56 protein-coding genes and 5 pseudogenes (2 of these 61 running past the window's edge) are annotated in these 57,671 nt (G+C 52.8%); 8 read left to right on the forward strand and 53 right to left on the reverse strand.

The window, feature by feature from the left end; genetic code table 11:
* On the reverse strand, positions 1-773 hold the 5' portion of the coding sequence (gene hemA, locus L384_RS03550) for a glutamyl-tRNA reductase (protein WP_003856666.1). It extends 484 nt beyond the left edge of the window; the window shows 773 of its 1,257 coding nt (coding positions 1-773); its start codon is at positions 771-773; its stop codon lies off the left edge, out of view.
* A 201-nt stretch (positions 774-974) separates the two neighbouring features.
* Between hemA and lolB the strand changes: the two genes are divergently transcribed.
* The 4 genes from lolB (at position 975) to dauA (ending at position 5,329) form a co-directional block, all read left to right on the forward strand.
* Positions 975-1,586: a lipoprotein insertase outer membrane protein LolB gene (gene lolB / locus L384_RS03545; protein WP_003856665.1), complete on the forward strand. Its 612-nt coding sequence runs from the start codon at positions 975-977 to the stop codon at positions 1,584-1,586.
* A complete protein-coding gene (gene ispE, locus L384_RS03540; protein WP_003856664.1) occupies positions 1,583-2,452 on the forward strand; it encodes a 4-(cytidine 5'-diphospho)-2-C-methyl-D-erythritol kinase in 870 nt (289 codons plus the stop codon). The genes lolB and ispE overlap by 4 nt, the downstream gene beginning before the upstream one ends.
* Before the next feature lie 125 nt (positions 2,453-2,577).
* Positions 2,578-3,525: a ribose-phosphate diphosphokinase gene (prs, locus tag L384_RS03535; protein ID WP_003856663.1), complete on the forward strand. Its 948-nt coding sequence runs from the start codon at positions 2,578-2,580 to the stop codon at positions 3,523-3,525.
* Between the two features lie 124 nt (positions 3,526-3,649).
* Positions 3,650-5,329: a C4-dicarboxylic acid transporter DauA gene (gene dauA, locus L384_RS03530; protein ID WP_023324820.1), complete on the forward strand. Its 1,680-nt coding sequence runs from the start codon at positions 3,650-3,652 to the stop codon at positions 5,327-5,329.
* Here the strand turns inward: dauA and L384_RS03525 are convergent.
* Together L384_RS03525 and ychH are read right to left on the reverse strand one after the other, a co-directional pair.
* Complete coding sequence (locus L384_RS03525; RefSeq protein ID WP_023324821.1) at positions 5,315-6,373, reverse strand: MerR family transcriptional regulator; 1,059 nt, start codon at positions 6,371-6,373, stop codon at positions 5,315-5,317. The two genes, dauA and L384_RS03525, sit on opposite strands and share 15 nt — an antisense overlap.
* A 119-nt stretch (positions 6,374-6,492) precedes the next feature.
* Positions 6,493-6,768, reverse strand: a complete 276-nt coding sequence (gene ychH, locus L384_RS03520; protein ID WP_003856655.1) for a stress-induced protein YchH — start codon at positions 6,766-6,768, stop codon at positions 6,493-6,495.
* 274 nt (positions 6,769-7,042) lie between these two features.
* Here ychH and pth point away from each other — a divergent pair, with 274 nt between their 5' ends.
* Together pth and ychF are read left to right on the forward strand one after the other, a co-directional pair.
* Positions 7,043-7,627, forward strand: coding sequence for an aminoacyl-tRNA hydrolase (gene pth, locus L384_RS03515; protein ID WP_006810922.1), 585 nt, complete (start codon positions 7,043-7,045; stop codon positions 7,625-7,627).
* A gap of 126 nt (positions 7,628-7,753) precedes the next feature.
* Positions 7,754-8,848: a redox-regulated ATPase YchF gene (gene ychF / locus L384_RS03510; protein ID WP_003856650.1), complete on the forward strand. Its 1,095-nt coding sequence runs from the start codon at positions 7,754-7,756 to the stop codon at positions 8,846-8,848.
* A 55-nt stretch (positions 8,849-8,903) separates the two neighbouring features.
* Here the strand turns inward: ychF and L384_RS22845 are convergent.
* From L384_RS22845 to L384_RS03480, 8 genes and pseudogenes are all read right to left on the reverse strand, one after another.
* A pseudogene (locus L384_RS22845) lies at positions 8,904-9,188 on the reverse strand (YciI family protein); the annotation flags it as partial.
* A 100-nt stretch (positions 9,189-9,288) separates the two neighbouring features.
* On the reverse strand, positions 9,289-9,654 hold the full coding sequence (locus L384_RS03505; protein ID WP_003856647.1) for a hypothetical protein: 366 nt from the start codon (positions 9,652-9,654) through the stop codon (positions 9,289-9,291).
* Positions 9,655-9,670: 16 nt separating this feature from the next.
* Entirely contained in the window at positions 9,671-10,051 is a 381-nt protein-coding gene (locus L384_RS03500) for a hypothetical protein (protein WP_022651375.1), read from the reverse strand.
* Between the two features lie 79 nt (positions 10,052-10,130).
* Complete coding sequence (locus L384_RS0121330) at positions 10,131-10,607, reverse strand: hypothetical protein (protein ID WP_003856645.1); 477 nt, start codon at positions 10,605-10,607, stop codon at positions 10,131-10,133.
* Between the two features lie 26 nt (positions 10,608-10,633).
* Positions 10,634-11,116, reverse strand: coding sequence for a hypothetical protein (locus L384_RS03495; protein ID WP_023314281.1), 483 nt, complete (start codon positions 11,114-11,116; stop codon positions 10,634-10,636).
* Positions 11,113-11,400 (reverse strand): competence protein ComJ, encoded by a 288-nt coding sequence (gene comJ / locus L384_RS03490; RefSeq protein ID WP_023314282.1) that lies wholly within the window; start codon positions 11,398-11,400, stop codon positions 11,113-11,115. Before comJ (L384_RS03490) ends, L384_RS03495 begins: the two co-directional genes overlap by 4 nt.
* A 443-nt stretch (positions 11,401-11,843) precedes the next feature.
* Complete coding sequence (locus L384_RS03485) at positions 11,844-12,050, reverse strand: hypothetical protein (protein ID WP_022648388.1); 207 nt, start codon at positions 12,048-12,050, stop codon at positions 11,844-11,846.
* 5 nt (positions 12,051-12,055) lie between these two features.
* Positions 12,056-13,240 (reverse strand): annotated as a pseudogene (locus L384_RS03480) (RHS repeat domain-containing protein); the annotation flags it as partial.
* On the opposite strand from L384_RS03480, the pseudogene L384_RS0121340 reads away from it, so the two are divergent.
* Positions 13,236-13,633, forward strand: a pseudogene (locus tag L384_RS0121340) (DUF933 domain-containing protein); the annotation flags it as partial. The pseudogenes L384_RS03480 and L384_RS0121340 overlap by 5 nt on opposite strands.
* Before the next feature lie 519 nt (positions 13,634-14,152).
* On the opposite strand, the gene L384_RS03475 reads toward L384_RS0121340, so the two are convergent.
* The 3 genes and pseudogenes from L384_RS03475 to L384_RS22950 all read right to left on the reverse strand — a co-directional run.
* Complete coding sequence (locus L384_RS03475; RefSeq protein WP_023324823.1) at positions 14,153-14,671, reverse strand: hypothetical protein; 519 nt, start codon at positions 14,669-14,671, stop codon at positions 14,153-14,155.
* A gap of 701 nt (positions 14,672-15,372) precedes the next feature.
* Positions 15,373-16,089, reverse strand: a complete 717-nt coding sequence (locus L384_RS03470) for a macro domain-containing protein (RefSeq protein ID WP_255343909.1) — start codon at positions 16,087-16,089, stop codon at positions 15,373-15,375.
* 153 nt (positions 16,090-16,242) lie between these two features.
* Positions 16,243-16,401 (reverse strand): annotated as a pseudogene (locus L384_RS22950) (RHS repeat protein); the annotation flags it as partial.
* Here L384_RS22950 and L384_RS0121350 point away from each other — a divergent pair.
* Positions 16,388-16,795: pseudogene (locus L384_RS0121350) on the forward strand (DUF933 domain-containing protein); the annotation flags it as partial. The pseudogenes L384_RS22950 and L384_RS0121350 sit on opposite strands and share 14 nt — an antisense overlap.
* A 32-nt stretch (positions 16,796-16,827) precedes the next feature.
* Here L384_RS0121350 and comJ (L384_RS03465) read toward each other — a convergent pair.
* From comJ (L384_RS03465) to tssM, 39 genes are all read right to left on the reverse strand, one after another.
* On the reverse strand, positions 16,828-17,310 hold the full coding sequence (gene comJ / locus L384_RS03465; protein WP_023314287.1) for a competence protein ComJ: 483 nt from the start codon (positions 17,308-17,310) through the stop codon (positions 16,828-16,830).
* A 164-nt stretch (positions 17,311-17,474) separates the two neighbouring features.
* Positions 17,475-18,026 carry a hypothetical protein gene (locus L384_RS22375; protein ID WP_023324827.1) on the reverse strand — a complete coding sequence of 184 codons (552 nt, stop codon included), beginning with the start codon at positions 18,024-18,026 and terminating at the stop codon, positions 17,475-17,477.
* 71 nt (positions 18,027-18,097) lie between these two features.
* Positions 18,098-18,574 (reverse strand): hypothetical protein, encoded by a 477-nt coding sequence (locus tag L384_RS03460; RefSeq protein WP_032628402.1) that lies wholly within the window; start codon positions 18,572-18,574, stop codon positions 18,098-18,100.
* A 1-nt stretch (position 18,575) separates the two neighbouring features.
* Positions 18,576-22,943 carry an RHS repeat-associated core domain-containing protein gene (locus tag L384_RS03455; RefSeq protein ID WP_023324828.1) on the reverse strand — a complete coding sequence of 1,456 codons (4,368 nt, stop codon included), beginning with the start codon at positions 22,941-22,943 and terminating at the stop codon, positions 18,576-18,578.
* 3 nt (positions 22,944-22,946) lie between these two features.
* The gene (locus L384_RS03450; RefSeq protein ID WP_023324829.1) at positions 22,947-23,387 is read right to left on the reverse strand and encodes a DcrB-related protein; all 441 of its coding nucleotides are present in this window, start codon (positions 23,385-23,387) and stop codon (positions 22,947-22,949) included.
* Between the two features lie 76 nt (positions 23,388-23,463).
* Positions 23,464-24,540, reverse strand: a complete 1,077-nt coding sequence (locus L384_RS03445) for a hypothetical protein (protein WP_023324830.1) — start codon at positions 24,538-24,540, stop codon at positions 23,464-23,466.
* Positions 24,541-24,543: 3 nt separating this feature from the next.
* On the reverse strand, positions 24,544-25,110 hold the full coding sequence (locus L384_RS03440) for a hypothetical protein (protein ID WP_023324831.1): 567 nt from the start codon (positions 25,108-25,110) through the stop codon (positions 24,544-24,546).
* 63 nt (positions 25,111-25,173) lie between these two features.
* Entirely contained in the window at positions 25,174-25,671 is a 498-nt protein-coding gene (locus L384_RS03435; RefSeq protein ID WP_072204174.1) for a hypothetical protein, read from the reverse strand.
* Positions 25,664-27,586, reverse strand: a complete 1,923-nt coding sequence (locus L384_RS03430; protein WP_023324833.1) for a type VI secretion system Vgr family protein — start codon at positions 27,584-27,586, stop codon at positions 25,664-25,666. The genes L384_RS03435 and L384_RS03430 overlap by 8 nt, the downstream gene beginning before the upstream one ends.
* Before the next feature lie 159 nt (positions 27,587-27,745).
* Entirely contained in the window at positions 27,746-28,816 is a 1,071-nt protein-coding gene (gene tri1 / locus L384_RS03425) for an ADP-ribosylarginine hydrolase Tri1 (protein ID WP_032628297.1), read from the reverse strand.
* A 209-nt stretch (positions 28,817-29,025) separates the two neighbouring features.
* A complete protein-coding gene (locus tag L384_RS22870) occupies positions 29,026-29,109 on the reverse strand; it encodes a hypothetical protein (protein WP_230246519.1) in 84 nt (27 codons plus the stop codon).
* Between the two features lie 482 nt (positions 29,110-29,591).
* Positions 29,592-30,665 carry a hypothetical protein gene (locus L384_RS03420; RefSeq protein ID WP_023314297.1) on the reverse strand — a complete coding sequence of 358 codons (1,074 nt, stop codon included), beginning with the start codon at positions 30,663-30,665 and terminating at the stop codon, positions 29,592-29,594.
* Positions 30,666-30,679: 14 nt separating this feature from the next.
* Positions 30,680-31,126: a hypothetical protein gene (locus L384_RS03415; RefSeq protein WP_023314298.1), complete on the reverse strand. Its 447-nt coding sequence runs from the start codon at positions 31,124-31,126 to the stop codon at positions 30,680-30,682.
* 24 nt (positions 31,127-31,150) lie between these two features.
* Positions 31,151-32,221: a PAAR domain-containing protein gene (locus tag L384_RS03410; protein ID WP_023324835.1), complete on the reverse strand. Its 1,071-nt coding sequence runs from the start codon at positions 32,219-32,221 to the stop codon at positions 31,151-31,153.
* A gap of 21 nt (positions 32,222-32,242) precedes the next feature.
* Positions 32,243-34,201, reverse strand: a complete 1,959-nt coding sequence (locus L384_RS03405) for a type VI secretion system Vgr family protein (RefSeq protein ID WP_023324836.1) — start codon at positions 34,199-34,201, stop codon at positions 32,243-32,245.
* A gap of 83 nt (positions 34,202-34,284) precedes the next feature.
* Positions 34,285-34,701: a hypothetical protein gene (locus L384_RS03400; protein WP_023314301.1), complete on the reverse strand. Its 417-nt coding sequence runs from the start codon at positions 34,699-34,701 to the stop codon at positions 34,285-34,287.
* Positions 34,702-34,753: 52 nt separating this feature from the next.
* Positions 34,754-35,515: an ankyrin repeat domain-containing protein gene (locus tag L384_RS03395; RefSeq protein ID WP_023324838.1), complete on the reverse strand. Its 762-nt coding sequence runs from the start codon at positions 35,513-35,515 to the stop codon at positions 34,754-34,756.
* Positions 35,512-36,978, reverse strand: coding sequence for a Tle-like phospholipase domain-containing protein (locus L384_RS03390; protein WP_003859977.1), 1,467 nt, complete (start codon positions 36,976-36,978; stop codon positions 35,512-35,514). The genes L384_RS03395 and L384_RS03390 overlap by 4 nt, the downstream gene beginning before the upstream one ends.
* 25 nt (positions 36,979-37,003) lie before the next feature.
* Positions 37,004-38,437, reverse strand: a complete 1,434-nt coding sequence (locus L384_RS03385) for a serine/threonine protein kinase (protein ID WP_022651404.1) — start codon at positions 38,435-38,437, stop codon at positions 37,004-37,006.
* A gap of 24 nt (positions 38,438-38,461) precedes the next feature.
* Positions 38,462-41,077, reverse strand: a complete 2,616-nt coding sequence (gene tssH / locus L384_RS03380) for a type VI secretion system ATPase TssH (RefSeq protein WP_023324839.1) — start codon at positions 41,075-41,077, stop codon at positions 38,462-38,464.
* 38 nt (positions 41,078-41,115) lie between these two features.
* Positions 41,116-42,159, reverse strand: coding sequence for a type VI secretion system baseplate subunit TssG (gene tssG / locus L384_RS03375; protein ID WP_023324840.1), 1,044 nt, complete (start codon positions 42,157-42,159; stop codon positions 41,116-41,118).
* A complete protein-coding gene (tssF, locus tag L384_RS03370; protein WP_032628408.1) occupies positions 42,156-44,027 on the reverse strand; it encodes a type VI secretion system baseplate subunit TssF in 1,872 nt (623 codons plus the stop codon). The genes tssG and tssF overlap by 4 nt, the downstream gene beginning before the upstream one ends.
* A 2-nt stretch (positions 44,028-44,029) precedes the next feature.
* Complete coding sequence (tssE, locus tag L384_RS03365; protein ID WP_003859970.1) at positions 44,030-44,593, reverse strand: type VI secretion system baseplate subunit TssE; 564 nt, start codon at positions 44,591-44,593, stop codon at positions 44,030-44,032.
* Positions 44,586-45,398: a type VI secretion system accessory protein TagJ gene (locus tag L384_RS03360; RefSeq protein WP_023324842.1), complete on the reverse strand. Its 813-nt coding sequence runs from the start codon at positions 45,396-45,398 to the stop codon at positions 44,586-44,588. Before L384_RS03360 ends, tssE begins: the two co-directional genes overlap by 8 nt.
* Positions 45,399-45,407: 9 nt before the next feature.
* Complete coding sequence (locus L384_RS03355; RefSeq protein ID WP_023324843.1) at positions 45,408-46,394, reverse strand: hypothetical protein; 987 nt, start codon at positions 46,392-46,394, stop codon at positions 45,408-45,410.
* A 16-nt stretch (positions 46,395-46,410) separates the two neighbouring features.
* A complete protein-coding gene (locus tag L384_RS03350) occupies positions 46,411-47,208 on the reverse strand; it encodes a PP2C family protein-serine/threonine phosphatase (RefSeq protein WP_003859969.1) in 798 nt (265 codons plus the stop codon).
* Positions 47,205-48,980, reverse strand: a complete 1,776-nt coding sequence (gene tagH / locus L384_RS03345) for a type VI secretion system-associated FHA domain protein TagH (RefSeq protein ID WP_023324844.1) — start codon at positions 48,978-48,980, stop codon at positions 47,205-47,207. The genes L384_RS03350 and tagH overlap by 4 nt, the downstream gene beginning before the upstream one ends.
* A 90-nt stretch (positions 48,981-49,070) precedes the next feature.
* Positions 49,071-49,493, reverse strand: coding sequence for a hypothetical protein (locus L384_RS03340; RefSeq protein WP_022651411.1), 423 nt, complete (start codon positions 49,491-49,493; stop codon positions 49,071-49,073).
* Positions 49,494-49,497: 4 nt separating this feature from the next.
* Complete coding sequence (locus L384_RS0121360) at positions 49,498-49,890, reverse strand: hypothetical protein (RefSeq protein ID WP_032628301.1); 393 nt, start codon at positions 49,888-49,890, stop codon at positions 49,498-49,500.
* Positions 49,891-50,907, reverse strand: a complete 1,017-nt coding sequence (locus L384_RS03335; protein WP_022651412.1) for a hypothetical protein — start codon at positions 50,905-50,907, stop codon at positions 49,891-49,893.
* A 599-nt stretch (positions 50,908-51,506) separates the two neighbouring features.
* Positions 51,507-51,989 (reverse strand): Hcp family type VI secretion system effector, encoded by a 483-nt coding sequence (locus tag L384_RS03330; RefSeq protein ID WP_014884229.1) that lies wholly within the window; start codon positions 51,987-51,989, stop codon positions 51,507-51,509.
* Between the two features lie 180 nt (positions 51,990-52,169).
* Positions 52,170-52,619 carry a T6SS amidase immunity protein Tai4 family protein gene (locus L384_RS03325; protein ID WP_023324845.1) on the reverse strand — a complete coding sequence of 150 codons (450 nt, stop codon included), beginning with the start codon at positions 52,617-52,619 and terminating at the stop codon, positions 52,170-52,172.
* Positions 52,604-53,098, reverse strand: a complete 495-nt coding sequence (locus L384_RS03320; RefSeq protein WP_022648411.1) for a T6SS effector amidase Tae4 family protein — start codon at positions 53,096-53,098, stop codon at positions 52,604-52,606. The genes L384_RS03325 and L384_RS03320 overlap by 16 nt, the downstream gene beginning before the upstream one ends.
* A gap of 3 nt (positions 53,099-53,101) precedes the next feature.
* Complete coding sequence (locus L384_RS22175; RefSeq protein ID WP_022651414.1) at positions 53,102-53,527, reverse strand: Rap1a/Tai family immunity protein; 426 nt, start codon at positions 53,525-53,527, stop codon at positions 53,102-53,104.
* 79 nt (positions 53,528-53,606) lie between these two features.
* On the reverse strand, positions 53,607-55,106 hold the full coding sequence (gene tssC / locus L384_RS03310) for a type VI secretion system contractile sheath large subunit (protein WP_006810956.1): 1,500 nt from the start codon (positions 55,104-55,106) through the stop codon (positions 53,607-53,609).
* Between the two features lie 3 nt (positions 55,107-55,109).
* Positions 55,110-55,634 (reverse strand): type VI secretion system contractile sheath small subunit, encoded by a 525-nt coding sequence (gene tssB / locus L384_RS03305; protein WP_022648413.1) that lies wholly within the window; start codon positions 55,632-55,634, stop codon positions 55,110-55,112.
* 75 nt (positions 55,635-55,709) lie between these two features.
* Positions 55,710-56,726, reverse strand: coding sequence for a type VI secretion system protein TssA (tssA, locus tag L384_RS03300; RefSeq protein ID WP_003859964.1), 1,017 nt, complete (start codon positions 56,724-56,726; stop codon positions 55,710-55,712).
* 11 nt (positions 56,727-56,737) lie between these two features.
* Positions 56,738-57,454, reverse strand: a complete 717-nt coding sequence (gene tagF, locus L384_RS03295; protein WP_006810959.1) for a type VI secretion system-associated protein TagF — start codon at positions 57,452-57,454, stop codon at positions 56,738-56,740.
* Positions 57,455-57,470: 16 nt separating this feature from the next.
* A protein-coding gene (gene tssM / locus L384_RS03290; protein WP_023324846.1) for a type VI secretion system membrane subunit TssM crosses the window boundary here: on the reverse strand, positions 57,471-57,671 show its 3' end. It continues 3,420 nt past the right edge of the window; only the last 201 of its 3,621 coding nucleotides appear in the window; the start codon falls outside the window, past its right edge; the stop codon is at positions 57,471-57,473.

The following is a 57,671-nucleotide window of genomic DNA, read 5'->3' on the forward strand; positions in this document are numbered from 1 at the left end:
CCGATAATCGGCAGCGGGCTGGCGGTAGAGCTGATAATAATGTCCGCCTCTTTCAGACGTTCATCGATGTCGCTCAACGCAATCACCTCAGCGCCCACTTCATCTGCCAGCACCTGTGCACGTTCGCGGGTGCGGTTGGCGATGATCATCTTCTTCACCTTGTGTTCGCGAAGATGGCGCGCCACCAGCTCGATGGTTTCGCCCGCCCCCACCAGCAGTACGGTGACGGTCGACAGCGATTCGAAGATTTGACGGGCAAGGGTACAGGCCGCGAAAGCAACCGAAACCGCACTGGCGCCAATGTCGGTTTCGGTTCGCACACGCTTCGCCACGGAGAATGACTTCTGGAACATTCGTTCAAGTTCGCTGGCTTTCAGATGCCCTTTCTGGGAATCCGCGAAGGCTTTTTTCACCTGGCCAAGGATCTGCGGCTCGCCCAGCACCAGCGAATCCAGACCGCTGGCCACGCGCATCAGATGGCTGACCGCATCGTTATCCTGATGCCAGTACAGGCTGTTGCGCAGCTCTTCTTCGTTGAGGTTGTGGTAGTCACATAGCCAGCGGATCAGCGCCTCGTGCAGGTTGTCCTGCTCCTCCACGCTTAAATAGAGCTCGGTACGGTTGCACGTCGACAGCACCACGCCACCCTGCACCATCGGCTGTGCAAGCAGGCTGTCCAGCGCCAGGTCGAGCGTATCCGGCGAAAACGTAACGCGTTCTCGCAGTGAAACCGGGGCCGTTTTGTGGTTGATACCGAGTGCTAATAGGGTCATGTTGAGCGGGAGTAGTACCAGCGTTAATAAGGTTAGCAGGACGCATCATACAGGATGCGCGAGATCAATAAAAGAGACTGCCCCCTTTCGGAGTAATAGCTTACGCCACGCTTTGAGATAATTTGAACGTAGACGGTGGCACCCTTCAACGCTAGCATTAACAGTTATAACTGCAACGTATCTCAAGGATTTGTCATCATTATGACCCGAATGATTCGCCTGCTGCCTCTGGCGGCCCTGGTTCTGACCGCCTGTTCCGTTCATCAGCCGAAAGGCCCGGGCAAAAGCCCTGACTCACCGCAGTGGCGCCAGCACCAGCAGGACGTGCTGAAATTAAGCCAGTATCAGACCCGCGGTGCATTTGCTTATCTCTCTGACGAGCAAAAAGTTTACGCTCGCTTCTTCTGGCAGCAAACGGGTCAGGACAACTATCGCCTGCTGCTGCTGAACCCGCTGGGCAGCACCGAACTGGAGCTGAACGCGAAGCCTGGCGAAGCGCAGATTACCGATAACAAAGGCCAGCACTACACGGCAACCGACGCCGAAGAGATGATTGGCAAGCTGACCGGGATGCCGATTCCGCTCAATAGTCTGCGCCAGTGGATCCTTGGCCTGCCGGGTGACGCAACCGACTACACGCTCGACGATCAATACCGTCTGAGCCAGGTAAATTACACTCAGGGCGGTAAAACCTGGAAAGTGGTGTACAGCGCGTATGACAGCAAGACTCAACCGTCGCTGCCGTCCAATATGGAGCTGACGCAGGGTAGCCAGCGTATCAAGCTGAAAATGGACAACTGGATCGTTAAATGATGACCCACTGGCCCTCTCCCGCAAAACTGAACCTGTTTCTCTACATTACCGGACAGCGCGCTGACGGCTATCACACCCTGCAAACGCTGTTTCAGTTTGTCGATTACGGCGACACGATCTCCATCGAACCGCGTCAGGACGGGCAGATTCACCTGCTGACGCCGGTCGACGGCGTGGCGCATGAGGATAACCTGATCGTGCGAGCTGCTCGCCTTCTGATGAAAACGGCGTCGTCGTCGGGTCGTCTGCCAGCGGGAAGCGGTGCGGATATCCGTATCGACAAACGCCTGCCAATGGGCGGCGGTCTTGGTGGCGGTTCATCGAACGCCGCGACCGTACTGGTGGCGCTTAACCACCTCTGGGACTGCGGTCTGACGACGGACGAACTGGCAGCGTTAGGATTGACGCTGGGCGCCGATGTACCGGTGTTTGTGCGCGGCCACGCGGCGTTCGCTGAAGGTGTCGGTGAAATCCTCACGCCGGTCGATCCGCCGGAAAAATGGTATCTGATCGTTCACCCTGGCGTGAGCATTCCTACCCCGGTCATCTTTAAAGATCCTGACCTGAAAAGAAATACCCCGGTACGGTCAATAAAAACGTTATTAAATTGTGAATTCAGCAACGATTGCGAGGATATCGCAAGAAAACGTTTTCGCGAGGTTGATGCGGTGCTTTCCTGGCTGTTAGAATACGCGCCGTCGCGCCTGACCGGTACAGGGGCCTGTGTCTTTGCTGAATTTGACACCGAAACCGCCGCCCGTCAGGTGCTTGAGCAAGCGCCGGTTTGGCTGCATGGTTTTGTAGCACGCGGGATGAACATCTCCCCCCTACAGCAGGCCATTCTGGCGCAGACTGAGTTTCGGTGACAACGTCACCCTGTTCCAGACGTTGCATCGCGCTCTTTAATACACCGCCTGGATAGCGTTTGCTTAGGCCCCGCAGTTTGCGGCGAACGCTATCCACCACTGGACGCATGCCTGAGGTTCTTCTCGTGCCTGATATGAAGCTTTTTGCTGGTAACGCCACCCCGGAACTAGCACAACGTATTGCCAACCGCCTGTACACTTCCCTCGGCGACGCCGCTGTAGGTCGCTTTAGCGACGGCGAAGTCAGCGTACAAATTAATGAAAATGTACGCGGTGGTGATATTTTCATCATCCAGTCCACCTGTGCTCCAACGAATGACAACCTGATGGAATTGGTTGTTATGGTCGACGCGCTGCGTCGTGCTTCTGCTGGCCGTATCACTGCTGTTATTCCTTACTTTGGCTATGCACGTCAGGACCGTCGCGTCCGTTCCGCGCGTGTGCCAATCACCGCTAAAGTAGTCGCTGACTTCCTGTCCAGCGTCGGCGTTGACCGCGTACTGACGGTTGACCTGCACGCAGAGCAGATCCAGGGCTTCTTCGACGTGCCGGTTGATAACGTATTCGGCAGCCCAATCCTGCTGGAAGACATGCTGCAACTGAATCTGGACAACCCGATTGTGGTTTCTCCGGACATCGGCGGCGTGGTACGTGCGCGTGCTATCGCAAAGCTGCTGAACGATACCGACATGGCGATCATCGACAAACGCCGTCCGCGCGCTAACGTTTCTCAGGTGATGCACATCATCGGTGACGTGGCTGGCCGTGACTGCGTGTTGGTGGACGACATGATCGATACCGGCGGTACACTGTGTAAAGCCGCTGAAGCGCTGAAAGAGCGTGGTGCGAAACGCGTATTCGCTTACGCCACTCACCCGATCTTCTCCGGCAATGCGGTAAACAACCTCCGTAACTCCGTCATTGATGAAGTTGTGGTGTGCGATACCATCCCACTGAGTGACGAGATCAAAGCGCTGCCAAACGTGCGTACGTTGACTCTGTCCGGGATGCTGGCCGAAGCGATTCGTCGTATCAGCAACGAAGAATCCATCTCTGCAATGTTCGAACACTGATCGAACACGGCCAAAAAACCCGCTGCGGCGGGTTTTTTTGTTTATAGTATTTATTTGTATGACTTATGCCTCCTTCACCTGCCATTCATATGACAGATGATGCGCACACGGATGATAGATAATTGTGAAAAAAGTAACCTCCTCACATGTTCTGCCCTTTCGCGCCCTCATCGACGCCTGCTGGAAAGAGAAATACACGTCGTCACGCTTTGTTCGTGACCTGATAGCCGGGATCACCGTCGGGATTATTGCCATCCCGCTGGCGATGGCGCTGGCGATTGGTAGCGGCGTCGCGCCGCAGTACGGGCTGTACACCTCGGCCGTTGCGGGGATTGTGATTGCGCTGACGGGCGGGTCCCGCTTCAGCGTCTCCGGCCCGACGGCCGCCTTTGTGGTGATCCTCTACCCGGTTTCCCAACAGTTTGGTCTGGCAGGCCTGCTGGTTGCCACCCTGATGTCCGGCATCTTTTTAATTCTGTTTGGTCTGGCCCGCTTTGGTCGCCTGATTGAATATATTCCCCTTTCCGTAACGCTGGGGTTCACCTCGGGGATTGGGATCACCATCGGGACCATGCAGATTAAGGATTTCCTCGGTCTGCAAATGCCCCATGTTCCGGAGCACTATTTACAGAAAGTGGGCGCGCTGTTTATGGCGCTGCCGACGGCCAACCTGGGGGATGCAGCCATTGGCATCGTTACCCTCGGCACACTCATCGTCTGGCCTCGCTTAGGTATTCGTCTCCCGGGGCATCTGCCCGCTCTGCTGCTGGGCTGCGCGGTGATGGGCGCCGTCAACCTGCTCGGTGGACAGGTCGCCACCATTGGCTCCCAGTTCCACTATGTTCTGGCGGACGGCTCACAGGGCAGCGGCATTCCGCAGCTGCTGCCGCAGCTGGTTCTGCCGTGGGACATGCCGGACTCCAGCTTCACCCTGAGCTGGGATTCCCTTCGCGCTCTGCTGCCCGCTGCATTCTCCATGGCAATGCTGGGCGCGATTGAATCTCTACTGTGCGCCGTTGTGCTCGACGGCATGACCGGCACTAAGCATAAAGCCAATAGCGAGCTGGTCGGCCAGGGCTTAGGGAACATCGTTGCACCGTTCTTCGGCGGTATTACGGCTACGGCTGCGATTGCCCGTTCCGCCGCGAACGTACGTGCGGGCGCGACATCACCGGTTTCGGCGGTCATTCACTCCCTGCTGGTGATCATGGCGCTGCTGATCCTTGCCCCGCTGCTTTCATGGCTTCCGCTCTCTGCCATGGCTGCGTTGCTGCTGATGGTGGCCTGGAACATGAGTGAGGCGCATAAGGTGGTTAACCTGCTGCGCCGCGCGCCGAAAGACGACATTATCGTGATGCTGATCTGCATGTCGCTGACCGTGCTGTTCGATATGGTTATCGCTATCAGCGTCGGCATAGTGCTGGCCTCGCTGCTGTTTATGCGCCGCATCGCGCAGATGACGCGTCTCTCCCCGGTTAACGTTGAGGTGCCTGACGATGTGCTGGTGCTGCGCGTGATTGGTCCTCTGTTCTTCGCCGCAGCGGAAGGTTTGTTCAGCGATCTGGAATCCCGCATCGCGGGCAAACGGATTGTGGTGCTGAAGTGGGATGCCGTCCCGGTGCTGGATGCCGGCGGTCTGGATGCCTTCCAGCGCTTTGTTGCCCGCCTGCCGGAAGGCTGCGAGCTGCGGATAAGTAACCTCGAATTCCAGCCCCTGCGCACCATGGCGCGCGCAGGCGTGCAGCCGATCCCTGGCCGATTGTCCTTCTACCCTAACCGTGAAGCTGCATTAGCGGATCTGTGAGTCATCTGATGCAGAGACGCGTCTTTGCATCATCACCCCGATCGCCTGCTGGAGCCATTCAAGCACGGCAGGCGTCATCCACGTGCCTTTCATCAGATGCGGCTCCTGCTGCATGGCGAGGCGAAATTTTTGCTGGGTCTGCGGGTTTGTTCCCGCATAGGACTGGAATAAAACCAGCCAGTTTTCTGCCAGCTTTTGCGCATCGTCAGAAGCGGGACTGAGATTATCCCGCTGCGCCTGATGCAGCTTCGCCACCAGCGGCGGCCACTCCATCATCCGGTCAAAGTAGTGCGCCCGGGTAAAGGCCATCTCTTCGGCAGTGAGATATTTCTCCCAGATGCTGAGCTTTGATTCGGCAAACGCCCGCGTGATGTAATCAGTTATCTCCGGCGTAATGCCGGTTTGCTCCTGCATCTGCGGCTCCACGCTGTGCATCTCGTTCAGACGGGTCAAAAATTCCGGTTTGCCTGCGGTATCCTGCTCCAGGCGTTCCATCCACCGTGAAGCCAAATCGGTCGCCCGCGCGTCCGTGACGCTGACGTTCTGTTCCAGCAAGTGTTTAACTTCCGTCACCAGACCCGACCAGATATCCGCCAGCGCCTCTTTCTCTACCGCAAACGGCAGTTGCTGCAACTCTTCTTTGCTAAACCAGCGATCGTACATATTCATTAACTCCAGAGTCTGTAGCCAGGATTCCAGATCCGGCGTCGCATCGTCGGTCAGCCCGGTACGCAATTCCACCAGCCGGTTGCGCAGCGTATGGATGCTACGCAGTTGCTTGTCCAGCAGAGTGATTTGCCCGTCGAGTAATTCGGCTAATGACAGCGAACGCTGTTTCAGAAAATCCCTGATTTCGGCAAGCTCCAGCCCGGCTTTTGCCAGCGTCTGGATCATATGCAGACGCTGCACATCCGCCAGGTTATAAAGCCGGTAGCCTGCCGCGCTTCTGGCAGAAGGTAACAACAGCCCTGTTTGCTCGTAGTGATGCAAAGTCCGCACGGTGATCCCGGCACGTTTCGCCAGTTCACCCACCTGTATCAACATAACGGCTCCTTTTGTTCTGCCAGTGTCGTTACTCTGGAGCCTTACGTTACGTGAGGGTCAATGCGTCATGCAAAAAAAACGACTTCAGATGAAGTCGTTTCGGTGTTCTTTATGGGGCACTAGCTATGCTTGCGCTGGTCGCGGCGACATCGTTTATCGTAATGGCGCACCCACCAGTATTTATCGCAGACTTCCTCATGTCCGCTCACGCGCGCCCCGGCGAGCCACAATACCGCACCTAGGAAGATACTCAGCACCGCGCCATGCGCAAAGTATTGTGGGAGGTCAAGCTGCGGTAATTGGTTTAAGATTGAATAACCGACACCGGCGACCATCACGAACAGTCCCAACCCCATTAGCACGTTACCGAGCATTGAAGCGTTTTTGCGTTTCATATGTCACCTCCGGAACTTTGGGTTGTCAGGGGAAAAGCCCCTTCTCCTTGTGTGTAAAGTATAGACAACGCCTCTTATATGAGTTGCGTGAATGATCACATTTACAGATCACTCCCGGACAAAAATTTACAAATAAGACATTGAACAGCTTGAAATTCTAATTGTTCAAAGAGGAAATTATTCGCATTTCGGTGTACCGCAGGCAGAACTTTGTCAAGCGGCGCGCCAGACAGTAAACTACGCGCCAGATCTGGAACCCATTAGGAAGTAAATTGTGACGATTAAACTGATTGTCGGCCTCGCCAATCCGGGCGCAGAGTATGCCGCTACCCGCCATAACGCCGGTGCCTGGTATGTTGATCTGCTGGCGGAGCGTTTGCGCGCTCCCCTGCGTGAAGAACCCAAGTTTTACGGGTATACCTCACGCATCAATCTTGCGGGTGCTGACGTGCGGTTGCTGGTGCCAACCACCTTTATGAACCTGAGCGGCAAAGCCGTGGCGGCCATGGCAACGTTTTATCGCATCAATCCGGATGAGATCCTGGTGGCCCACGACGAACTGGACCTGCCGCCAGGCGTGGCGAAATTCAAACTGGGCGGCGGTCATGGCGGCCACAATGGTCTGAAAGACATCATCAGCAAACTGGGTAATAACCCTAATTTCCACCGTTTGCGCGTGGGAATCGGCCATCCGGGCGATAAAAACAAAGTTGTTGGTTTCGTACTGGGTAAACCACCGGTTTCTGAGCAGAAGTTGATTGACGAAGCGGTGGACGAAGCGGCCCGCTGCACCGAGATTTGGCTTCAGGATGGCCTGACAAAAGCCACCAATCGACTGCACGCTTTCAAAGCGCAATAATCGGCGCCCTGGGGCTTTTTTACCGCGCGTCGCGCGGGTTACGTGTATAATAGGCGTAGTTATTTACTTTTCTTCAATCGGTTATCGTTAACGGATTGATTATCAAGATATTAAGGTGATTTAGAAATGGGATTCAAATGCGGTATCGTCGGTCTGCCAAACGTGGGCAAATCCACCCTGTTCAACGCGCTCACCAAAGCAGGTATTGAAGCGGCGAACTTCCCGTTCTGTACCATCGAGCCGAACACCGGTGTTGTTCCTATGCCCGATCCGCGTCTGGACCAGCTCGCGGAAATCGTGAAGCCGCAGCGCATTCTGCCAACCACCATGGAGTTCGTGGACATCGCGGGCCTGGTAAAAGGCGCTTCCAAAGGTGAAGGCCTGGGCAACCAGTTCCTGACCAACATCCGTGAAACCGAAGCGATCGGCCACGTTGTGCGCTGCTTCGAGAACGACAACATTATCCACGTTAACAACAAAGTGGATCCGGCTGACGACATCGACGTCATCAACACCGAGCTGGCCCTCTCTGACCTCGACACCTGCGAGCGCGCCATTCACCGCGTGCAGAAGAAAGCCAAAGGCGGCGACAAGGACGCGAAAGCGGAACTGGCTGCGCTGGAAAAATGTCTGCCACAGCTGGAAAATGCCGGCATGCTGCGCGCGCTGAAAAACCTGACTGACGAAGACAAAGCGGCGATCAAATACCTGAGTTTCCTGACCCTGAAGCCAACCATGTACATCGCCAACGTTAACGAAGACGGTTTCGAGAACAACCCGTATCTGGACAAAGTGCGTGAAATTGCCGCGGCTGAAGGTTCTGTAGTGGTTGCGGTTTGCGCTGCCGTTGAATCTGATATTGCAGAGCTGGACGACGCCGACCGTGAAGAGTTCATGGCCGAGCTGGGTCTGGAAGAGCCGGGCCTGAACCGCGTGATCCGCGCGGGCTATGAGCTGCTGAACCTGCAAACCTACTTCACCGCTGGCGTAAAAGAAGTGCGTGCGTGGACGATCCCTGTAGGTGCGACTGCGCCTCAGGCGGCCGGTAAAATCCACACCGACTTCGAGAAAGGCTTTATTCGTGCGCAGACTATCGCGTTTGAAGACTTCATCACTTACAAGGGTGAGCAAGGCGCGAAAGAAGCAGGCAAGATGCGTGCGGAAGGGAAAGATTACATCGTTAAAGATGGCGACGTGATGAACTTCTTGTTTAACGTTTGATTTGAATGAAAAAAATCCACGCTTTGGCGTGGATTTTTTTATTGTGAGGTTGAAACACATTGTCTAAGAGATCAGTTTTCATGCTGGAATCTAAAGGAATGATTTCGGCAGACACAAGCCTAACGCCTGAAAAGAGCCCTCGCGCTAGCGCTCTTTAAGAGATGCAGGACTCTCAGATTTAGCGAGAATGACCCCACCAGTTCTTGGGATCCGTCTTCCGGAAGTCAGAAATATCCCCTCTGAATACCCTTTTTTAGTCACTCAACATGAGAAGGTATCGTTGCGTCAACCTCCTCAAGGGGTTTATATACGTCAATATGACAATGTAAACCGTAGTCATCTTTTTCCTCGTAGCCTTTTTTAAACTGCTTGATATAACTGCTGATACAGTTCCTTTTTTGCCACCGGTTATAGTTATCATTTTTTTGGCGCTTTTGAACTTAATACGCAGGGCCCGATTGAGACAACACGTTACGCTTCATATCCCAGGAATAAAACCAATCATGCCAGCCATTTTTTTTTGCTGGATAGCTACAGACAACGATCACTTCCTTTGACAGGTTGAATGTTAAGTAATAGAAAGTCGCACCTTCAGGAGGGGCAGACCAAAATAGTTTTTCGCCCTGCACATTGAAGATGGTCAAAACGGTTGGTAATGGCTTAGGCTCGCTTAACACAAAGACTAACTGGCGTGTTAAGTCGACCAATGCATAGCTTAAAAATGGCACACTAACAAGTATGTTACTTTCACCACACGCCCATTGAAGCAGGTCTTTTTCTTTAATACAAATGAGATTTTCAATCATTGGTAAACCTCAACGTTTAAAGTTTGATCTGCTTCAAATCACCTTCAAAAAGCCCCACAAGATATACCCGGTATCGGGCTGGCTGCACTTCTTTATACGTTAATATAGCGGAAAACTCTTTTAAACACTTTGAACATGTGTTTTTCGAAACATCTAATTGGCTTTCATCATAGCTATATTTCTTATGTTCACTATCAAGCTTCACACCTCTCATTTTCTTAACCAAAAAGCATTTTACCTCTTCTGTGAGCGTGTCAAACTCATATGAGTTTACGATAGAGTAGACTATTACCCCCTCGCATTCAGGGCATGTTATTTCCTTTCCATACTCTATGAAATCATTGTCAATGCCATCAAGGACTAATAACTTCTTTTTCAGTCGATTAGTAAGTTTCATTATTTAAATTTTAAGTTTATCAATAAAAAAGTAAGGCTATAAGAAATGGAGGATTTTATTAATCATTAACATCATTTAGTCAAACATTCCATTCTATATAAACACCACAATCGAAGCTTTTTTCATTAGACTGTACAACAATGTTTCCCCATTCATGCCTCCATTGAAATCCATATGGGGGATTGTTAATTTTAAGATTAGGCTTTGATGTAATTTCATTCTCAACCCATACTGTCAAACGCTGCTGCTCATCCGATAAATTACTCAGACTAGCCCTTTTATCCCAATCCTCTAACGTTTTATAAAAACTTCCATCCTTACTAGTAAGGAATAATGATGGAGAAAAAGAAAATGCTGAAGGCCTCAGTTCCAAAATGAAAACTTGATCTTTCCATTTAACATTATCGATAGCGAAATAAAAAGGACCTACTGTAGTCAATGGCGAGAAAAACTTGTAAAATGCGGAATTTTTAAAAGTATCAACATCTTTTAATTCGATGGGGTAGTTGTTAATTTCTACAAATCCAGTATGAACATCAAGTTTCATTTCTAACATATCTAAACCACCTTTTTTGGAAGTGACTACTTTATATTCCAAACTATATATACCCCATGATTAAATGACTTTGTCTCATATGAGACTGAAACCCGCCCCCACTCAAAGTTCCACCTAATGATGTCTGTTTCCGTGGTATCAGGCGTGTCCAGGTTCAGTGATTCTTTCAGCCAATCAGACAGGCTTTTCACTGATTCATTTAGCATGTGAACATTAGTTCGTGCATTCCAATCATTTAATGATTTATAGTATTGACTATTTTTATCAACAAGATGAAGCATAAAATGAAAACCATAGCACACCGGGCGTATAGTAACTTGAAATTCTTTATCGAAAAACATTACTGAGTCAACAAGGTAGTGATTCGACATATTTTTATTTACAGCTTTGCGTTTTACTAATTCGTGGTATAAATCACACTTACAAAAGCCTTCTTCAGTATCTATTTTTAAAGGAAGACCATCAAGGTTTAGCTCACCGGTAATCGGGTTGAATTTAAATTCAATCATGCGACCTGAAGCTTATTTTTATTTGTAATAAAAAATGGCACTACAATGCAGCGTTGAGCAGTTTCATCTAATATAAAAGAATTATCTATTTTGATATTGACGTTGGCTCCAAATGCGTCCTCTGGTAATGGGTCGAATATAACATAATCTTTGTGAAGAACAGCACCTTGAGAAACATTGCCTTTTCCCCAGTAATTCAGCTTTTCGTCATAGTCTCTGGATCGTAACAACATTTGACTATGTGAAATCAGTAGCTCAACTATTTGTATTTTTTTATCATTCATTACATTACCTCGATTTTTATTATCGTTCTACCGATAATGTGGGGTCAGTCCATTAAAAATAAAATGCTTGTGAAATTCTTTAAGGGGTTAATGATTAGCTGTAATATGAAAACTGATAGGGGAAGCACCCTTCCCCTGCTGCTCAAACTTTGAGCAGCATGTTAGTAACAAGCGCATACCCTGAAACCCCCATTATAGTTTAATTAGGATATTCGGCAACAACTAACCGCCTGATTTAGTCCTCTCCATTATACAAATCACCAGCATAATTAAATATTTTCAATTATTTTTTCTGTGAGATCAGCGTAACTAATAATTTCCTAAACGCCATTGCTGATATTTTGATTGCCGGTAAAGATAATTTTCATCTCTTTACCGAGCCATTCCCAACCAAAAAAATATAAAAAACGAACGGAAAAATAAATCCCCCACGTAATTATCTGTCAACAAAAATAAAAGTAAATATCCCGTATTAAATCTCCATCAACTTCATCAACAGTTCTGGTTTTGATTTTATTAAAGTCAGCTAAAATACCTTTCACTGGCACAGTAGACTTTGATATATCATCATAAAATGCTTTTTGTTGACTTTCCGGAACATATTTTTTTATTAAAAAAACAAGATTCTTTCGTAACTCTTCATCTGTCATCGCTTTTACTCCGGAATTATAGTAACACGTTCAAAAATAACAGGGTAATTACGTTCGATTGGTAGCAACTGTAATGCCCCACCTTTACCATACTCAGGATATGCACTGGTGAAAAGCTCATATCCAGGCCCTCGACCACCATTGGCAAGAGGTACTTGCACCTGAGGCACTCCATTTTTATACAGTTGTAATGTATCAAACTCACCTAATAAACGTGCATCACTCCATGAATCAGGATTACCTTTCTCATAAAAAATTTGATAGGCGTCCCTGGCTTCATGTGCAGATTTATATTTCGTATACCCAAAATAACTTAACGGGGCTGATTTATTTTCTATTGTCTGTGGAGCATATTTGCTATCCATATAACGATATGCTGTAGAAGGCATAGTCGAACTAGGGCCATTTGGACCAACATAGAAATCAGGTTTTGTTTTACCGCTACACTCGCGGCTCAACCCCCACGGATCCACCCACCCCAGCGCATTCGGCGCATACTGGTAAAGGTTTATCCCCCCCGCCAGCCCTATCGGGTCCTGCTGCGTAAACCTTCTGCAGTCCGGGTCATAATACCGGAACAGATTGTAGTGCAGCCCTGTCTCACGATCCAGGTATTGCCCCTGCATACGCAGGTTCTGGGAATATCCTGATACCTGCGTATCGCTTTCCCGCAGCAGTTTGCCCCAGGCACTGTTCACCCCTTCCCAGCGCACCTGCCCTTCGCTATCCGTCATCCGCTCCGGTGTGCCGTTGGGCTGGCAGTGGAACCAGAAGATTTCCGGGGCATCAACGCCGTCAATACGTGCCAGCGGATCGTAGCTGTCCTGATCGCTGTAGACGTAGGTCAGCGGCACATCCCCGTGCACCTCCTGCAACAGCCGGAACCCTTCCCAGACAAACCGGGTGGTGACCGGCTTGCCGGTCGGCTGCCCAAACAGCATCTGGCGGCGCGTTTTGCTGATGCGTCGTCCGAGTGGGTCATAGCGGAAGCTGACCTGCGTCTGCGGCCTGTTGCGGTCCCGCGGCTGGCTGATGACCTCCGTCAGGCGATGCTCGCTGTCGTAGCGGTAGTGCCAGCGGGTCTGGCCGTTATCCTTCTCCACGGTGCGGCCGTGGATGTCATAGCGCCAGCGAATGCCGTTCAGCTGCGTCAGGCGGTTGTGCGTGACCTTCTCAGCAGACTCTTCAAGCGATAAAGGTTCTGTAGTGGTAGCGTTTTGGAACGCGGTTGAATCCGATATCGCTGAAATGAACGACGCCGATCGTGAAGATTTCATGGCCGAGCAGGGTCTGAACCGCGTGATCCGCGCGGGCCATGAGATGCTCAGCCTGCAAACCTACTTCACCGCGGGCGTAAAAGAAGTGCGTGGACCATCCCTGTGGGTGCGACTGCGCCTCAGGCGGCCGATAAAATCCACACCGATTTCGTGAAAGGCTTTATTCGTACACAGACTATCGTGTTTGAAGACTTTATCACCTACAAGGGAGAGCAAGGCGCGAAAGAAACAGGCAAGATGCGTGCGGAAGGCAAAGATTACATCATTAAAGATGGCGATGTGATGAACTTCTTGTTTAACCTTTGAGTTGTTTTTAATGGGAAAAATCCCCGCTTGGGCGTGGATTTTTTTTTACATGGTAAAGAGAATGATGTCGGCAGTCGCAAATTTTAACGTCTGAAAAGGGTGCTGGTGTAAACGCTCTGCTGGTCAGGCAAGTCTCTCACCTTTAGCAGGTATACCCCCTTTGCGTACGCCAGTTTCAGGCACTCTTGTCGCTGTAATTTTAATGTTAAATGTGAATTTAGTACGAAGGTCCTGATCTAGACAACGCGTTACGCTTCATATCCCAAGAATAAAACCAATTATGCCAGCCATTTTGTATTACTGTAAAATTACATACAACAACCACTTCCTTTGACTGGTTTAATGTTAAGTAATAGAAAATAGCACTTTCAGGAGATGCAGACCAAAATAGTTTTTCACCCTGAGCGTTGAAGATGGTCAAAACGATTGGTAACGGCTTTGTCTCGCTTAACACAAACACAAATTGGCGTGTTGAATCGACCATTGCATTGTCTAAAAATGGTTTGCCGAAAATATATTTTATCCTTTAGCGATCAAAACGCTTCTATGATCAGTTTCATTTTTTATCCAGAACATTTCATCTTGAGGTAACGATCCATTACTGCAAAAATCAACAAGTTCACCTTGCCAACCATCAGGAACATATTCTTGATAATGCATACTCTCAACATATTCCGAATATAATCTTTTATTATCAAAGTCTATAAATAAATCCGGCATAAGTTCATATATATCCCACCAAATTGTTTTTTGCGAAAGCCTTTTATAAAACTCCTCAGCAATGTCATCCTTATCGTATGAATAACCATCGTTAATTAAACCATCAATGAATATCTGCGCGTTTTCTTCATTTACAACTGGTATGTCATATCTTTCCTTATGGGTATTCTGTAGGTTTATTTCCACCCCACTTTTCACAAAATCCTCTACCCATTTTACTCTGTCTAAGACCCACATTTCCTTGAACGCAACGAACCAATAAAATCTTCCTTCATACTTAACTATCACAAGGAGTTCGTCATCTTTATTGATATTCATATAGTAACCTATCTTACATTCCCGGAGCCTGGAATCGCTACTTCTTCAAGCCATTCTGCCCATATTGATGGTAATTCACACGACCTACCTGGCGTTGTCGGATCCACGCGTAATGTTTGATTTTTTTATAGAGTAACGAACTTATCCCTTTTGCGCAGATAGAACTCTAGATATTTTTTAGGTCTATCCTGAAACGCACGCTCTTTGCTGTAGTTATAAGCATCGTTAAAATATTTATACGCTTCCTCGAATTGATTTAACTCATAACAGACCATGCCGAGATCGATTAAGGGTGCAGTGTCTATATCCGATCCACGTGTCCGTAATGTCGTTTTTCCCCATTTGTTTTCCTCAGCATAATCCGCAAGATCAAAACATGCGCTGTACATGCAGGCAGCGATCCAGTTGGCGAGTTCCCATTCGAGCTTTGGCTCAGGAAGCGCTTGCCAGGCTTTTTGGTTTTGCTCTAAAGCCTCGGCGTATTTTTGGTTGTCGTGAAACTCGTTCCCTTGATCAATAGTATATTGTTATAGATATTATAATACTTAAGATCTTGTCCTTTTAAATAAAAAACTTTGCCTAAGAAACCGCCAAAAACACCATAATCTATGGTTAAATTTTATTTAAAATTATAAAGTTATTACATTGCAATCAATCATTTTATAGCAAATATTTTTTAGTATTAAGGACTCTATAACATTTCAATCACCACCACCGAGGCCAGCTCCTATCCTTGGCATTTGTATAGAAAGGCGATTAACTAAAGCAAAGTCAGATAATTTTTCAAGACAAACTTTCAGAGAGTCATAACATACGTATTGTTTTTTGTCGTTGATATTTTTCTTTATACCATCCTGCGCATACATATTCGCAATAAATATCTTCTCCTGAGCATCAACCATAACAAAATCAACCACCCCTAATTCTGGGAAGTTATTTTCTTTGAAGCAACTAAGATAGCTTTTTTTTGCCGCAGGATATTTATTTGAAAGGGACAGAACAAAACCTTTACCCCACTTCCCTTTATTATTCACAATATGAGCAATAACTGTGGATTTTTTCAAAGGTTCCACAGCATCTCCAGACAAGTATTTTATTCGCTTTTTTTCTTGCAATGAACCCGTTGATGTTTGCCAGAAAACTTCAAATTCCTCATTTGAAATTTCTTCGGCGTCACTTAAGTTCAGGTCGCTTTTCTTACCATCATACAGCAGGAAGCCAACTTTTTCTTTTTTATCTAGCAAAGAGGAAGAAGCATAATAATTTCCATCTATAATATTTATTTGTCGCGTGGCTACTTCTCCTATGAACTCATTGAGAATAGTCCCTTCACCTGCAATAAAATCAACACTTCCTTTATAATATATTTTCACCTCAACCACAACTCCTCCCACTTTTAACAATTCTTTTAGAGACAACGAGATCTTTTGTGTTTAAGATCAAAAATGTATTTTTCCGGGGTTCAATTACATCTAAGCCAGTTACATCTAATTTTACCTGTAACGCTTGATGATAACCCAAAGGATCACCTCTATATTGATTGACTGTTGGGAATGTCACAATGTATGAGGGTAACGGAAGCTGACCTGCGTCCGCGGCCTGTTACGGTCCCGCAGCTGGCTGATGACCTCCGTCAGGTGATGTTCACCGTCATAACAGTAGTGCCAGCGAATGACGTTCAGCTGCGTCAGACGGTTGTGCGTGACCTTCTCAGCAGAGTCTTCGAGCGGTAAAGGTTCTGTAGAGGTAGCGGTTTACGCCGCGGTTGAATCCGATATCGCTGAAATCATCGACGGCGACCATAAAGAGTTCATGGCCGAGCGGGGGCTGAACCGCGTGATCCGCGCGGGCTATGAGCTGCTCAGCCTGCAAACCTACTTCACCGCGGGCGTGAAAGAAGTGAACGCGTGAATCATCCCTGTCGGTGCGACTGCGCCTCACGCGGCCGGTAAGATCCACACCGACTTTGAGAAGGGCTTCATTCGTGCGCAGACTATCGCGTTTTAAGACTTTATCACCTGCAAGGGTGAGCAAGGCGCGAAAGAAGCAGGCAAGATGCGTACGGAAGGGAAAGATTACTTCGTTAACGAGGTTCATGTGGTGAACTTCTTGTTTAACGTATGATTTTTTTTCATTCGATTTAGTTATTATTAACTTTAAAAAAAACCCTCTTTTAGAGGATTGTATTTTTTCCCTCCCCAAGGGTCGTCTAATAAAAACTTAGCAGGGATTGCTTCTTTTTCAGGCACAAGAGTAAAATTATAATAAATCTCGTCCCCTTCACAAACCTCATAAAAGAGCGAATAAATCTTGCCGGTTACGTTAATGCTTACATCAAATTTCTCTGTCGCAGATGCGATCTGGATCTTATTTTTATCCGTAATAAAAAATGGAACAACAATGCAGCGTTGTGCATTTTGATCTAATTTAAAAGCATTATCTATTTTGATATTGACGTTTGCTCCAAATGCGTCCTCTGGTAATGGATCGAATACAACATAATCCTTGTGTAAAACAGCGCCTTGAGAAACATTACCTTTTCCCCACTGACTCAGCTTTTCGTCATAGTCTCTGGATCGTAACAATATTTGACTATGTGAAATTAGCAGATCTACTGTTTGCATGATCTTATCACTCATTATATTCCCTAGACTTTTATTCTTGTTCCATATGATTGTTATGGAAAAACATTACCAATACTCGAACCTGCACCAAAATTACTGCTTTTAGATATCAGTTATAAGTTGTGCCGTGCCGTTGGATTGGCAATGGACCCAGAAGATATATGAAGCATCAACACTATCTACACGCGCCAGCAAATCGTAGTTGTCCTGACCACTTTCGTCGACGTAGGTGAACAGCACATCCCCGTGCGCTTCCCCCAGTAGGCAGTCATTCCCAGACACACCGGGTGGTGATGGCTTGCCGGTTGGCTGTCCGCCCAGCTTCTGGCGTCGCGTTTTACTGATGCGGCGACCGAGCGGATCGTAGCGGAAGCTGACCTGCGTCTGCGGTTTTTTGCGGTTCCTCGGGTTTGGCCGTTATCCTTCTCTACAGTGCAAGCATGGGTATTATAACGCCAGCGAATATCATTCAGCTGCGCCAGGCGGTTGTGCGTAATGTTCTCAACAGAACCTTCGAGCGGGTTAGCGGCTGCATCCCAGACCCCCTGCTCCTCTCCGGCCAGCGTGCCGTCCTGAACCAGGAGACGCCCGGCACTGTCTGTCGTACTGCCAGCGGTACCATTTGAACGGGTTATCGTCCCGCTCTTCGCGCACCAAGTTATTGCGGTAGTAGTAATCCCAGCGGCGCTGCGACGGGCGCTGGGTATTTTACTTACGACAGTGGATGTCATGACTCCAGAAAATGCTTACCTAGGGTTTTATGTAAAGTAAATAATCCGAGGGATCAACCCTAACCCACACTTCAGCGTTTTATTTTTTGTGGGTTCCAATCAGAGTAATCAGCAACACGGATTTCATTAAGAACAAGATCTAGTGGAACATGTGCAATGCTATCTGCAATTTCATCATATGGCGCTGGCAACTCGAATGAAAAACCAAAGTCGTCATTTATAATAATACAGCCATTAAATATACGCTGTTTGTAAGTCAACCCTATTATTTCCCCCATCGTTTGGCCTGTTTGTAATATTTTATTATACCTCCCCTTATAGTTTACGTTACAACCAATAGAAATGATCGTTCCATCTTCAAGGGTAGCGATTGTCATTGTGTCATCTACAATATATGCAAGCCTTTTCTTATCATCAGGCAAGAAATAATCAAAGTAAGTTACCTTATAGCCAGCATATAACTCGCTTATGTACTTACTGATATTATCCCCCAAAAAAACGTTACCTAGTGCTCTTCCTGATAAAATATCAGCATTAAAATCAATCATTTTATACCCCCCCATTAAGTAAAACTCCGTCAACATAAACAGGTGAATCGGTTATTAAATCATAATTTTTAAACTCTCCATGACCAATTCTCCCATATACTACATCAGCACCATCAACTTCGCGATAAACTTTCCAGTAATCATTACCATGAATATTAGGTTGAGTTGGAGTCCCTCCGGGATGATAATCTAATTTGTACGTAGTACCTGATTTTGTTGTTTTGACATATTGAATATGTTGGATAGCTCCTGGTTTATTGGCTTGTGGATATGTTCTCGTCCAACCTTTGGATGTCAAAATATTATGAACATCAGCGGGTTTTTTCCCTGTTAATCTATCCACCCATCTTTGTGTTATACGATCTTTTTGAGAAAAACCACATTTTAACCCCCACGGATCCACCCACCCCAGCGCATTCGGCGCATACTGGTAAAGGTTAATCCCTCCCGCCAGCCCTATCGGGTCCTGCTGCGTAAATCGTCCGCAGTCCGGGTCATAATACCGGAACAGATTGTAGTGCAGCCCTGTCTCACGGTCCAGGTATTGACCCTGCATGCGCAGGTTCTGAGAATATCCTGATACCTGCGTTTCGCTTTCCCGCAACAGCTTGCCCCAGGCGCTGTTTACCCCTTCCCAGCGCACCTGTCCTTCGCTATCCGTCATCCGTTCCGGCGTGCCGTTCGGCTGACAGTGGAACCAGAAGATTTCCGGGGCATCAACCCCGTCGATACGCGCCAGCGGATCGTAGCTGTCCTGATCGCTGTAGACGTAGGTCAGCGGCACATCCCCGTGCACTTCCTGCAACAGCCGGAACCCTTCCCAGACAAACCGCGTGGTGACTGGCTTACCGGTTGGCTGGCCGCCCAGCATCTGGCGGCGCGTTTTGCTGATGCGTCGCCCGAGCGGATCGTAGCGGAAGCTGACCTGCGTCTGCGGCCTGTTGCGGTCCCGCGGCTGGCTGATGACCTCCGTCAGGCGGTGCTCGCCGTCGTAGCGGTAGTGCCAGCGGGTCTGGCCGTTATCTTTCTCCACGGTGCGACCATGGATGTCATAGCGCCAGCGAATGCCGTTCAGCTGCGTCAGGCGGTTGTGCGTCACCTTCTCAGCAGAGCCTTCGAGCGGGTTACCGGCAGCATCCCAGCGCCACTGCTCCTGGCCGGGCAGCGTGCCGTCCTGAACCAGCAGCCGGCCTGCGCTGTCGTACTGCCAGCGGTACCAGCTGAACGGGTTATCGTCCCGCTCTTCGCGGACCAGGTTATTGCGATAGTCGTAATCCCAGCGGCGGGACCAGCGGCGCGGCGACGGGCGCTGGGCATTGCCGGTAAAGACGTCCCGGCGGTGCAGTCGACCAAGGCGGTCGTATTCGCTGCGGGTGGTTAGCAGCCCCTGCGTGCGGCTGGTCTCCCGGTGGAGTTCGTCGCGGGTAAAGTCGGAGACCGAGAGCTTATCAAGCGCAATGCTGAGCAGATGCCCGCTGCCGTAGTAGAACTGCTTCAGCTCGCGGCCATCGGGCAGCGTGACGGAGGTGCGGTTGCCCAGCGCGTCATACTCCCACGCCAGCTCACCGTGCTCGCCCGCTTCGCGCGTAACGCGGCCGAGCGCGTCATACTCAAACACAAGCTCCTGCTCGGCCTCGGCACTCCAGGCATCGGTTGAAAGCGCGGGATGCAGCCCAATCCGGCTCAGAAGGCCGGACGGCGTGTAATGGTAGCGCGTCTGCCCCTCCGGCGTGGTGCGGGCGACCAGCTGGCCGCTCGCGCTCCAGGCAAAGGCATGGGTGATGGCCTCCGGATGACCGGCGGCAAAGGTACGCGCTATCGTGCGTCCGCAGGCGTCATAGCGATACTGCGAGGCCACGCCATCAAGCCCCACCTCTTCCAGCAGCAGCGAGTCTGGCCCCCAGCGGAACTGATACGCTTCGCCGTTCTCGTTTTCCAGGGCAATCAGACGCCCGCGGCTGTCCCAGCGGCGGCGCACCTCTTCACCCTGCGTATTTCGGGTGGCGGTTAAGCGCCCCGCCTCGTCGTATCTGAACTCGCTCTCTTTCCCATCGGCGCCCGCATGCTTCACCGGCAGGCCACGTTCGTTCCATTTGAGCGACTCGGTCCAGCCTTCTGGTCGGTCGAGCTGCACCGGACGCCCTGCGGCGTCGTAGCGGTAGCGAGTCTCTTCACCGTCGGCGGCTGTCTCAGCCACCAGCCAGCCCAGCGGATGATAACGGTATTGTGTCACACGGCCCGAACAGTCCGTCGCACGCACCATCTGCCCGGCCTCGTTGTACTCCTGGTAGCGGCTGTTCCCGGCGGCATCGACTTCTTCCACAACCTGACCAAACTCGTCCCGACGCAGCAGCGTGGTCTGCCCCATCGGGTCCACCACGCGCTTCAGCCCGTGATGTTCGTCGTACCAGAACCGGGTGGCGCTGCCGTCAGCTTCGATAATGGCCGCGGGAAGCGCGCGGTGCTCCAGCCAGGTGGTGGTGCGGGTGTTGCCGTCGGCGTCGATCTCCTGCACCCGGTTGCCCATGTCGTCATAGACGAAGGTAACGGCATTACCCAGCGGATCGATGCGACGCGTTAGGAGTTCGTTGCCATCCCACTCGTAGCGCCAGTTCTCACCGCTCTCGTCAACGTAGCGAACAATGAGGTTTTGCGCGTTCCAGTAATGCTTTCGCGTCTGACCGTCGTAGTGTTCGACGGTCGTCAGCCCGGCGGCTAGATCATAGGTAAAGCGACAGCCGTCGCCGGTGCTGGTGCGGTTTTCCACCACGCGCCAGTGGTCGAATTTTTGCCACCGGTATTCGCTCTCCAGACCGCCCGGCATTCGGTGCCAGACCATCAGGCCGTGATCGTTGTAGCGGTATTCACGGGTTACCACGCCGGAGGCATCCGTTGCGCTGGCCAGCTGACCGCGCGCGTCGTACCCCCAATGCATCAGCGGCCATGTCTGGTTGCCGTCGAAATGGCTGGCTGCGGTCACGCGCTGCGGGAAACGTTCATCGTCATAGCGCAGGGAGACGTCGATGGCCCGCGGCTCATCATGGATACCAACCAGCCTGCCGTGCTCGTCCCACGCCGTCAGCAGCGCATTGCCGTACTCGTCGCTGAGGGAGGCCAGGCGCAGGATGGAGGGGTTAGCGCGGGTCGGTTTATACAGACGCCACACCGCGCCGTCATCGTCGGCAATCGCCACGTCGCCGCTCTCATTGCGGCGGATGATAATGCCTTCGCTGATGCTGTAAAACGCGCGGTCGACCGGCGGCAGTTCAAAGCTCAGCTCGCGCCCGGTTTCATCGAACCAGGTGGCATTGTTTTCTTCCAGCGTCAGATAGCTGTCAAAGGTGGTAGCCCAGCCCAGACCAAACAGCCCTTCGCGGATGGTCAGGCTGTTGTAGCTGCGCTGCCAGCGCAGCGGAAAGCGCCCCGGCAGCGAGAAATCGAGTTCATCGTCGTCGTTCAGCACCTTCACGCCGGTAGCGGCGTGAACCGGGTGCGAGGAGCCGAACACGGCGTTGACGGCCATATCAGCCAGCATCCCGCCACCGGCAGCAGCCAGCGCGCAGGGCATGTTTTTCAGGATCTTGCCCGGACGCCCGCGCAGCAGGGAGAGCGCAATCATCCCCAACGCCAGACCCGGCGTTTTACCGCTTTTGATATCGCGGACCGTGAGGGTGTCGCCGCCGATGATCACGTTCGGGGAGACGTCGTCGGAAACGGTGCCTTCGCAGGTGGTACGATCTTTCGCGCGTACCGCGGGCTGTCCGTTGATGAAGACGCTTTTAGAGCCTTCCGCCAGATACTGCGGCCCGGAGTGCTTTTCGCACGCCACCTTGTCTTCTTCCAGCGGCGAGGTTCCCGCGGCAGCAGAGGCGACGCTCGGCTGCCACATCTCGCTGCCGAACTGTCCGGCAGCGGAGAGCAGCATACCCGCGTAGTCGGCAAAGCTGCCCGGCGACTGCGGCTCAGGAGACGGGGTATCGGCAGGCGTTAACGTCCCGGCGGCGCGTGCAGCGGGAAGTTTATTTGTCAGAACATTGCTCGAACCGGTGGTGATCTTACCCGCAGGCGACGGCGGAAAAAGCGCGTTGCCCAGCCCTTCAGCAGCATTGCTGATATCGTCGGTGATCCCAGCGACGTTCGCCAGAACCCCACCAATAATGCCGCTCAACAGACAGCTGGACCCAATCGCCGCCACGCCCGCTGCTGCGGCCCCGGCTCCCAGCAGTGGGGCCGCGACGGTCGCTGCCGCGCCCACCGCCGCGCCAATCACCGCATAGGCGGCACCTTCCGCCACAATGCTGGTAATATCAGCAAAAATGCTGGAGTGAATAATCTCGTCGCCCTTACGGGCCGCGTTGTTATCGCTCATGCCTTACACATTCCGGTTGTCGTTTAGCGTCAGACTTTTCTTCAGTGCGCTCCAGCGCGCCTCGTCCTCTTCCGTAAAGGCTTTTAAGGCCGAGAGGGTAAAAATCATCAGTACCGGTTTGCCTGGCGTCTGCACGGCCAGCTGTTTTTGCCACAGGCGCTGGCCGTTACGGTCAAAGGTGGTCTCAACTTCTATCCCATCAATGTTGCCGGCAGGCCCGGCTTTTACGTGCTGAAATTCGCTCTGGGCGATCTCACCCATCTGAGGACGCAGCACGTCCCACTGGCGGTGAAACTCTTGTTCGTAGTTGCTGCCGTCCGGGATAACGCCGCGACTGACCACCACGGACAGCCCGCTTTCGTCATCGCGAATGATGTTCATGCTGTTGTCCTGCCAGGCGGCAGGAAAAAGGGTAAAGGAACCTTCCTGGAGGGTGTATTTCATAAGTGAACTCGGGATGATTAATATTGTGAGAAACAAAAGAGGCCAATCCGTGCTGGCCTTTTGGCTGGCTGTAAAGTTATTTAAGCCACTGGCCTGACTGTTCGACTAAAACATGACTGCCTTTGCTGACAACCAATTTCACAGGTGCATACGTTACGGTGTAAACGGTCTCGCCATTCTTGTACGTTGAGCCGATTATTTTACCTGCGGAGTCGTGCAACGTTTTTCCCCTTAAGGAGATCGTACTGTTATCGCTTTTGCGCACGCCGAGATAGACCATCTGGTCACATTCGCTATCAAAATGACCGCACTTATTTATAAGAGAAATAGCGAACCTTTCGGTGTCCAGTTTTCTGGTTTCAGCGTTTTGAACCGAAGCGGCTTTACGTAACGTATAACGCTGCGGAGCATAATAATTTCCTTTTTGAGGAGGAGTAACTAAACGCCATTCCATCTCACTCCCCTTTATTTCCAGAACAGCCCGACCGCCTACGCCGCCAAATGATGAGTTGAACTCAACGTTGGCACGATTGCCAGCGATCGTACCGCTAAGATTTTGCTCATCATCTTTAGGGCAATCTATGCGGTTTCCTCTCTGGGAGATATAGCAATAAGAGCCGGTGATCCGGTTGCCTGATTCAGCTAACCGCAGTGTTAACGTCGAGTCGTTCTCGAATTCGCCAGCCCAGTCCCCGTCAAACGCGAGACCTGCCTGGATGTTCGTTGCAAAATGCATAGCATTGAATCTGGCAGCCCATTGCTGAATATCGGCATGAATAACCGGGCTATTATCAGAAGACTGGTAATGAATGACGTCCGACTCCGGAACCACCCAGGCCGCAAAGATTTTGCCGTCAGGATCGATGACCAGCGCTGACGCATTCTCCTGGTAGAGATCCTTTAGCCAGCCTTCGACAAACAATCCTCCACCTGTGGTGGTATGCGGTTCACCGAAGACATCAAAGTTATCAATAAAGGTCTGGTAATGATTTCCCAGCGTCTTCCTGAGATTGTCTGTCACTTCACTGTCGTTAACAATGTGACTAACCGTATTGAGCTTATTGTACTGCGATAATTCAAGTGCCGTAGAGGTTTCAACGACACCAGCCAATAAAGCCGCGCACAATGCGGGTGCTAAAAATTTATTGGGCATAATTTACTCTGAAGAACTATTATCGTAATTCATTGTTATTTTCACAACGTTGCCGCCCTTCATCTCAAAAGAGAGTACTTTTTTACCCAACGCATAGGAAACCCACTGGGTCCCGGAATCATTTTCAACAAGGCCATTGCCGTATGCGTTGTTCAGCTCTCTGGTTGTTGAACCCACATGGACACCCCGCGGCGTTGCGAAGTCTTCGGCAGTCAGCGTAATCTGCGACACGATATAATCATCAACGCTTCGTTCAGCTTTATCCCACCAGAGATTTGAACTGAATATTTCTAACCCAGCCCTTTGATGCTGGTAGAATTTATAGTTCGTTCCGTCAAAAGGAACCTCACCGACAAAGTTTCCTTCCCACGGCACATCAATTTTACCGGCACTATCAGGAGACCATCGGTCGCCCAATGCGACAGGCTGATCTTTGATCTGCACAGAAAAATCCCGTTTTGTCAGAACGGGAGGCATCACCTGAGCCAAAACCACATTGCTGCCGAGACAGGTAAACATCAGGGCAGAAAAAAGAAATGTCGGCGTGTGTTTTTTCACGTTAATCGTCATTTATTGAATGTGTATTGCAATTATCATCCAGAAGAAACCGCCAGGACATGAGTGCAGTATTTCTTAGTCTGCGCTAATGACGACTGAACCCAGACAGTGAGGATTTTTCACGGTGAAACTGAAGCTCACCTTTTGTCCATTCATATCTTTTCGGGCTGTATAGCTGGTCACTTCGTTCTCCGAACGGCCGCGCGGATAATCAGTTAACCTCAACTGCGGATAGCGCTTTTTAACGGTATCAAGCGTTATGCATTGACCTGAGGAGGGTGAAAAATTTAGTAAAGGCGCCATGCCGTCGTTATCTTTGCTTAAACGTAACTCAATTGCGGTTATGTTCGTCCCATCGGCGAGTTTGATATCGTCGGCATTGTAGAAATTGATATATTCATTTTGCCTGGTCATCTTAAACGATAACGGCGCATTACTAAGGGTTGTAACGGATAACGTCTTAAGCGATGCGCTCATCCCGGAAATGAACATCCAAAGATCCTTTTTCTGAGCGTCTCCTTCAGCCATTCCCGTCGTTAATAATGCGATAAGTACCGCACCGGCCTTACTCATCTTTTGGCGTAAATTTCGCCTGCACCGCCGCATCAATATCCCCTTTATGCCCCGATCCCGGCGCCGTAGTGCCCGGCTTGGTTCCCGACGTGTTCAGATGCAGCTTACCGCCCGTGGTGATATACCCATCCCCTTCGACAAAGAAGTTAAACTCTTTGCCGATCAGGTTAATCTTGCCGTTCGCGTTGAGTTCAATGGCGCTCTCACCCGAGACCAGCCGCAGCTTCGTCCCGGAAGCAATAACATACTGCTCTACCGCCGCATCCAGCTTGCCTTTACCCGTCAGGATCTCGGTTCCGCCTTTCACGGCCTGGATCTGATTAGCCTCCACGCGATGCAGCTCATTTTTCTTCACGTAATGGCTGCGCGCGCCGCCAACGGTGTGCGTTTCATCATTTTTAACGCTGGTGTCCATGTTGCGCTCGGCCTGGATCCACACCTGCTCTGCGCCCGCCTTGTCCTCAAAGCGCAGGGCGTTGGCGTTGTCCACGGAACCGTCCTTGGTGCGGCTCATAAAGCCCATCTGCGTCGCGGCAGCAGGCAGCGCCCACGGCGGCATGCTGGCTTCGTTATACACGCGACCAGTGATAATCGGACGGTCCGGGTCGCCGTTGATAAAGTCCACCACCACCTCATCGCCGACGCGCGGGATCTGCACCCCGCCGTAGCCCTGGCCCGCCCAGGCGCTCGACACACGCACCCAGCAGGAGCTGGTGTCATCGCCCTTCGCCAGACGGTCCCAGTGGAACTTCACCTTCACGCGACCGTATTTGTCCGTCCAGATACTCTCCCCCTGCGGCCCCACCACTTTCGCCGTCTGCGGGCCGTAGGTCCGCGGCCACGCCGTGCTCTGCGCCGGACGGTAGGACACCGACGCCGGGATAACGGTGAAATCGGTGCGGTGAATGGTCTCCCCCTCACCGCTCGCGTAGCGGTTCTCCTCGAAATGGTAGCCCGCCGCCGTGACCAGATACTCCCCGTTATCGCTGAAGAACGGCGCGTTGGTGAGGGTAAAGATGTGGCCCGGCGCAATGCCCGCCGCCGTGGCCGTCGCCTGAATCTGCTGATGCTCCACCTGCCAGCGTTCCTGACGGATGCGGGCGTAGAATTCCGCATGGCCCGTCTCCACAAAGCGCCCCGGCCAGTCGTACACGTCGATGCTGCCCGGTTTCGGTGATGCCGGGTTCTGCTGGGCCTGGAACAGCCACGCGTTCGGCTTGCGGAAGTCATAGTCATCGAGGCTGTAAATCCCCGGCGTCACGCTGTCCTCCAGCGCCCACTGGCTGATGCCCTCTTCATCCGTACTGCCGCCGGACGGCGTCTGGTGGTAAGGAATGACCTCATAGCCGCTGAAAGGCTGGTGCTGGGTGGCGGCGTCGGTGAGCACCAGGGTGTGTTTGTCGGCCTCGTGGCTGAAGTAGTACGCAATCCCCTCCAGCTCCATCAGGCGGCTGATGAAGTCCAGGCTCGACTCCTGATACTGCACGCAGTAGTCCCACACCCGGTAGCTGCCGGTGAGCTTGTCTTCGAGGTTAACCTGATGCTCACCCAGCAGGGTTTTGACAATCTGCGGCACCGTCTGGCCCTGGAAGATACGCAGGTTGCGGTCGCGCTTCATCGGCCACAGGTCCGGCTCCACCGTCAGCTGGTACACCGCATAGCGGGTGCCCGTCAGCTCAACGGCGCTCACCGCCACGCGCGTCACCTTGCCGTTGATATAGCGGGGGGTAAGCAGGCTCTGCGTGGGGATGGTCACCGTGACCGGCTGGCCCAGCAGCCTGCTGCGGTCGATGCGCGCGTCTGTGCCGAGCACGGTCAGCGTCAGCGCGAACGACTCGGACATCGCCTCGCGGCCGGAGAGTTTCCAGAAGAGCAGCCCCTCAACCGGGAGCTGGACGGTAATTCGGTTGAGCATAATCTTTATTCCACTATGGACGAATCTCAGTGCCAGAAGTTAACTCATCTCAGTATGCAAAGCGGAAACGCCGTTGATGTGATAATGAGTAGCTGTAAGATTGACTTCGCTTGCCACAAAATAAAACTACTTTTCCTGTAGTTTCATTGAGATAAACAGTTATAAGAAAGTGTCTTCGGGGGCTCTATCGAACAATTCACCAGCCATTTTGGCGATACGTTCATGTTGTACAAGATTGTTTTTCCACTCCTGCGGAATACCGGAATAACCATATAATGCTCCAGCTATTTGTCCCGCCGTCGCCGCAACGCTGTCAGCATCATCGGCAAGGTTGGCTGCCAGCAGAATGGCATCACGGAAATTATCCGTATTCCATACGGACCACATCGCGGCCTCAAGCGTATCAATAACGTAACCACTTGAACGAATCTGGTCGCGAGTTTTGTGCTTATACTCACCCGCGTTTATGATCATTACACGCGCGCACAGTGGGAAAACATGAGGCGAAAAAGCTTCTTCTTTTTGATAACCGTTGATTAAATAGTGCAATACCAATCCGAGAAATTGGCATGCGTTAATTGATTCTACCGCGCCATGCGTTGCTCGACTCTGAGCCTGTGATTCGAAGTAAATCGCACGCAGTGATTTTCGACGAAAGATAGACACCGGTGCTTGACGAATAACCCCAGCATTACCAGCAGTGTGTTTCTCTGTATTACCATACCAGGAAGGTCCGACACGCATATACTGTTCAAGCGCGAACCGCGTCGTATTGCCGATATCGAAGCACCGACCATTACTGCTATTCTCTCCGTCAAGATACCATTTCAGGATATATTTTCTAAGCACATCGGTGTGCATTCTGTTTTCTGAAAGATAAGTCTCTGCCAGACATAATGCCATGGACGTATCATCTGTCCATTCACCAGGTTTTAATTGAAAAGGCCCGCCACCAATCATATCTGCTACATGTTCACTGTCTCTTTTCTTAAACTCAAGAGTGGTGCCGACGGCGTCCCCAACAGCCAATCCCACAAACGCCCCAAGCGCTTTATCACGTGAAACATCTTCAGTCGTGACTAAAGGTAATGTTACATCCCATGGGAGAGATGAATTCGACGCATCTATACTATTGCTTCTTAATCCATTACGGACATCAATTGGCATATAACATTGATAACGATCGGCATAATGATTGATTACTGAGTCTTTACTGTGAAGATCTTGCATCACACACCCTTTAAATAGAGCAACAGGGGGTGTCATATGACAGACCATTATTCATCTTTTCTCTTACCAAAAAACCTTTGATTAATTTGAAGAAGGGAGATTGTAATCAAACACTGCGCATCACTTGCGATATCTTTTTTGCCTTTTTAAGTATTCTACGCCTTGCTCATGAGGAAGAATAATCTTAAATCCTTGTACCATTTGCGAAGCTATATACCTAGCATTGGACAATGCTGAGAAATTTCGTCATCAGTAGTATCAAACTCTTTGGACGCAAGCACTCCGAGATTCAATGTGTGTAATTTACTTTTATATTTTTCAACACCAATGAGAATAGATTTAATATAATCTTACTGATTCTTCTCCATAACATATAAAGAAATGTAGGATATTTCTCTAATCGACTATTAATTGCATCAATAGCATCATTGATATAATCCAGCGCGGTATAATTTTCTTTACTCATGATCCAACTTAAATATATCCTTTTCACTTGAAAGAATCTTTGAAAGCGTGCTCTGGCGTAACCACTGCCGCCGTGGTGGTGTGAATTTTCTGATGCCCGACTTACTTGCCTGCGCTCCTGACGGATATCGGCATAGCAATCCCTCCAGCGCCATCAGACGGCTGATGAAGTCCAGGCTCGACTCCTGATAGTGACGGTTTATGGTGGAGATGATATTGACAGGGCAGGGAAACCGACAAAGTCACCGATCATCTAAAAAAAGAAAAGCTACGCGTACGCATGAATTTGTCCTGAATATCGAGTCAAAGATTAGACATTTTCTATATGGAATGTTGACAGGATGATTTCGAGGCAGCGTTTATTCGCCTCGAAGTGGTAATCATGATAGTTACGGTGTCTGCCAATCAGTTCTGCATAGCACCAGACTTTGCCCACGCTAAAAATATAGCACTGGTAAACAGCGCGCATTTCTTCCTCTGCGCTGAACATTTCCCCCCGGCATGTCCACAGTGTTTTTCCGAGGGATGGATTAAACTCATTTGGAATAGTAGCAAGTGCTTCAGTCTTAAGCGTAACGGCAGGTTCTCGATCGTGAAACCGTTTAATCGAAACGCTAAAAACATCCTGCGCGGTAAACAACATCTCCTGCGAAAAAAAGCAAAGATTAATGACACCGTAGTTAATGCCATCAAACGAGTGCTCGACCACCAGGCGCGTTTCTGTAAGGGGATTCACCTGCCAGGATTCCGGTACTTTAAATCCACTGCTGTTTTTAGCACTGAGGTTCACGGTCTTAAGCAGTTCAGCCAGAACCAAGTTACTACGATGCAGTAAATCCCAGTTCACTACAGTAAAGTAAATATCATTCGCCAGCGCAGGGTAGTCGCGAGCGGCACAGGCCGCTTTAATCAGGAAATAATTTCCGCCTCCTTCTTGCGGATTGTAATCTTTCTGTACGGTATAACGTGAAATGACCTCGTCGCCGGACGAGTGCGTTTTGAGAGTTAGCACATCTGCAAAAAGGCCACTACCGGAAGGATGCGCAATCAAGCGCTGATTCAACACTTTTTCGCCCATCAGTTCCAGTTTATTAAACAGCCAATCAGAGGGATTCATCTCCCACTGACAGCGTTCATAAGCGGCCCAAACTTCCATATAGGGTTGCGCATCATCGGTGGCATAGCGACCCAAGTTAGTCAAGCCGACCTCAGGAAGATGCTGCGGGGTCAGTTCAGCTGGCTTAACACGATTTGGCAAAATCACCCAGTACTGAAGCATTTTTTTATCAGCAGAGGTATACAGGCATTTCCAGTAGTTCGCCTTAATCTCTTCATTGCTTGCGGTTGAGACGATGGGAAAAGCATAATTATTACCAGTGTTCATAAAACCTCTTCAACTCAGACAGTGCTGCCAAACCAGATACCATAGAACATTAAGATACAGCCTAACGAGGCTAGACACTTTACTACCAGGCGTAATTTTGCCCCATACTTACCAGATAGTGATAATAATTTTGTATAGTTTGCTGCAGTGTTATAGCGCTTGTGGAATCGCATAATAATATCGAAAATATTATTCAACATCACGACAAAAAACTTCGACAGAAGCACTGCCATAAAGGAAGCTGGTATTATTACTGATAATGACCGTGCAGTTTCTCTGGTAAGCAACGGGATGAACTTAGAAAAGCCAACCAAAACAATGACCAATACAAATGCACCAATCAGTACTGAAATGAATTTTATTCCAAAGCCACGCCATTCTTCTTTTGTATACAGATCTTTTCCATTCCAGATATAGATCAAAGTGATTAAAATAAAAATCGTTAAGCCAGCCCATTTCATTATTTCATTGTCCTCTCACATCCCTTAATCGCCTATCAAAACAGTAACACACCCGGTAATAATTGTCCCATCCCCGCTTTCTGTCAGAACAGAGGTGACGGCTGGCTCATCCTCTTCGCCATACAAATAGTCAAAGAAATCCAGTATAGGCTTAAATGCCACTTTCAGACTTGCATCACCCTTAAGCCCTACAAGCCCTGCAGCCCCACCAGTCACCCTGACGTTAACGGAATAATCTTTAGTGTCCCAGAAAGCGCTTCCACCTCCCGCGAGACCAGCAGACCCAAAGCTACCGTCAATTTTTGCTTCTCCGGAAACGATGCCCAGAATATCAAGGTTACCCGAAACTTCGCCTTTCACTCCTTTCGCTTCCGCACCGGCGTCAGCAGTCAAACCATACTTCCCATCATTGCCGGTATAAACTTCTAATACGGCTTTAGCTTCTGCTGTACCAATAGTTACATCCCCTGATACTCCACCATACAACGTTCCTTCTTTACCCGCAGCAACCGAACCACCGTATTGTTCACCTGTCGCAGCGGCATTCGCATTCAAGCCATAAATATCGTTGCCGCCACCATACAGAGACCCCGTCGCATTGGCGACGGCGAGTTTATTACGCATTTCTGCCCGTAGCAGATCCTTACTTTTCATATTCCCAATTGTAATATCTGCCAACGCAAAACCAGCTGAAGCGGTATCAAAATCACCGTTGAGGTTTTTATCTTCGAGGCTGGCGTACGCACCCAGAACACGAGCATCAAAATGTTCGCCGTGCATCATCCCATCTTCGCCGGCATTTTTCGCCAGCGTGCCCCCCCAATATTGAGGTGCTGCTGCTTTCGGTATGGCAGGTGCCGGTGAGCCGCTAACATCACACTTCGTCTTGTCTCCTTGACGTGCAAGTGGCATACCGTTAACGAAGACAGTACCGGAGCCCCCCACAATAATACCGCTGCCGTGCGTCGAGCAGGATAACGTATCACCCTTTCGAGCGGCGGGAAAACCACCGATGATGACGTCCGGGCTTCCGGACTGTATTGGCCCCGAATGTGCGCTGACATCTATGGTCGCTCTGGCGGCAGGCTGTCCCATGTTCAAAAATCCTTCTACATATTAGCTGTTAATTTTAACAACAGCGCCTTTAATATCTGTCAGGTTTGTACCATTGAGATGAAGAGTATCATTAGCTTTCATCTCGGCATTTATTCCGCCGCCTAACTTCGTCAACTCCGTCCCTTTGAAGGATGCCACAGTAATACTCTCAGCCTTGAGTGTCCCTTCGGAAACGATAATTTCAATTGTCGATGGCGTGATAAGAATGTAGTTATCATTCACCTTTAACTTAATCGAGGTTGTCGCTTCCAGCAGAGCATTTCCCTCTTTATCCATAGTCAATACGGTTTGGTTTTTACCTACATTGAATTTGTGCTGATTACCCGTGTTGCTGGTTGAATTCGCCCCCACGTTCACGTCCCGGTTACGCTTAACCGTTACGTGCTCATCCCGGCCGATAATTTTTTTACGGTCTACCCCTACGTCATGTGTCTCGCAGTTCTCGATCTCGGTGTCCATGTTTTTTTCAGCATGAATCCAGATCTGCTCTTGCCCAGCCTTATCCTCGAATCGTAGGGCATTGGCATTATCTTTGTGGCCATCCTTACTGCGGCTCATAAAGCCCATCTGCGTCGCCGCAGCCGGCAGCGCCCACGGCGGCATGCTTGCCTCGTTATACACGCGACCGGTGATAATTGGACGGTCCGGGTCGCCGTTGATAAAGTCCACCACCACCTCATCGCCGACGCGCGGGATTTGCACCCCGCCGTAGCCCTGGCCCGCCCAGGCGCTCGACACGCGCACCCAGCAGGAGCTGGTGTCATCGCCCTTCGCCAGGCGGTCCCAGTGGAACTTCACCTTCACGCGGCCATATTTGTCCGTCCAGATACTCTCCCCCTGCGGCCCCACCACTTTCGCCGTCTGCGGGCCGTAGGTCCGCGGCCACGCCGTGCTCTGCGCCGGACGGTAGGACACCGACGCCGGGATAACGGTGAAATCGGTGCGGTGAATGGTCTCCCCCTCACCGCTCGCGTAGCGGTTCTCCTCGAAATGGTAGCCCGCCGCCGTCACCAGATACTCCCCGTTATCACTGAAGAACGGCGCGTTGGTGAGGGTAAAGATGTGGCCCGGCGCAATGCCCGCAGCGGTAGCCGTCGCCTGAATCTGCTGATGCTCCACCTGCCAGCGCTCCTGACGGATGCGGGCGTAGAATTCCGCATGGCCCGTCTCCACAAAGCGCCCCGGCCAGTCGTACACGTCGATACTGCCCGGTTTCGGGGACGCCGGGTTCTGCTGGGCCTGGAACAGCCACGCGTTCGGCTTGCGGAAGTCATAGTCATCGAGGCTGTAAATCCCCGGCGTCACGCTGTCCTCCAGCGCCCACTGGCTGATGCCCTCTTCATCCGTACTGCCGCCGGACGGCGTCTGGTGGTAAGGAATGACCTCATAGCCGCTGAAAGGCTGGTGCTGGGTGGCGGCGTCGGTGAGCACCAGGGTGTGTTTGTCGGCCTCGTGGCTGAAGTAGTACGCAATCCCCTCCAGCTCCATCAGGCGGCTGATGAAGTCCAGGCTCGACTCCTGATACTGCACGCAGTAGTCCCACACCCGGTAGCTGCCGGTGAGCTTGTCTTCGAGGTTAACCTGATGCTCACCCAGCAGGGTTTTGACAATCTGCGGCACCGTCTGGCCCTGGAAGATACGCAGGTTGCGGTCGCGCTTCATCGGCCACAGGTCCGGCTCCACCGTCAGCTGGTACACCGCATAGCGGGTGCCCGTCAGCTCAACGGCGCTCACCGCCACGCGCGTCACCTTGCCGTTGATATAGCGGGGGGTAAGCAGGCTCTGCGTGGGGATGGTCACCGTGACCGGCTGGCCCAGCAGCCTGCTGCGGTCAATGCGCGCATCCGTGCCGAGCACGGTCAGCGTCAGCGCGAACGACTCGGACATCGCCTCGCGGCCGGAGAGTTTCCAGAAAAGCAGCCCCTCAACCGGGAGCTGAACGGTAATTCGGTTGAGCATAATCTTTATTCCGTAATGGTTTATGCTGAGAATATTTTTAACGCAAGGCTTTCCAAACGTGAATGTTCTGGTTATTGGCCGTCTTACTCTTTCACCGGGGGCCTTTCCCCTTCATATTTATAAATCCACAGGGAATAGATTTTCAGAAACTCTGACAAAATGAATAAAAATCCATTTAGCCAGACATTCATCACGCCCGTGAAACTTAACACCAGGGGAAAAAGGGAAACTGAGTAGCGAAACCCAACCAGACGCAGTATTTCCTGGTAGAGTGCCAGTCTGCTCGCGTATAAATTCCGGGCGAAGAAGCACCATGCTGAGGCAATAAAAGAGAGCAACAACAAAAAATCGAGAATAAAGAAAAGAATAACCAGAGCGCTATACCCACCAGCAGACAGCGTGTTCACAACCGTACTGAAGGCGTGTATATCGGAAATAAAAGGGATCTTGTCATGCCGCATGGACTGGGCACAATATAAGACAACGGCCAGGGCATCCATGCATCCCCAGAAAACGAAAACCTTATCTCTGGCGTTCATGACAGTTGAGCAATCACTTAACCGGCGCGGGTGGCCATTCGCCCCCCTTCTGGATGAGCTTCTCTTTTATTTCGTTTAATTTCTCGTATTGCTCACTGCCTCGCTCGAGTCCATTAAGCGCGTCCGCGAGCGCATTGCTCATCGACCAGCCATTTTTGGCCTTAATTGACGGATCCGCTCCACGATCGAGCAGCAACAAGACATGATCGTAAGCCTGGTTATCCAGCGCATCAAACACCAGCGTTTTACCCAGTGAATTGGTTGAGTTGACGTCAGCACCGCGATCGAGCATGGCTTCCAGCGTCTCTGTATTTTTCGCTTTAAGCGACTGGAAGACGATCGGTTCGTGGAAAACCTTATCTTTCACGTTGGGTGAGAGGCCACCGTCCAGCATCGCGTCGATCCAGTCCGCACTGTCTCCCTTTAGGGCAAATTCGGCAGGACTGCTTTTTCCCTGCGGTCGAGGTTGGAGCGGATCTGCGCCAGCCTTAACAAGCAACGTAATCACCTTTAAATGGGGCGATGTCTTTTTATCATTAATCGCGTTGCCGATGGCCCAAAAAAGCAGGGTCATATCCTGCTTTCCCGGTTTATTAAGATCGCTGTCTGGTGCAAGCGTCTTCACCGCGTCGACATCGCCTTCTTCAATCGCTTTCGCCAGTTCAAGCTGCTGACCGCTGAAGTAGTCCTGTGGATTAAGGTCCATATCCTGCTTACACCCCTGAATCATGAATAAAAAACATAACGCGACAAAAGCCATCAACCCTTTTTTCACAATCGACTCCCGATTATCGAAATATCCTCATCCTTCTGTTGCTCTATGCAATCAATCGCCTGATTAATCCCGTGGCGGTCCAGCGCACTTCCGGTTCCACCGGGAAGGTCATGGGGTATTCCGGCAGCATTAGGGCTCAGCGCAGAGATTTCCTCTTTGAGGATCCACGAAGGGACATGCCCTTTCATCGTTTTCAGATCTTCCCAGGGGTTAACTTCCTGAATCTTCGTCAGCAGTTCACCTTCAACCCGATACGCCTGGATATTATCCGTACTGCCTAATATCTTACCGCCGTATTTTTCTACGGTTCCGGCATTGAGGCCGGCGGCGTTAAACGTCCACCCCGCTTTCCCGCTGCCCATAGAGGTTGCAGAGGCGAGACCACCGCCAAGGGAATGACCGGCAATATCAATATTCTGGCCTGACCTTGCCAGCTCCTTACCGATACTCACGGCCTTTTTATAATAATCTGAAGCCATACCCATGCCCTGTGAGAAGTTATTCGACCAGTCAGCCCCGTTTACCACCGGCGCCAGTTCCCCTTTGGTCAGTAGAGAGGAGACATTCTCAGACAGAGAGGCGAAGCCAGGCTCGCGCGATCCCCTGAATACCAGCGTGGGGTTCATATCTGCACCAAACACTTCCGGCTTCGGTTGATAGACGCGCGCCAGAAAATTGGGGGACGTATCATCGTCAAAGAGCATGGATTTGTTCAGCCCGAACTTTCCTAACAGCGCATCGTCATTACTGATATCCGTCCATCCCTCCGGCACGCCCGGTGTGGTTTCCAGCGGGTTCACGGTCTTATAAATATTTTCCGCAAGCTTCGCTTTTTCCACCGCGATATTATTCGCCGCCAGACGTTTCGCGGCGATCTGGGCATCCGGATAAAGGCTATTGCTCCCCTTCGCGATCAGATCTTTACGCGCCTGCCAGCGTTCTGCTTTGGTCATCTTCTGAAGCTGCCCGGCATAGGTTTTACCGTCCTTGCCCGGAGTAGGTTCATCCGGCACCTGTGCCGTTTTAGATTTCACCACCTGTTTTGGCAGTACCGTTGGCGCAGGGCGAGATCCGTACGTTCTCACCATAGTTTCGTAGCGGTCAACAATCGTACTCACCGGATACCAGCCCAGGCCGACCAGCGAGGCAGCCTGGAGTTGCCCTTTGGCGTTGATATAAAAAATTTCCGTTACTGATGACCAGTCACGAAAACTTTCGTCAATGGCAACCACTCTGCCCATCTCTAAATCCTGCGCGATCAGCGTACGGGTATCGCGCCCGGACTGATATGGATTCGCACCGGTGATCGTGCGCAGCAGATCGTAGCGCGTGAAGAGTGAGCGCAGCGAATGGTCGGGAACCGACATAATCCACTGTCCGGCAACGGACGGGCGGATTATTTTCGCAAACAGCGCTGGCGAGACGTTCTCGTGGAACAGATAGACAAACTTGATGTTATACATTCGCTCCGTCCTGTTACCCGCAGGCTTACGGATTCACCAGCCAGGTGCCTGGCTTCGCAATATCCAGCGTCTGGGTACGCGTTCTTCCATTGCCTTCCAGTTCAATGCGGGTCTCGCCCGCAGGCAATTTCAGCGATGCGTAACCGTTATTCCCCGGACGCAGCGCTTTAGACTCGCCGTTCACCTTCAGCGTCTCGCCATCAAGCATGCGGATGTAGACCAGCGCGACCGGGCTGGCGTCGACAGGCGGCGCACTCTGCTGCGCCGTAGCAGGTGGCGCTACCGGCTCGCTCACGTCTGCCGTTGCCGGTCTGGTTTCCGATTGGGAGGAGGTCTCAGCCGGAGGGCTCACGGCAGGGGTTTGCGCCGTCTGCTCTGGCGTTTCCTGACTGCCGCCGCCGAACAGCATCGCACCGGCAACCACCCCAACCAGCACGCCCGCGGCCACCAGCCCCGGAAGCTTGTAACGTCGCCAGTCCAGCGCGGAAGCAGATGCCTCCTCTTCCACCGGCACCAGCATCGTGCCGGTCTTCTTCGCGGTCAACACCTCGTCAATACCGGCGACGGGCATCTCGATCAGCGCCGCAAACTCCTCAATGGATTGCGGACGGTCTTCCATATGCAGCGCCAGCGCCTTGTCGATGGCCTGAAGCAGCGGAATGGAATAGCCCTGCGGCATCAGCTCCACCAGTGGTTTGCAGGTGTCCTGAATCGAACGCACCACGCTGACCGGTGGCGGTGAGCCGACGATAAGGGTGCGCAATACGGCGCCGAGCGCGTAGATATCCGTCCACGGCCCCTGCTCGCTTTCATTGTCGTCGGTATACTGCTCGATAGGCGCGAAGCCCGGACGCAGCATGGTTTCCGTCTCATCCGAAAGATTACCGATGGTGCGGCGCGCCGATCCGAAATCGAGCAGCACCGGCAGGCCGTTATCCTGAATCTGAATGTTATCCAGCGAGATGTCGCGGTGCAGATAACCCTCGTCGTGGATCGTTTTGATGGCGCCGAAGAGCATTGGCAGCATGCGGCGGATCCACGCCTCGTTAATCAGCTCCGGTTTCTCTTCGCGCAGACGCGACAGCGTGGTGCCGCTGTAAAACAGCGTTCCCATATAGGCCGTGTCGTTTTGCACCCAGAAACGCAGTACGTGCAGCAGGTTCGGGTGGTTAAAGCGCGCCAGCAGGCGGGCTTCCTGGATGAAGCTGTTCAGACCGGCAGAAAACGCTTTGCCGAAGCGCTCGCTGCGCAGCACCAGCGTCATATCCTCGCCGCGCACGGCGAGGGAGGAAGGCATAAATTCTTTGATAGCGATAGTGCGTTCGAGCTGGTGATCCCAGGCGCGATAGACGATGCCGAATCCGCCGCCGCCAATCACCTCTTTTATCTCAAACTCATTGAAACGGTACCCGACCGGGAGCGCGTTTGGGACAGTCCGATTGTTATCATTATCCGTCATCTTTTACAGTTCTCTTGATGATTATTACGCGGCAAACTGACAGTGGAACTCGCCCTGCTCGCAGGTGACATGCAGACGTCGGTACTGCTGTTCGCTGCGGCTGGCGGTAAGTAAAATCTGGCTCATTTGAGGCAGCAACGTATTGGTCAGAATCGCATCCACCATACGCCCGCCCGACTCAACCTCGGTACAGCGCTGAACAATCTGTTCGACCACGCTGTCGTCAAATTCAGAAATAATGTTGTGATTCTCTTCCAGACGACGCTGAATGCGCCTGAGCTGAAGACGCACAATCTGCCCCAGCATCTCGTCGCTGAGCGGGTAGTACGGCACCACCAGCAGACGGCCCAGCAGTGCAGGCGGGAACACCTCCAGCAGCGGCTGGCGCAGCGCGCCGCTTAAGGCCTCAGGCTCCGGCATGAGGTCCGGATCGGCGCACATGGCGCTAATCAGCTCGGTGCCGACGTTGGAGGTCAGAATAATAATGGTGTTGCGGAAATCAATATGGCGCCCCTCGCCGTCTTCCATCCAGCCTTTGTCGAAGACCTGGAAGAAGATCTCGTGGACGTCCGGGTGCGCTTTCTCAATTTCGTCCAGCAGCACGACACTGTATGGACGGCGGCGGACGGCCTCGGTTAATACCCCGCCTTCACCATACCCTACGTACCCCGGAGGCGCACCTTTTAAGGTGGAGACGGTGTGCGCTTCCTGGAACTCGCTCATGTTGATGGTGATGACGTTCTGCTCGCCGCCGTACAGGGATTCGGCGAGCGCCAGCGCGGTTTCGGTTTTACCGACGCCGGACGGACCGCACAGCATAAAGACGCCCACCGGCTTGTTCGGATCATCAAGCTTCGCCCGCGAGGTTTTTACCCGACGGGCAATCAGATCCAGACCGTGACGCTGACCAATAACCCGCTGGTTCAGCGTGTCGGCCAGGTTCAGCACCGCGTCAATCTCATTTTTCACCATCCGGCCCAGCGGGATCCCGGTCCAGTCTGAGACCACCGCAGCCACCACGTTCTCATCCACCGCGGCAAACAGCAGCGGTTCGTCACCCTGTAAGATCTTCAGCGCCTGCTGCTGTTCTGCCAGCTGGCCGCGCAGTTCAGCCGTATCCTCATCTCCCGCCGCAAACAGCGCGGCACGCAGACGGATAATCTCCTGCACCCGCGTGCGCTCTTCTTCCCAGCGACGGGCCAGAGCTTCGCGTTGGGTTTCGAATGCGTCACGTTCGGCGGTTAAGGTCGCCACACGCGCCGGATCGCCCGCCCCCACGCGTGCTTCGCGTTCAGCAATCTCCAGCTCCACGTCCAGGGCCGCCAGGTGACGCAGACAGTCTTCCAGCTGAGCAGGCGGCGCGCTCTGGCTCACCGCGACGCGGGCGCAGGCGGTGTCGAGCAGCGCGACGGCTTTGTCCGGCAGCTGACGCGCCGGGATGTAGCGGTGGGACAGCTTCACCGCCGCGCTGACCGCTTCGTCGAGCAGCAACACCTGGTGGTGCGTCTCCAGCGGCGACACGGTGCTGCGCAGCATCAGAATGGCTTTCGCTTCGTCCGGCTCGTGAACCTGCACCGTCTGGAAACGACGGGTCAGCGCAGGATCTTTCTCAATGTATTTTTTGTATTCCGCCCAGGTGGTCGCGCCGATGGTGCGCAGTTGCCCGCGCGCCAGGGCTGGCTTGAGCAGGTTAGCGGCATCGCCGGTGCCCTGCTGTCCGCCTGCGCCAATCAGGGTGTGGATCTCATCGATAAACAGAATAATTGGCGTGGCGCTGGACTGCACCTCGTTAATCAGCGCCTGGAGGCGCGCCTCAAATTCCCCTTTCATGCCCGCTCCGGCCTGAAGCATGCCGATATCCAGCAGCCACAGCTGAACGTTTTGCAGCGGCTCCGGCACGTCGCCGTCGGCGATACGCAGCGCCAGCCCTTCCACCACTGCGGTTTTCCCGACGCCGGCTTCCCCTGTCAGCAGGGGGTTGTTCTGGCGACGACGCATCAGGATATCGACCATCTGGCGGATCTCTTCATCGCGCCCCACCACCGGGTCAATCTTGCCTTCCCGGGCGCGCGCCGTCAGATCCTGACCATACTGCGCCAGCGTGCCCTGCGCAGCCGGTACTGCCCCGGCAGGCGCGTCCGCAGCGGCGGCGGCCTGCTGGCTCTCTTTGCTGCTGGCGCAAATGGCGTCGAACTGCTCGACCAGCACCTCAACGTTAAGACGGGTGAACTGCGCCGAAATACTTTTCAGCACGTTAGCCAGATTCCACGTTTTCAATATGCCGATCAGCAAATGGCCGCCGCGGATGCGGCTGACGCCAAACTTCAGCGAGCCGTAGACCCAGGCGCGCTCGACGGCGCTGTCGATATGCTCGGAAAGATCAGACACGGAACTCGCGCCACGCGGCAGGGCATCCAGCGCCGCCACGATATCGCGCGTCAGCTGCTGTTCATCAAGGGCGAAGTGACGGATGACCTGTTGCAGATCGCCATCCTGCTGCTGCATCAGCTGATGCAGCCAGTGCACCAGCTCAACGTACGGGTTGCCGCGCAGCTTACAGAAGGCAGTCGCGCTTTCCAGAGAGGTAAATAACAGCGTATCCAGTTTGCCGAAAAGCACGGCACGGCTAATTTCTGACATGTTAGTTTCCATTAACAATGATTCGGTATACGGAAGGATTATCGCTCTGCGCGATACACCAGATCGCCACGCGGAACAGGCTGAGGCTGAAGGCCGAGCCAGGTGTTGTACCCTAATCGCCCGGCGCTGCCGAGCGTGGCGCCCTGCACCGCATGGGCGCGCAGGATCACCCGTGTTTCCCATTCAAATTCCACCCCGGCGTACTGTCGCACCCAGTCGCGCAGCTCGGTGACCCATCCTTCGCCCGGCAGAAAACGGTTGTAGTCGTCTGCGCTCAACGGGCCAATCTCGAGCCGGAATTTATGCTGCACGTCGCGTACCGCAATGCCGAGAAAAGCGGACTCTCCCATGCGCGGCAGGCGACGCCCCTCACCCAGCTGTGCCTGCTCCCGCGTTGAGAGCGGCATCCACTGCGGGACGTTGGCCACCAGCCTGACCGGCACGTTGAAATAGTTGCGCAGGATTTTCTCCAGCCCTTCCGGGTCCCGCCCGTGGCGGGTCAGGTGCCCGGCGTGAGTAAAGCGGGCATGCGCGCTCAGGCTGCCTTTCGACATCTGGGCAGGCTGCCCCATGCCAATCAGCGATGCCAGATACCCTTCGAAGCGCCTGTTGTCGTCGCGATCCAGTGAAACGGCAGGCTGCGCGTCCGCCCAGGCGCGGTAGAACAGCAGCGTCAGGCGGTGGTGAAAGAGGTCGGCAAACGCGCTGAGGCTGTGATCCTGATGATGATGAATACGCTCGCGGGCATACTCAGTCATGTGCACCGGCAGTGGGCCGTTAGGACCAAACAGGCCGAAGCTCAGAATGGAAACCTCATGCAGTCCGTTCTCTTCCCGCTGCCGGACCTCAGCAACCGTTGACGGCGCAAAGCCCATTGAAGGCTGCTGACCAATACGCAGCGGCTCAAATTTAGGCAGCGGCGCGCGTCCCAGCGGGTAACGCTCGCCGCCCTGGGCATCAATGCGTCTTAACAGCTGGAACAGATCGTAGCGCCACGGCGTCTCGCGCACTCCGTGCCAGAACGCATCGGGCAGCGGCGTCAGGCGATGCACGCGCAGCGTTGCAGGGGCAACTTCACTCATACCAGCGCCCTTTTACCCATACGCGGCGCCCAGTAGCCGATTTCGCCGCGCTGCTGGCTCTTGAGCGTGAACTCCGTAAAGCTGTTGATGGAGACCAGGCGGGCAAAAAGGCGTTCCAGCACGCTGCCGAAAAGCCACGGGCTGGCGCCGGAAAAGGCACGTTCGTCCACCGTCAGGGTGATGCCGATCCCGCGGGCGAACACCACCGGGCCGGGTTCCGGCACGCGGCGGTGCACCGGCTCCAGCACGCAGTGACGAACGCCATCCACCTGACGGGCAACCGGCGTCTCGGCGAGGTTGGCGTACAGCCCTAACAGCTGACGCAGCGCGGCAGCGCCCTCTTCGTTTTCGCTGTCCATCAGGCTAAGGTAGTTCATTTGCAGCTGGCTGATGAGCCGCCAGGTGCTGAACCCTTCGGCCAGTGCCGGACGCGGCGGCGTCGGGCCTTTACGCAGGGTTAACGCCTTCACCGGCATGGAGTCGGCCATAATAAACTGCCCAAGCTCCTGCTGGAGCATCAGCGGCAGGTCACGGCTGGTGCACAGCACCTCGGCGGAGATATAGCGCAGGTTTTCCTGCCACGGCGCGTGCTGCGCATCCACCAGCGAGACGAAGACCTCCGAGCCGATATAGCCCGTGCGGGTGCCATAGCGCAGCGCGTGTTCGGAGAGAACGCGCTGCTCACGGCGCAGGGAAAAATAGGCGCCGTAGTTGCCCGCGTCTCCGCTCCAGGTACTCCAGAACGGACGAAACGTCTGGTCGTCCCGCTGACCATCCGCGCTGGCATAGATTTTTTTCACGGCATAAATTTCATAATCCAGCGGGCGGATGTTATCCACCACCAGGTGGTATTCATGCTGGCTTTCGCTCAGCTTCTGCCGGGCCGCCACTTTCGGGAACAGGTTGATCACCGGCGTGCAGTGCAGCGCCAGGTGGCTGGCATCCACCACGCGCTCCAGCTGATCGTCGCTCTTGTCGAGCAGAATGAAGATATCAAACGCTTTTTCGTCTTCGCAGCGCTGGATCAACTTGCCCAGCCCGCTCAGGCTGATGAAACGAAAACGCGCCGGGAACGCGAAGTACTCCTGCAACAGGCGATAGCCGTCAAAGTTACGCAGATCGTCCGGGAGCAGGGCCTGGTCCGCATCAAAACCTTCCTGACGCAGGGCGTCAGACGACAGCAGCTGGCGCTGGGGCTGCTTGCTGACCGTCTGGCAGACGATGCCCGCGTGGTGCTCCATCACCAGCTCCAGCAGCTTCAGCGCCTCGATGTCCGGGCCGCTTAAGAAGAACTCCAGGCGGTCAAAATCCAGGTGCCCGAGATGCTGCGGGCCATCGCAGGCAATGCGGACCCGTAAGGCGCTGCTGATCCCCCGCTGACTCAGGCCGAGCTGGGCCAGCGGCAAATCGGCGGGAACGCCGCCCAGCTCGATCCGCTCAATTTTTAACGGCAGCAGGTTGACCTCATGCGCCGTGGTATAGCTGCACGTAACGCCGGTTTTTTTCAGCGCCAGGCTGTCCATCATGGTGCCGCGCGGCACAATAAAGCCTTTGCTCAGGTCGCCCCGGCTGCTGTCGGGCTGAATTTCAGCGATCGCCATCGACGGCGTAGGCGCCAGATAATTTGGCGCAATCATCTCCAGCATACGCTGTGAAAAGCGCGGGAATTCGGCGTCCATTTTCATCTGCACGCGGGAGGTCAGGAAGGCGAAACCTTCCATCAGGCGCTCAATGTACGGGTCCGCCACTTCGATGCCGCGCATGCCGAGCCGCCCCGCCACTTTCGGGTAGCGTTCGGCGAACTCCGCGCCCATCTCGCGCAGATAGGCCAGTTCACGGTTGTAATATTCGAGCAGTTTGCTTTCCATCATTACCCCGCATCTTTCAGTTCAAAATGGCCGTTTTCCAGATCGACGTCGGTGCGAAAGAGAAACTCCAGCGGATACGGCACGCACCACAGGCGGCCTTTGATTTCGATAGACAGAACGTTGTGCAGATCTAACGAGGAGGTATCGGACACGCAGCGAACCTGAAGCCCCTGGGGCAGGATCCGCGGTTCAAAGTTAATAATCGCTTCGGTGAGCTTGCGCTGAATGTCGTGCCATTCGATATCAGACATTCTTTTCCCCGCCAGCGGCGCGACGCCGAAGTTAACGACGGAACGGCTCACCTGCGTCAGCCCGCTCAGATCGCTGGAGGCATCGTGGTTGATGGTATTAAACAACCACTGTAAATCCCGCAGGACGTTACGACGCAGCGCGGCGTGGGTAATCAGATTGCTGTTGGCGGACTCGCGTTTTTTTTCCGGATCGTTATCCGTCAGGCGATCCAGCAGTGAGGGCTGCATTTTGTCGCGCGCCCCCACTTTCTCCTGCCTGCTGCGGGCCTGCCAGCCGCTGCGCAGCAGATCGCCTTCGCCAGCGGTATTACTCATCCGCACCATCCGAGGTAAATGTCACCAGGCTCAGGGTAAGCAGCGGGCTTTCGCTTTGCTCGCTCAGCCAGGCTTTCTGCCCCATGCCTTCATACAGGACACCGTCGTCGTCGAGCGGGAGCCACTCGGTGGTGCGCCCCAGTCTAACGCTATCGGAAGCGCCGTCAGCAAACGGATAACGCGCCGGGATCTGACACACCTGCTCGGTGCCGTCCGTGAGGCGGACCAGCGCATGACGCCACACCAGATCGGTCACGCTGGCCGGAGCCTGAAAACGGATCGCATCGATGGCGCAGAACGGCACCCAGAAATAGCGGCCATTGACCAGGGTTTCACACACTGGCCCCAGACGGGCATCGCCGTCCATCAGCCATTCAAAGGTGTGGCTCTCTTCATTCTCCAGCGTGACCTGCCCGCGGCTTGCCGGGGCCTGTTCGAGTGCCTCCAGGCGCAGCGTTTGCGCTTGCCCGGCGCGTTCGGTCAGCGCCTGGGCTAACCTCGACAGCCACGGCCACTGCGCCTCGGGCATTGCCGGTCGCGCCTCTCCCGCGAATACGCGCGCCCGCTGCTGTTCACCCTGAATGGCCTGCTCCAGCAGCGTTACGGTTGGTTTTGCCTGCGGCATCAGCGCCAGCCAGCTCTTCAGCTGGGTCAGGGCGCGCGCCCAGTTGCCGCTGAGGATCAGAAACTGCACAAACGCGGCGCGCAGATCGGCATCCGCCGGACGAGCTTTGATTTCGGCTTCCAGGCGAAGCAGCGCGTCGCTAATCGACTCACCCGCCAGACGTTGATAAAGCGTATTCATAGCCCCTCCTTAATTCGTCGCGCGCCAGGTGCCCACTGCCGGATCGCGCAGCTGCGGACGCAGCGTGTCAATCAGAACAACGTTCAGCTCCGCGCCCGGTGCAACCCATGCGCTCCAGATCTTCTTCACCTCTGCGATACGCGCCTGGAGTCTGGCGTCGTCGCTGGCGATCTCACGGGTGATTTCCACCGCCACCGTGCCGTTGCTCTTCCAGCCGTTCAGAGTGCTGTCGTACGGCAGGATCATCCAGCTCTGGTCGCTGTTCGGGGTGCTGAAGACCATGCGCTCTTTGTTGACGGAGGTGATCAGCGCCTTTTCAGGATCGACCGCGTTGTTCAGTCCCATCACCGGGAAGCCGTGAATGTAGGTGACCGGAATCGCTTTCTGCGTCCCGTTACGATTTTGCGTCACCACGGTGTGGCCGCTGAGCCAGCTACCGTTGCCGCAGCGGGTGGTGTCGGAATCCGGAATAAACAGCGCCGGCGCGGAGGAACCGCCCTCCCAGAAGGTGCGCAGGTGGCAACCGTCCTGAAGGGTGAACTCCTGCCATGGCGTACGATCTGCCGCCACGGTGTGCGTCTCCGGATTCTGGTCAGGCGGCAGCAGCGCGCCTGAGGTGGTGGTCGTTGCCGCCGTCGTTTCCTGCTGTTTCACCACCAGCGCCCAGTCCTGTGCTTTAGCCGCTGTGCCCCGGGCAAGCGTCGTGCCTTCCGGATCGTTAAGCGTCCAGTTCAGGGTATTCAGCTTGCTGCACTGGTGCTCCAGCAGCGAGCCAAGGCGCGGCACGAAGTTTTCCAGCACCGAAACCTCTTTCTTGCCGTTCGCCACGATACGCAGCGCAACGTCCGCCTTACACCAGCTTTGCGGCGTATTGTCTTTAATGTTGTCGATCCAGATATCCAGCTTCTGCGCAGGAGACTGCACGATGCGGAAGTTTTCAGCCTGTGCGGTGGTCGCCACCGTCAGAAGAGCCAAACCCGATAGCCAAAGTTTCATATCAATCCTTGTGTGTCTAATCAGTTCCGCAGGGAAGAAATTGTGCTGCGTCAGAGAGCGTATGCAGCAAAGTGGTGTCCTGAGGGTTGCCCATCCACACCGCCACGGCGGTATAGTTATCCTGAGCATTGCCCTCCTGTTCGGCATTCTTTTGAATGATTTGGTTCATTAAGGTCAGCCACTCCTGTGGCGTATTGACCATGTGCAGCGACTGCTTCATCTGCTCTTCGCTAACGCCGTGCCAGAAACCGTCGGTGCAGAGCAGGAAGGCATCACCGTCCTCGACCTGCACGACATCGCTGTAGCTCGCTTCCGGTCCGCCATTCTCAATACCCAGCGCCAGATACAGCAGGTTGCTGTTGAGATCGTCGGTCTGATGCCCGGCATCTTTCATCTGCTGGACGAGGCTGTGATCGGTGGTGACATGCCACAGCCAGCCGCGGCGAAACAGGTACAGGCGGCTGTCTCCGGCGTGCGCCCAGTAAGCCAGACGGTAATCCCTGTCGATAAACAGGCTGACCAGCGTGGTGCCCATCCGGCGATAGTCCTGCACGGCCTGTTGTTCGCTGAGGATGGTGCGGTTCGCCGTTTGGACGTAGTCACGAATATGCTGCGCATTCAGGTGCTTGTCGCCGTCAAAGCGGGAAATAATGCTGTTGCGGGCCAGCTCAGCGGCCACCTCGCCGCCCGGCAGGCCCGCGATGCCGTCACAGACGACAAAGCAGGCTGAACGTTCCCCGATGGTTTCTCCCGTCTGATCCTGGTTGCTGGCGCGCGTCCCCTGGCGGGAGAGAGAAGCCGTTGCGATATTCATTTTTCTTCCGATCCGCTTTGTGAGTCTTTGTACTGATTGACCTCCATGTCATAGGCATGGAGGAAGGCTTCGCCAAACAGGGTATGGAAGTCGTCCTCGATCTCGCCCGCCGTCTCGCCATAGCTGCGAACGAAATAATCCCACAGCGCGGCTTTACGGCTGCCCGGCAGCGCCAGGCGTGACGTCATCCCGTTCTGCTTCGCCTGCTCTTCCAGCTGTTCCGGATTAAAGGATTGCAGCATGGCGGCGATAATGGCGCGGATACCGGAGATCATCCCCAGCTGGTGCGCCTGGAGATCGATTAGCGCATCACGCACCGATTTGGTCGGCGGCATAAAGCCCGGCATCGGCGTGCCGAACATCTGGATCAGCACCGTTTTCCCGGTCGGCAACAGTTTGAACGGGTTGTTCGCATCGTCGAGCACCATGGTCATATCGGCTTTCACCCCACGCTTGAGGATGGAGCGCGAGGAGAGCAGCGCCACGGTCCCCTGCGAGAACATGCCCAGGATCTGCCCCAGCTGACGCATATTTTCCCGGTCAAACTGCGGCACCGGCTGCATTTCGCTCAGGCCCATGCCCTCCAGCAGCGCCTCCAGCAGTTCGCCCTGAAGCACCTCGCCCCGCTCGCCGGTCTGCGCGGAGGCAGCAGGCGAAGCAGCGTTTTTAACCGGGTCGATACGCAGGCGGCCTTTAGGCGCCTGCGCGTTGCTGCGCGCCACGGCCTGCGGCGTTGGCATGGTGAAGCCAGCGTAATCGGGACGCGCGGGCTCTTCTTCCGCGCGCGGCGCATCCTGTGGTTCAGTCGGTTCCGGATCGAACAGCGGTGAGCTGGCCAGCGCATCCTCTTCCTGTGCGGCTTGCGGTTCAGGCTTTGGCTCCGGCTTATCGGCCACGATTTCATCCGGAAGGGTTAACGGCGCGCCACCCATCAGGCCGAGGGGGTCATCGTGACGCGCGGCAGGTGCGCTCGCCGACCCGCCAAACAGGGCTAACGGATCAAGTTCGTCCGACGCCTCTTCCTTTGGCTGGGCAGGTTTGCTTTCGTCCGGCTGTACCAGCGTTGAAGGGGTGACATCGTCAAAGATGCTCTCTTTTTTAAACAACGCTTCATCGCTGAACAGCGTGTCCGGGTCAACGTTTTTACGTTCAAGCGACGGTTCGGCGTCGTTAAACATTGACAGCGGATCTTCGGCATTCCGCTCCGGGGCCGCAGGCTGAGAGAACGGATCGTGGGATGCCGCGGGCTGTGGTTTTGCCCGGTTGCTGGAGATGCTGTCGGAGATGGAAAACTCCTGCATCAGGCTGTCCCAGATTTCCGACGGCACGGCCGTAGGTTCAGCTTTTCCGCGAGGCGCGGCGCTGGCCGGTTTCGGTTGTGGCGCCGGAGCAGGTGTCGCAGCTGGGCGCGCCTGCTGCATGCTGGCCGCCATGCGGCTTACGGGCTGGGTGTCATGAATGAGTTCGCTGACTTCAATGCGATAATCATCAATACCGAGAATATCCCCATCCTGAAGCTCAACCTGACGCCCACGCTCCAGCGGGATATCATTCAGTACCACGCGGGTAACGCTGCCGCGGTTCGTGACGCGGCATTCGCCACTGGCGTCGACGTGAACGATGGCCTGCAAACGCGAGATGGTGCGGTCATTGTCCGGCAGCACCAGATTGTTATCCGTACCGCGCCCAATGGTGCCGCCCGGGGCATAAAAATCACAGCTGCTTTGCGGCGGCTGATGACCGGGTTTCGTAGAAATAATCGTGAATCGCATGGCGTATTCCTGCTGGTATGATTAGCGCTCAAACGCTGCCGCTCTCGGGGGTGAAAACGGCGGGGTTTGGGGGTTATGGGCTGATTAAAATTATTTGACTACATTCAGGAAAATAATGCCAATAAGCAGCCATAGCGTGAAAAGAAAGGCCTGAGCTTTATAGCGTCGATGCAGTTTTAATATCCAGCCGATTCTCTCTTCCGGTAATGCCTGAACGAATTTATAGGCATCGTCCTGAACATTTCTGTCTTTGGTAAATTTCATCTTCACGCCTTTGCGAAGACGAACAAACCAGATTATTTTATGATAATTAGCCAGTGAACCAAAAAACGATGCATAATTTGTTATCAGGTCGATATCATAGCCTTTTTGGCGATATTCAGAGAGGAGCCACTTATAATCTGACTCGTGTTTTTTAAAGAACCGAGAACTGTAAACATCCATGATTACAACGTTAATAAATAAAAGCACAAGAAACAATAACGTTATATTTGCCAGGCATAAAGATGACATGCTTTTAGGGTCCTGTAGCAATCAATAAGAACAATAGAAGCATCAAAAAGACAACAAAAAGTGTCATCCTGTAAAACATTTTTATCCATGAGAAATCGTATATCGATGATACTAATGCCTCTGCCTCCGGAGGGAGATTTTTTTTGCTATTTTGCTTTGTGGCTTTTCCAGCCAAAATCCTTTTCATAAGGAACACACGATGCGCAAATCCGGGAAGACCAAGTTGTTCATAAAAAAGATAATCGTTTACATCTAAATATTGCTTATCACTCAAAATATGAAATGATTTTGATAGCTCCAGGGAATATTTACGATAAAAATAAAAATAAAAACACAAAGAAGCAAACAGTCCTAAAAAAACCAATAAAAGCAATATTAAACGCAAATCTCCATACATTTATTCGTCCCCAGAAAAAATCAAGTTACTAATCCCTTCACCCAATTCAGCCCCTCCTTTAGTACCCATCCAGGCTCCCGCAGAAGTAGCGCCTAGTCCTACAACAATTCCACACACAAGGGCACCAGTACCCATCGTAGGTATTCCCATTGCACCGCAAAGAGCGCCAGTACCTAAAGACGCAGCCCAGGCTCCTCCCGCAGCACCAAGCGTACCTCCACCAAACTTACTATATTCAGTAACAGCAACTTTTCCACATTCATCTTCACGATCGACAGTACAGGCTTTATAAACATCATTAGAAGTATTCAAAAAAGAGAAACCTAGTGAGATCCAGCCCCCTGCTTTCATAATACTAGCCGCGCGAGAAGAGCGTACAATATAATCTGAATATCCAGGGATCGCGCCGACACCAACCGTACTCCATTCATGGACGATAGAGCGGCTTGATAAGTTCAATGCTTTTTTAATATTTTCGTAGGTTTGAATCTTAAGTGTTAGCTTGCTTAGGTTATTTAATAAAGGTTTTAGCTGAGAGAATAACACCCTTCTTTCCATATAAAACTGCTGACCAATTAAAGAACCTTGGGATATAAACTGATTCTGATAAGTCCTCTCAATTTTAATGAGTATATTTTCAATTTGCCTGAAATATTTCTCACCTAAATCACCAGCATTCCCAGCTAGTTTATCACCTAAGGAAGTCAATGCGGAAATATTGTCATAATTAGCGTGGAGATACTCTGCAACCGATGTGTTTAATGATGCCAGCGCATGGTTAATTTTCTGTTTTGCCCTGGAAAGAATACTCAGTTGCGATGACTGATTCGTGTTGTCTGGGTCAGCCACGATGAGTAACTGCCCTGGTTTTAACCAAGGTGTGTCATTGTTTATTTGCATAAAGTATCTAGCGGCTTCGCTATTTACATTATTAAACAATAATCGAGCTTGATAATCTAAAGTTCCAGGATGTTGGACCACACAGTAGCCCGGGCTAACGGTTGAACGATGTGTCATATTTAAACCCTTTAATCAACACACATAGTTGTCCAGAGTTTGCAGTGGTGAATTGTTTAATTATTTTATAATTAAATAAACATTCAAACGCCGATGCACTCTCGAAAACACCGAGGTTTGAAAATTATATCATTCACTTGCCGTTAAAAGTAACTCGCAACTTATACCTTTCTTTAATATTAACCGTGCAGCATATCGAATAGCAGTTTTTTCATTGACAATCTTCAATACAACATCATACTCACTTTTGCGCCAGTCAACCTCATTCAGACGAATACACTCCTCTGTAATCAGATATGCATTGCTGGAAGTTGGTCATGAGAATTAATAGTTTTCCATTGATTACCAACGCGTTTCATTACAGATGGTGCGAAAACTGATACAGGCCCATTAAAATTTGCATCCAGGCTGATATCAAAACAAGGGATTTTGTTTTTTTAACGTAACAGAAAGTTTCTTATACTGTGCAGGTGGTGAAATGCAAGCACTACAGGCTAATGCGATTAATATTACGCTTAACTCTCTAATCATCATTCATCTGCAACATATTTGGAATTAATCATCATGACCGGGGAGGTTCCCCGGTCATGGATGAACAATTACGCTTCTTTGTTCTCTTTGATGTTCCAGCCAGCGCTGCTTTCAGCACCTTTACCACCGGCAGTGGTCTGCTCCCAGTACTGCTGTTTCACTTTCGCAGCCTGGAATGCATAGGTCACGCCAACGGTATCGCCGTTGTCGGCACCGGTGTACTGAACGGAAGTCACGAGAACGTCTTCCAGGGTGATGCGGGTATATTCAACCTGCTGACCACCCGCCTTGCAGACGGACAGTTCAACTTTGGTCAGGTGCTTACCGCTTGCGCAGTGTTTCAGGATTGCTGTAGTGGATTTGTCGATCAGAGCGTTAACGTGCAGATCGTTAAAGTTAACTTTACCGGCACCGCCGCCGCCGCCAACGCTCATATTACCCGGCTGGGACGCGCCCCAGGAGAAGGAGGTAATATCAGTCCAGCCGGTGTGGTTAGAATCTTTAGATTCGCCCGTAACACCCTCGACCTTCAGAAACATATCAATAGCCATAATATCTACTCTTCGTGGATGAACAATATTGCTTTCGAAAAAGCCCTTATATGGCAAACAGGAAAGCATGGGGCTGAATAAAACCGTCCATATTTTACCTCTGCCTCATATCAAACGACCCGTGTCATTTGACAGTCTTACATTCCCCCTGAATGAACGGAAAGAATGTGAAGTCTTTTACTACTGCGGATTATCCTGAATCCAGGTACGATCAGGATCGCCAATGATGAGCTGCGGAACCAGTTTATTCAGTTCGTCGCTATGATAAAGACGTAGACAATTTAAGGTTACGCCTTTTACATCAGGTTTGCGCTCCGAGTGGAAACCATTAATTTGGTTTTTATACTTCCGAATAATGGCGTTAACTTTGTCAGTACCGTTTTCAGCATCAAACGGTATCCATTCAATAAATGCACTCGCACTGCGGGCCGCATCAGCAGAAAATTGACTGCCTTTATCTGCTACCTGCGCAAGGCAGCGCGCCAGGACAAAATCTTTAACCACCTGCCGGTATGTTTGCTGCTGATAAAAATCAACGTAAGGGTTGTCACCGCGAGCAGAAAAAGATAAGCAAGTGAGCAAAAGAAATACGGTCTTTAAACACCTGAATATAATTATTTTAATTCCCAAAACCAGATTTCCTGACAGTACGGAAAGCAATCGGAGTTACATATAAAAGAATTATTACTCAGAGGCTCGATAAGGTCGATATGACCACCGCCATATCCATCAATTTTATTGAAGAAAACAACACCTTTTCGGCCCAACATTGAGCGTGCACCAGCCTCGCGGTCTTTAAAGATTTCTGCCTTGCCAAACACATGGGATTTATAAAGCTGATCGGCAAGTAATTTTGCGCCAGGCTCGATTGTTTTTCCCTTATAGGGACCGGTCTTTATGGGTAAACGCCCTGTAAATTCAACATTGCATTTTAACAATGCCAGGCTCATTCTTACCGCACAGGTATTTTCGTATGCCGGTTGTTGCTTGATAATCGTCGAATAATCGTAGCCAATTTCTGAAAAAACCTGTTCACCCGAGGCAAAACCCGCGCGTGTGTGATTTGAAGAGTAATGCTGACGTTTAAGTTGTTCGTATAATGGTCTCATTTGTCACTCTCCTTTTTTGCACGGGCGTAATTCTTTCATGCCGTCAATGATGATTTTTGAAGCGCGCTCCTCGCCTTGCTGTTTCGATAAGTTCGCAAAACGAGAATAGAGAAACTCATGTATTGTATTTGGCAAAAAAGGCCTGCCCTTGCACCATGCAGTGCCCTCAGACGCGTCGACTACGCCGAGAAGATACATATTTGCCTTAATGCGTTCACGTTCATTCGTTTTCGACAGCCAGGCTTTAGCAAAACGCTCTGCACTCAGATTTAAATCGTACCCTGTTAACAGCGTCGGATCGCGTTGGAAGTTCGATGTGTCATCCTGAGGCAATGCTTCCGCTTGAGGGTATTTGTAATTTCCAGCGTCAGCGCTTGCGAGAGTAGAAACTGCCAGCAAACTGGTCGCGATCACAAGTATATGTTTCACCGTCTATCCTTATTCACTGACAGAAATAAGCTAAGCTCTTCCGCTCAGATGGCCGGCCCCTTCGGGCCGGCAATCGTCATTACGCGTCCTTCGTCTTCAGCGACGGCAGTTTAGATACCAGACGCAGGGAAACGGTCAGACCTTCCAGCTGGTAGTGTGGACGCAGGAAGAACTTCGCGGCGTAGTAGCCAGGGTTGTCTTCAATTTCCTGCACCTGCACTTCCGCCGCCGCCAGCGGTTTACGGGACTTGGTTTCCTGGGAGGAGTTCGCCGGGTCACCGTCGACGTAGTTCATCACCCAGTCGTTCAGCCAGCGTTCCATCTCTTCGCGCTCGCGGAAGGAGCCGATTTTGTCGCGCACGATGCACTTCAGGTAGTGAGCAAAACGACAGCAGGCGAACAGGTAAGGCAGACGGGAGGCCAGGCGCGCGTTAGCGGTGGCATCCGGGTCGTGGTACTCGGCCGGTTTTTGCAGGGACTGCGCGCCGATGAAGGCGGCGAAGTCGGAGTTTTTGCGGTGAACCAGCGGCATAAAGCCGTTTTTCGCCAGTTCCGCTTCACGGCGATCGCTGATGGCGATCTCGGTCGGGCACTTCATGTCCACGCCGCCGTCATCGCTCGGGAAGGTGTGGCACGGCAGGTTTTCCACCGCCCCGCCGGATTCGACGCCGCGAATCGAGGTGCACCAGCCGTACTCTTTAAAGGAGCGGTTGATGTTGGCCGCCATCGCATAGGCCGCGTTCGCCCAGGAGTAGCTGTTGTGGTTCGCGCCGTCGGTCTGCTCTTCAAAATCAAAGCTGTCGACCGGGTTGGTGCGAATGCCGTACGGCAGGCGCGACAGGAAGCGCGGCATCACCAGGCCCAGATAGCGGGCATCTTCCGATTCACGCAGTGAACGCCAGGCGGCGTATTCGGTGTTCTGGAAGATTTTGGTCAGATCGCGCGGGTTAGCCAGTTCCTGCCAGGACTCCATCTGCATCACGCCCGGTGCGGTACCGGTGATGAACGGACAGTGGGCCGCGGAGCCAATGCGCGCCATCTCGCCCAGCAGCTCAACGTCCTGCGGGCTGTGGTCGAAGTAGTAGTCGCCTACGATGCAGCCAAACGGCTCGCCACCGAACTGGCCGTACTCCTGCTCGTAGATTTTTTTGAAGATCGGGCTCTGGTCCCAGCCCACGCCCTTGTAGCGCTTCAGGGTGCGGCCCAGCTCCTGCTTGGAGATGCTCATAAAGCGGATCTTCAGCATCTCGTCGGTTTCGGTATTGTTCACCAGGTAGCTCAGGCCGCGCCAGGCGCTCTCCAGCTTCTGGAACTCCTCGTGGTGAATGATCTGGTTCACCTGCTGCGAAAGCTGCTCGTCAATACCGGCAATCAGGTTCTGAATGGTGCGGTAGGTATCGTTTGAGAAGGTCACGGTGTTTTCCAGCGCCTGCTGCGCCAGGGTTTTAACCGCGCTTTCTACGGCAGAGCGCGCCTGATCGGTTTTCGGGCGGAACTCTTTATTCAGCAGCGCGCTGAACTCGTCCTGGCTGAACGCCTGGCCCGCCTGCTGATCGTGTTGTTGAGTCTGGTTGCTCATCGATTATTCCTCGCTACCTTTCGCACTTTCGTCATTTTTTGGCATCTGGCTCAGGGATTTGAGCAGCGTCGGATCCTGAAGGATTTTTGCAATCAGCTCTTCCGCGCCGTTTTTGCCGTCCATGTAGGTCAGCAGGTTAGAGAGCTGGGTGCGGGCTTCCAGCAGCTTGTTCAGCGGCTCTACTTTACGGGCCACCGCGTCCGGCAGGAAGTCGTCCATGCTGTCAAAGGTCAGATCGACGTTGAGCTTACCTTCGCCGGTCAGGGTGTTATCCACCTGGAACGCCACGCGCGGCTTCAGCGCCTTCATGCGTTCGTCGAAGTTGTCGATGTCGATTTCCAGGAATTTACGCTCGTCGACGGCTGGCAGGTTTTCCACCGGCTTGCCAACCAGATCGGCCATAACGCCCATCACAAACGGCAGCTGAATTTTGCGTTCTGCACCGTAGATCTCTACGTCGTATTCGATCTGCACGCGGGGAGCACGGTTGCGTGCGATGAATTTCTGTCCACTGTTACTCATTGCCATGATGTTCTCCATCAAAGATGCGCGGTGAAGGTGAAACGGCAGACTCCATGCCTGTCGTCATAATGCCAGGACGCGTCATTCGCGGCGTCCAAAGATGTTTTCCAGTTGGTTAACGCCGTCTGGCGCCAGGTCGCGAATAATGTCCATAAAGTTGAGTTCAGACAGCCGCTGCACCCGTTCAATCATCAGCGGTGCGGGATGGCTGGGTTCGTACTGCGCAAAGTACTGTTTCGCTTTTTCCAGCATTAGCTGCGCGTCGGCGCGGCTGGTCACCTGCACGCTGCGCCAGTCGGTGACCGGCTGAACGGGCTGCGCTGCCGCAGGCTGCGGCTCAGCGTGCTGTTCAGCCTGCGCGTCACGGTTCGGCAGCAGCTTACTGATGTCGGTCACCTGACACGCGCTGGCGACCAGCCCGACGGTTTTCAGCAGCTGTTCCATCTCCGGTACGCCACTTTCCCCGAGATAGCCGGTAAGCAGTTCGCGGATGGCCAGCAGGCGTTCGTTGATCACGATTACCGCTTCGGTGCCGGGCTGATCGCCCCGGGCCAGCTCATCGATCAGTCGTGGACGCCCGCCCGGATAATCCGGACACTCGGTTTTACTGCCGTCAAGCAGCGCCTGGGCGTCACGGAGCGAAATCTCATCGCCGTTTGAGCGGAGCAGTGAGGCGTTACGTACCGCGACCGTCAGGTCAGATTTATCACTCAGCCCGGCGAGGGCGTTGATGCGGTAGAACGGATCGGTTTCGCCATACTCTTCCAGCAGCGGGTAAAGCTGCTCCCAGTAACGGGACAGGGCTTCCTGCACCAGCAGTAGCCCGTCAGCGTAACCTGCCAGCCCGCGACGACGTGTCCAGGCATGGGTTAACGCCAGCATGACGCGAAGATCTTTGGTGCGTCCCAGTAGGCTGGTGGCGAGTTTTTCCACCGTGTTCCAGTCGGCAGGCTCTGCCGGAATGATGGTGTCGCCAAACTGCTGCTCGGCTTTGCCCTGACTGGCCTGCCCCATGGCCTGGAAATCAGCGTCGTACTCCAGGTTTTCACCGCAGGGGTTGTCGGGGCTTATCGGCGCGAGAAATTCATCGATATTCATAAGATCCCTGCTTATTCAAACATAGGCGGGTAAAGACCGTGGCGGCCCGGACGGGCGCCGCCTGCCGGATCGAACAGCAGCGTAAAGAGCTGCCCGGTAAAGTTTCCGCTGTGGACGTGGGTGTAGAGCGGATAACCGTCGCAGCGGTTTGTCCACCAGTAGCTGGTCTGGCGCAGCGGATCAAAACACTCCGCCGCCTGCGGCCAGCCCAGCGTGCTCTGACCCTCGTCGTCATAGCCAATCACGTCGAGAATGTCGGAACGCTTTTGCGGCTCAACCGGCTGGGGCGCCGGGATGGTCATCAGCATTTCATCCAGCTGGGAGGCAGAATAGCTGTTACGCACCGCGTGCAGCCCCAGACGGCCAAGCTGCTGGTACCAGCTCTCAGCCTGCCCGAGCAGGCGGGATGACCACTCGGCGGGGGTGAAGCTCAGTTGCAGGCATACCGGATAGTGGCGGCCTACGCTGTCACGGCCCGGCAGCAGGCAGCCCATCTGAATCATCTGGCTACCGAGCATCGGCGGGACGACAAAGTTCCACACCGGGGCTTTAGAAAACGGGCGCTCGCCGCTGCGCTGCTCTTCCTGTTGCCAGGCCAGCAGGCCGACCTGGAACCAGTGCGACCACTGGCGTTGCAGGGTATCCGGAAAGCGACGCTGCAAAAAATCTCCGGCGCTGGGTAATTTGCCATACCAGCTATATCGGTTCATCGCAGGGGTATTCGTCATACGGCTGTCCTTGCGGTTATGGGCATGAGAAACGGGGAAGCTGGAACGGATTGCGGATGCTGTTCGGGGCAAACTCCAGCGTGACCTGATGTCCGTCGACGTTGAACGTGGCCTGACGGCTCAGGCTACCCGCGCCAGGGCTGGTGCGCGCCTTGTCGAAAAAGCGGTTGAGCGCCCAGGAACCGTTAGTCACCAGCGTTGCGGTGCTGCCATTGGC

Origin of the sequence: Enterobacter sp. MGH 38 (genome assembly GCF_000492855.1) — a bacterium.
Lineage (GTDB): Bacteria > Pseudomonadota > Gammaproteobacteria > Enterobacterales > Enterobacteriaceae > Enterobacter > Enterobacter hormaechei_C.

Coding starts and splice junctions, on each gene's coding strand:
- L384_RS03430 (WP_023324833.1), bottom strand. CDS start 27,586: ATGCTCAACCGAATTACCGTCCAGCTCCCGGTTGAGGGGCTGCTCTTC.
- L384_RS03400 (WP_023314301.1), bottom strand. CDS start 34,701: ATGGATGCCCTGGCCGTTGTCTTATATTGTGCCCAGTCCATGCGGCAT.
- L384_RS03505 (WP_003856647.1), bottom strand. CDS start 9,654: ATGATTGAAAATCTCATTTGTATTAAAGAAAAAGACCTGCTTCAATGG.
- lolB (WP_003856665.1), top strand. CDS start 975: ATGACCCGAATGATTCGCCTGCTGCCTCTGGCGGCCCTGGTTCTGACC.
- L384_RS03330 (WP_014884229.1), bottom strand. CDS start 51,989: ATGGCTATTGATATGTTTCTGAAGGTCGAGGGTGTTACGGGCGAATCT.
- L384_RS03435 (WP_072204174.1), bottom strand. CDS start 25,671: ATGAGTAAGGCCGGTGCGGTACTTATCGCATTATTAACGACGGGAATG.
- L384_RS03360 (WP_023324842.1), bottom strand. CDS start 45,398: ATGAATACGCTTTATCAACGTCTGGCGGGTGAGTCGATTAGCGACGCG.
- ychH (WP_003856655.1), bottom strand. CDS start 6,768: ATGAAACGCAAAAACGCTTCAATGCTCGGTAACGTGCTAATGGGGTTG.
- L384_RS03340 (WP_022651411.1), bottom strand. CDS start 49,493: ATGTCATCTTTATGCCTGGCAAATATAACGTTATTGTTTCTTGTGCTT.
- comJ (WP_023314287.1), bottom strand. CDS start 17,310: ATGAGTGATAAGATCATGCAAACAGTAGATCTGCTAATTTCACATAGT.
- L384_RS03525 (WP_023324821.1), bottom strand. CDS start 6,373: ATGTTGATACAGGTGGGTGAACTGGCGAAACGTGCCGGGATCACCGTG.
- L384_RS03350 (WP_003859969.1), bottom strand. CDS start 47,208: ATGAATATCGCAACGGCTTCTCTCTCCCGCCAGGGGACGCGCGCCAGC.
- tssE (WP_003859970.1), bottom strand. CDS start 44,593: ATGAGTAATACCGCTGGCGAAGGCGATCTGCTGCGCAGCGGCTGGCAG.
- L384_RS03415 (WP_023314298.1), bottom strand. CDS start 31,126: ATGAAATGGGCTGGCTTAACGATTTTTATTTTAATCACTTTGATCTAT.
- L384_RS0121360 (WP_032628301.1), bottom strand. CDS start 49,890: ATGTATGGAGATTTGCGTTTAATATTGCTTTTATTGGTTTTTTTAGGA.
- tri1 (WP_032628297.1), bottom strand. CDS start 28,816: ATGCAAGATCTTCACAGTAAAGACTCAGTAATCAATCATTATGCCGAT.
- L384_RS03335 (WP_022651412.1), bottom strand. CDS start 50,907: ATGACACATCGTTCAACCGTTAGCCCGGGCTACTGTGTGGTCCAACAT.
- L384_RS03495 (WP_023314281.1), bottom strand. CDS start 11,116: ATGATTGAATTTAAATTCAACCCGATTACCGGTGAGCTAAACCTTGAT.
- L384_RS03450 (WP_023324829.1), bottom strand. CDS start 23,387: ATGAAATACACCCTCCAGGAAGGTTCCTTTACCCTTTTTCCTGCCGCC.
- tssG (WP_023324840.1), bottom strand. CDS start 42,159: ATGAGTGAAGTTGCCCCTGCAACGCTGCGCGTGCATCGCCTGACGCCG.
- ispE (WP_003856664.1), top strand. CDS start 1,583: ATGATGACCCACTGGCCCTCTCCCGCAAAACTGAACCTGTTTCTCTAC.
- L384_RS03440 (WP_023324831.1), bottom strand. CDS start 25,110: ATGACGATTAACGTGAAAAAACACACGCCGACATTTCTTTTTTCTGCC.
- L384_RS03445 (WP_023324830.1), bottom strand. CDS start 24,540: ATGCCCAATAAATTTTTAGCACCCGCATTGTGCGCGGCTTTATTGGCT.
- L384_RS03355 (WP_023324843.1), bottom strand. CDS start 46,394: ATGAAACTTTGGCTATCGGGTTTGGCTCTTCTGACGGTGGCGACCACC.
- ychF (WP_003856650.1), top strand. CDS start 7,754: ATGGGATTCAAATGCGGTATCGTCGGTCTGCCAAACGTGGGCAAATCC.
- L384_RS03410 (WP_023324835.1), bottom strand. CDS start 32,221: ATGGGACAGCCTGCCGCCAGAGCGACCATAGATGTCAGCGCACATTCG.
- L384_RS03485 (WP_022648388.1), bottom strand. CDS start 12,050: ATGACAGATGAAGAGTTACGAAAGAATCTTGTTTTTTTAATAAAAAAA.
- tagF (WP_006810959.1), bottom strand. CDS start 57,454: ATGACGAATACCCCTGCGATGAACCGATATAGCTGGTATGGCAAATTA.
- tssH (WP_023324839.1), bottom strand. CDS start 41,077: ATGTCAGAAATTAGCCGTGCCGTGCTTTTCGGCAAACTGGATACGCTG.
- L384_RS22375 (WP_023324827.1), bottom strand. CDS start 18,026: ATGACATCCACTGTCGTAAGTAAAATACCCAGCGCCCGTCGCAGCGCC.
- L384_RS03390 (WP_003859977.1), bottom strand. CDS start 36,978: ATGTATAACATCAAGTTTGTCTATCTGTTCCACGAGAACGTCTCGCCA.
- tssF (WP_032628408.1), bottom strand. CDS start 44,027: ATGGAAAGCAAACTGCTCGAATATTACAACCGTGAACTGGCCTATCTG.
- L384_RS03385 (WP_022651404.1), bottom strand. CDS start 38,437: ATGACGGATAATGATAACAATCGGACTGTCCCAAACGCGCTCCCGGTC.
- tssB (WP_022648413.1), bottom strand. CDS start 55,634: ATGGCAATGAGTAACAGTGGACAGAAATTCATCGCACGCAACCGTGCT.
- L384_RS03455 (WP_023324828.1), bottom strand. CDS start 22,943: ATGAGCGATAACAACGCGGCCCGTAAGGGCGACGAGATTATTCACTCC.
- L384_RS03405 (WP_023324836.1), bottom strand. CDS start 34,201: ATGCTCAACCGAATTACCGTTCAGCTCCCGGTTGAGGGGCTGCTTTTC.
- tssA (WP_003859964.1), bottom strand. CDS start 56,726: ATGAATATCGATGAATTTCTCGCGCCGATAAGCCCCGACAACCCCTGC.
- comJ (WP_023314282.1), bottom strand. CDS start 11,400: ATGAATGATAAAAAAATACAAATAGTTGAGCTACTGATTTCACATAGT.
- L384_RS03420 (WP_023314297.1), bottom strand. CDS start 30,665: ATGAACACTGGTAATAATTATGCTTTTCCCATCGTCTCAACCGCAAGC.
- L384_RS0121330 (WP_003856645.1), bottom strand. CDS start 10,607: ATGTTAGAAATGAAACTTGATGTTCATACTGGATTTGTAGAAATTAAC.
- L384_RS03500 (WP_022651375.1), bottom strand. CDS start 10,051: ATGAAACTTACTAATCGACTGAAAAAGAAGTTATTAGTCCTTGATGGC.
- L384_RS03475 (WP_023324823.1), bottom strand. CDS start 14,671: ATGAATATCAATAAAGATGACGAACTCCTTGTGATAGTTAAGTATGAA.
- tagH (WP_023324844.1), bottom strand. CDS start 48,980: ATGCGATTCACGATTATTTCTACGAAACCCGGTCATCAGCCGCCGCAA.
- L384_RS03320 (WP_022648411.1), bottom strand. CDS start 53,098: ATGAGACCATTATACGAACAACTTAAACGTCAGCATTACTCTTCAAAT.
- tssC (WP_006810956.1), bottom strand. CDS start 55,106: ATGAGCAACCAGACTCAACAACACGATCAGCAGGCGGGCCAGGCGTTC.
- L384_RS03460 (WP_032628402.1), bottom strand. CDS start 18,574: ATGATTGATTTTAATGCTGATATTTTATCAGGAAGAGCACTAGGTAAC.